The sequence below is a fragment of the Micromonospora sp. NPDC049282 genome (assembly GCF_043197045.1).
Taxonomy (GTDB): domain Bacteria; phylum Actinomycetota; class Actinomycetes; order Mycobacteriales; family Micromonosporaceae; genus Micromonospora.
The window spans coordinates 113,494-170,110 of record NZ_JBICSL010000001.1 but is presented as its reverse complement, the minus strand read 5'-3'; the positions used below and the strand labels follow the sequence as shown (position 1 = coordinate 170,110).

Genomic DNA, 56,617 nt, shown 5'->3' with positions numbered 1-56,617 from the left:
CGCGGCGAGCTGAAGCTCCTCGGCGCTGATCGCCTCGTCCGGCGCGGCCACCCGGGAGGGCCGGCTGACGTCGTCCACGGTGGTCATCGCTGCTCCAACTCGTCGTAGCCCACGAACTCGAACATCCGCGCGGCCGGCGCCAGCGGCCGGGGCGGGCCGGTGAACCGGTGCGCGCCGACGCCCACACCGTCGGCCGGGCTGTTCACCGCGACCGGCACGAAGCCCTCCTCGGCGAACCAGTCGCAGATCGTGGGCACCAGGTCCGGCTCCCCGCGGTGCCGGGTCCACAGCACCGTGCCGCCGGTGGCGCAGAGCGACGCGCAGTGCCGGACCGTCGACCGGATGTCGTCGTCACCGATGTTGCCGAAGACGCCGCACACCAGCACCAGGTCCGCCGGCGCCAGGTCGGCGTACCTGTCGGTCACCGCCGCGTCGCCGGTCACCACCTCCACGCCGGTCAACCCCGCCTCCGTGACCGCCCGGCGGGCCAGCTCGGCGTTGCGTGGGTCCAGCTCGACCAGGCGTGCGGTCACGTCACCGCCGCGCGGATGGGCGGCCAGCACGGGGATCAGGTCGCGTCCCTGACCGGCGCAGAGGCTGATCGCGCGCAGCGGGCCGGGCGGCGCCGCCTCCAGCGCCTCGGTGGTCAGCCGGCGCACCTCGACGAGCCGCCGGGACAGCGCCGAGTCGGGCTGGTCGTAGTCGCGGTGCCAGTCGAGCCAGTCCTTCGTCACGCGGCCAGCATAGGCGGCCCGGTCGTAGCAGATCCGTCCCGATTTCGAGGCCCGTCCACAACCGGGCCCTGTCCACAGTGCCGCTCCGCTGGGTGCGCCTCACGTCGGGCCCGGCCAGCAGAGTGCGCGGCATGAGAACCCCGATCGGCTCGGCCCTGCTGCTGGTGCTGCTCCTCGTGCCGGGCCTGCCCGCCGAACCCGTCGCGCCACCGGCCGGCCCGTCCGCGTCCGCACGTCCGGCGCCGGCCCCTGCGCCGTCGCTGTCCGCAGGTCCGTCAGCGGCCGGGGCGTTGCCGTCGTCCGTCGGCCCGGCGCCGCTCACGGCGTTGCCGTCGTCCGGCGGCCCGGCATCGCTCACGGCGTTCCCGCCCGGCGCGGGAACAGTGGCGCGCTTCCGCTGGCCGCTGCCCGGCCCGCCCCGGCCGGCCCGGCGGTTCGACCCGCCCCCGGAGCCCTGGCTGCCCGGGCACCGGGGCGTGGACCTGGCGGCCGCGCCGGGCGTCGAGGTCCGCGCCGCGGGCGCCGGAACGGTCCTCTTCGCCGGCCCGGTGGCCGGACGGCCGGTGGTCACCGTCGGGCACCGCGACGGGTTACGCACCACCTACGAACCGGTCCGACCTCGGCTCGCGTCCGGCGACCGGGTCGACGCCGGCACGCCGATCGGCGACCTGCTCCCCGGCCACCCCGGCTGCGCCGCCGCGGCGTGCCTGCACTGGGGGCTGCGCCGGGGCGGCGACTACCTGGACCCGCTCGCCCTGCTCGGGCTGGGCCGGGTCCGCCTGCTCCCGCTCGACCCGGCTGGTTCCCGAACCCGCACGCGGGTCGCTCAGCGCTGGGCGAGCAGCGTGGGCAGCCGCACGGCCAGCCGGTCGTACTCCTCGGGGGTGTTGTAGACCTGGCCGCACAACCGCAGGTAGCCGCGCCCGTTCCAGCCGGCGACCGACACCTCCGCGCCGAGCCGGTCCGCGATCTCGGCCCGCAACGCCCGGGCGGCGTCCAGCGTCGTCGCGACACCCGGCGGCAGCGGCAGGAGCCGCATGGCGACCGCCGGTCCGCCGGGTGCCGGCAGTCGCTCCGGTGCCACCCCCAGCGCGTCCCCGACAACCCGTTGCCCGTACGCGGCCAGCGCCGCGTTGTGCGCGCGGACCCGGTCCACGCCGAGGCTGCGCAGGGTGAACAGGCCGACCGGGGCGGCCAGCCAACCGGTGTAGTCGAGGGTGGCCTGCCACTCGACCCGGGTGGGGAAACCGCTGCCCTGCTCCCACGAGACGACGAGCGGCTGGATCCGCTCCCGCCACGGCTCCGCCACCACCAGCGCGGCGGTGCCGCGCGGCGCGTACGCCCACTTGTGCAGGTTGCCGACCCAGAAGTCGGCGCCCACCGAGGCCACCGAAGCCGGCAACATGCCCGGCGCGTGCGCCGCGTCCACCAGCACCGGCACGCCCCGCTCCCGCGCCACCGCGACGAGCGCCGCCGCCGGGAACAGCCGGGCGGTCGGCGAGGTGAGCTGGTCGACGATCAGCAGCCGGGTCCGCCCGGGTCGCAGCCCGGCCCGGACGATCTCGACCACCTCCTCGTCGGTGGCCGTCAACGGCACCGGCAGGGTGCGGGACACCGCCCCGTTCCGCTCGCACTCCCGGGCCACCGACAGGGCGACCGCGCCGTAGCCGTGGTCGGTGGTCAGCACCTCGTCGCCGGGCTGCAACGCCAGTGACTGCAACACCACGGCCGCGCCGGCGGTGACGTTGCCGACCAGGGCGGTGCCGTCCGGGTCGGCGCCGAGGAAGGTCGCCAGGTGCCGCCGGGCGTGGGTGATCCGGTCGACCAGGCCCTGGCTGAAGAACCGCAGCGGATTGGACTCCATCTCGTCGCGCAGGCGTTGCTGGGCGCGCTGCACGGCGATCGGCACGGCACCGAACGAGCCGTGGTTGAGGTGGCTGACGGACGGGTCGAGGGAGAAGAGCAGCCGAGCCCCGGGGATCGGCTCGGGGGGCGGCGGCACCGTCATCCGTCGATCCTAGCCCGCCGTGGATCATCGCCTCGCCGCTTCGGTCAGGCCCGTGGATGCGCCTGCCGGTAGGCCGCCCGCAGCCGCTCGACCGAGACGTGCGTGTAGATCTGGGTGCTGGCCAGCGACGAGTGCCCGAGCAGCTCCTGGACGGCGCGCAGGTCCGCGCCGCCTTCGAGCAGGTGGGTGGCGGCCGAGTGGCGTAGTCCGTGCGGAGTCACCCGCGGTACCCCGGCCACCCCGGCCCACCCGGCCACGATCCGCCGCGCCGTGGTCGGGTTGAGCCGCCCGCCCCGGGCCCCGAGCAGCAGCGCGCGACCCGAGCCGGGTGCCACAAGGGCCGGCCGGCCGGTGTCGAGCCACGCGTCTAGCGCCCGCTGCGCCGGCACCCCGTACGGCACCGCGCGCTCCCGCCCACCCTTGCCCAGCACGCGTACCACCCGACGGGCCTGGTCGACATCCGCGACGTCCAGCCCGCAGGCCTCACTGACGCGTACCCCGGTGCCGTAGAGCAGTTCGAGCAGCAGCCGGTCCCGCAGCAGCACCGCGTCCGGCGGTTCGTCGCCGGCCACGGTGGCAGCCGGCGCGCCGTCGCTCGCCGTCCCCCTGTCGCCGTCGGTCGTGGTGCCGCCGTTCCTGGCGTCGTTCGCCGCCCGGCCGGCGCCGGCTCGCGCCGTGGCGTCCATCAGCGCGGCGGCCTGGTCGGCCCGCAGGACGGTGGGCAGCTCCCGGCGGGATCGAGGGCTGGCCAGCGGCGCGGCGACGTCGGCGGGGAGCAGCCCGGCCCGGTGCGCCCAGGCGCTGAACGTGCGCGCGGCGGCGGCCCGCCTGGACATGGTCGTGCGGGCGGCGCCCATCGTCCGCTGCTTCGCCAGCCAGCTCCGCAGCACCGCGAGATCCACCTCGGGCAGGTCGGCGCAGCCCATCCGCGCCGCGTGGTCCAACAGGGAGACGAGGTCCGTCACGTACGCCCGGACGGTGTGCGCGGAGCGGTTGCGCACCCCGGACAGGTGGTCGGCGAAGTCGTCCACCGCCTCGCGCATCGGCACCGGCAGTTCCTGGTGCGCGGCCCGGGTGCCGCGCCGTCGCTCAGCCACCGGACGGCCCCGCCGGAGCCCGGCGCCGACGGAGGCGGGTGCTGTCGTCGGACACCGGTCCAGACTACGGGCGGAGCCAGCCGGACGGGAACCGTCGGCCCGCGACCGCGGGTCGTCCCCAGGTGGCTCGAAGCCGGCTTCGGATCCCCGACGTCCGGGTGCGTTCGTTGCTGCCTGGACGACAACAGACGCACCCGGATCCGGCGGCCGTCCCGCTGGCGCTCGCTTCGCCGACCGGGGTGGCAGGGAGGGCCCTGGACAGGGGAAACTCGTGTCGCGAGGAGGCGAGCGTCGGCGTCGGTCGGCCTCGGCGGCTTCGCTCGGGCGGGGCGTCGCCGAGACGGTGACGCCGATGCGAGGAGGGACCGGGCGTGGGAATGGATGCCGTCCTCTACCGGCGGGTGCGCGCCGGTGCGGACCGCCGCCGGCAGTCGTACGTGTCGATCGAGGTGGTGGCGGACCGGCAGGACGTGCTGCTCGACCTGCTCGCGCGGGTTCGGGGCGGCGGGCGTACCCCGATGCTGGACCGCGTCGAACCCCTCGGCGAGCTGACCGTGGACGCCGGGCAGGTGCCGCACCTGCTCACCGAGCTGCGATGCCTGCTGGAGGCGGCCCGGGCGCCGCAGGAGGTCGACCAGATCCGCCGGCTGGCCCGGCTCGCCCACCGTTGCCTGGAGGGGCGCGACGTCGAGCTCCGGTTCGAGGGCGACTGACGCGACCCCGGTCGGCCTCGACCGCGACCTGCCCGCCGGCGGCGCTCATCCGTTGGCCCCGGCGGGCGGCGCCAGCGCGTAGCCGCCGTCCCGGCGCACCACCATGGACAGCTCCTCCAGCATGGACAGCTTCCGCATCGCGGTACGCAGGTCCACCCCGGCCCGTGCCGCGACGGATTCCAGGTCGATCGTCCGGCGGCGGGGTAGCGCCTCCAGCACCTGGGTGGCGTCGTCGTCCAGCCGGTCCCGCGGGCGCTCCGGGGCCCGTGCGAGCGGCGCCAGGTCGTCCCCGATCCGGCCCACCTCCTCCAACACGTGCGCGACGCCGGTGACCAGCCGGGAGTAGGGCTTTTCACGGAGCACCTCGTGCCCGCCCACGGACATGGCCGAGGTCACCGGGCCGGGCACCACCATCGCCGGCCGCCCCAGGCCGAGCGCCCGGTTGAGGGTCTGGGTGGCGCCGCTGCGGGCGGCCGCCTCGACCAGCACCGTGCCCCTGGTCGCCGCGGCGATGACCCGGTTGCGGATGAGGAACCGTGGCCGCAGCGGCTCGGCGCCCGGCATCCACTCGCTCACCAGCAGGCCGGTCTCCGCGATCCGGTCGAACAACGCGGCGTTGCCCATCGGGTAGGGGCGGTCCAGGCCGCAGGCCAGCACCGCGACCGTGCGCCCACCGGCGGTCAACGCCCCGCGGTGCGCCGCCGAGTCGATGCCGAACGCCCCGCCGGACACCACCGTCCACTCCCGGTCGGCGAGCCCGTAGCCCAGCTCGGTGGCGACGTGCGAGCCGTAGGGGGTGGCCGCCCGGGCGCCGACCACGGCCACCGAGCGGGCCAGTGTCTCGTCGAGCGGCCAGGCGCCGCGTACCCAGAAGCAGAGCGGCGGGTCGGTCTCCACGTCGACCCGCCGGGCGGCGTCGGGCAGCACCAGCTTCCTGAGTTCCGCCACCTGCGACGGCCACTCGTCGTCCTCCGGGGTGACCAGCCGCGCGCCGAGCCGTTCCCCGCGCGTCAGCGCCTCCGCCGCGACCGCGCGGGCGTCGCCGGTCGCCGTGCGGGCCGTCACCGCCGCCCGGAGCGTCCGCTCCGGTGCGCCGCCGGCCAGGAGCAGGTCGAGCGCGGCCACCGGGCCGAGCCGGTGGACCAGCTGGTGGACCGACCGGGTGCCCGGCTCGGCGAGCCAGGTCAGCGCCACCCGCGCCAGTCTGCGGTCGTCGACGCCGGTCATCTGCCCTCTCCCGTCCTGAGCTGGATGGCTTCCCCGATGTCGTGCTCGTCGGGTCGGTCCCGCCCGTCCAGGTCGGCGATTGTCCAGGACAACCGGAGGACCCGGTCGTACCCGCGCGCCGACAGCGATCCGGTGTCGAGGCGGCGGCGCAGCTCCCGGGTGATCCGTGCCGGCAGGTGCCACGGCGGCCGGCGCAGGTGCGGGCCGGGGACGTCGGCGTTCACCCGGTGCCCGGTGGCGGCCCAGCGGTCGGCCGCGGCGCGGCGCGCCTCGACGACCCGGGCGGCCACGGCGGCCGAGGACTCGTGCGGTGTGCCGGTCTGCAACAGCTCGGCCGCGCGCACCGGCATCAGGCCCACCTGCACGTCGACCCGGTCGAGCAGGGGACCCGACAGCCGTCCCAGGTAGCGTCGCCGGGCCTGCGGGGCGCACTCGCAGTCGACGTCGCCGGACGGCTTGGCGCAGGGGCAGGGGTTGGCGGCCAGGACCAGCTGACTGCGGGCCGGATATTCGGTGGCGCCCCTGGTGCGGGCGACCCGGACCCAGCCGCTCTCCAGCGGTTGGCGCAACGCCTCCAACGCGCGCTTGCCGAACTCGGGCGCCTCGTCGAGGAAGAGCACGCCCCGGTGGGCCAGCGACACCGCGCCGGGGCGGGCCAGCCCGGAACCGCCGCCGACCAGCGCCGGCACCGTGGCGGTGTGGTGTGGGGCCTGGAACGGGGGCCGGCGCAGCAGGCCCCCGCCGGGCGGGAGCAGGCCGGCGATCGAGTGCAGCGCGGTCACCTCCATGGCGGCCTCGTCGTCCAGCTCGGGCAGGATCGACGGCAGGCGCTCGGCCAGCATCGTCTTCCCGGCGCCGGGCGGACCGAGCAGCGCGAGGTGGTGGCCGCCGGCGGCGGCGATCTCCAGGGCTCGGCGACCGAGTGGCTGCCCGGCGACGTCGCTGAGGTCGGGACCGGCGGGGGCGCCGGCCGGGGACTGCCCGGGCGGGACGATCAGGGGTACGCCGTCGCGGACGTGGGCGACGAGCCGGTGCAGCGTGTCGACGGCGCGCACCCGCACGCCGGGGATGACCGCGGCCTCGGCGGCGTTGCCGGCGGGCACCACGACGCGGGGGTATCCGGCCCGGGCGGCGGCGGCGACCATGGGCAGGGTGCCGCGGACCGGCCGGACGGTGCCATCGAGGCCGAGTTCGCCGAGGATGACGGTGGCGTCGAGCGCGACCGGTGGAAGTTCGCCGGATCCGGCGAGGACGGCCACGGCGATGGCGAGGTCGAACCCGGAGCCGTACTTGGGCAGGGTGGCGGGCAGCAGGTTGAGCGTGATCCGCCGGTTGGGCCACTTCTGCCCGGAGTTGACGATGGCGGCGCGGACCCGGTCGCGGGCCTCGTGCAGCGCGGTGTCGGGCAGGCCGGAGATGACCACGGCGGGCAGGCCGGGAGCGAGATCGGCCTCGACCTCGACCACGTGCCCGGCCACGCCGGCCAGGCCCACGCTGAGAATCTTGGCGTAGCCCATCTCAGAACGCGCCCCGAAGGTGCTCGACGCGGGCGTGGCCGGTGCTCGGCAGCCGGACCGAGAGCACGTCGAAACGAACCTCGTCGGCGGTGGTGCCGGTCTCGGCCAGCCACCGGGCGGCCAGGACGCGCAGCCGGCGCGCCTTGGCCCGGACCACGGCCTCGGCGGGGGAGCCGTACCGCTCGGTGCGCCGGGTCTTCACCTCGCAGAAGGCGAGGACCGGCCCCTCCCAGGCGATGATGTCGATCTCCCCGTCGGGGCAGCGCCAGTTGCGGGCGATCGGGCGCAGCCCGGTCTCGATCAGGTGCCGCAGCGCGCACCGCTCGCCGTAGGCGCCGACGGCCTGGTTCCGGTTCGTCATGCCGGTCAGGATGCGGGCGGCCGGCCCGATCGTGGGCGTCCCGTGGGGCCGGCCTGTGGACAACGGCCGATTGTGGACGGAAACACGATCATGCTCCCGATGTGCTACGCCAAGCGCGATGGCGGACGGTGATGGCACCGCCGCTCTCGGGACCACATGGGCGGTTTGTGGCTACCAGTTGTGACGCCTCTTTACATCGGAAGTTGCCGTTCCTTACTGTCACGTCGCCGACAGGTACTGAACGGGGGCTAAGGTGAACCTGCGTAGGGCGTTAGCGACGCATTGGTGCGAGGCCGGAACGACGACGGCCGCACCCTCATCGACGAACCCGCGATGCGGCTGCTGATCACCCCTCCTCCGTGGCGAGCCCCGCACCTCGGCAGAACCTGACCGTCGACCCGGTGCCGGGCGTCGGCCCCGCCGTACCTGATTGATCCTCACTCACTTTTTCCCCGCGCACCGCGCGGGTCCTTCGGTGTGCTCACACACATGCGCATGAGGAGTGCTTTGGTGACAAGACGTGGAATCGCCTCCGGGCGACGCCGCCGCGGTCTCGCCGCGTCGGTGGTCGCGCTGGCCCTGGTGGCCGTCGCCGGTCCGGCCGCGATGCCGTCGCCGGCCGGGGCGGAACCGGCGGCTCCCGAGCCGTCGGCCGCCCCGGAAGGGCCGGCGTTGAGCGAGGTCGACGCCCTGGCGCAGGCCGGGAAGCTCAAGGCGCCGGTGGAGGTGACCAGCCTCAAGACCGAGGACTCGCGCGTGCTGGCGACCCCGCGGGGCACCCTGGTGTTGGAGTCCTACGCGGAGCCGCAGTGGACCAGGGGCCGCGACGGCGGGCCGTGGCGGAAGATCGACACCCGGCTCGAGCGGCGCGCCGACGGATCGGTGGCGCCGGTGGCGACGCTGACGGACGTGACGTTCACCTCCGGTGGGAGCGGCCCGACGATCCGGATGCCCCTGGCCGAGGGGCAGGTCTCCCTGTCCTGGCCGGGAGAGCTGCCGGCGCCGACGCTCGACGGCGACACCGCCGCGTACGACTCGGTGCTGCCGGAGGTGGACCTGCGGTTGCGGGCGCTGCGCGACGGGTTCACCTGGGCGCTGGTGGTCAGGTCCGCGCAAGCCGCGGCGAACCCGGCGCTGGACAAGTTGCGGTTCGCGTTGCGTACCACCGGTTCCCTCACCAGGCCGTAACGCCACGAAGTGGCTGCTCGACCCGGTGCGGCGGACGCACGGCTGGGTGGGCGGGTGCGGCACCACTCCCACCGCGGAGAACCAGATCACCGCGGACACCCGCTTCAGCTTCGACTCACAGGCGTACGGTGCGGCGCCGACCAGCGGTCTGGCGACCGCGGTGGAGACGATCACGGGCTTCAGCGGCGGAACCCGGACGTACAAGAAGGTGTCTTCGGCCACCTACGACGCCTACGGGCGGGTCGACGCGAGCTTCGACATCGCCGGGGAGAAGACCGACACGGACTACGTGCCGGCGTCCGGCGGGCCGGTCACGCAGGTGATCACCACAAACCCGCTGTCGTGGAAGAGCACCGTTGATCTCGACCCCGCCTTCGGTGTGCCGGTGAAGATCACCGATCCCAACAACCGGGTGACCGAGATCACCTACGACGCCGTGGGTCGCACCACCGCGGTCTGGCTGCCCAACCGCGACCGTGCCATCTACGGGTCGGCGCCCTCGAACAGCTACACCTACACCCTGTCCAGGTCGCAGCCCTCGTTCGTCACCACCAAGGCGTTGAACGCCGGCGGTGGCACGGACACCTCCTACCTCCTTCTCGACGGTCTGGGCCGCCCCCGGCAGGCACAGGAGTCGGCGTACGGCAGCGGCCGAATCCTGGCCGACACCTTCTACGACGCCGCCGGTCGCATCTACAAGGAGAACGCCGCCTACTTCGACTCCGGCGCCATCGACACCACCATCATCAAGTTCCGCGACGACAAGGACGTGCCCAGCCAGACCAAGACCCTGTACGACACGGCCGGCCGCCCGATCCACTCACTCCTGCTCGGCACCAACGCCGGAGTACAGGTGGAGAAGGCCCGGACCTCCACGACCTACCACGGCGATCACACCACGGTGACGCCGCCGACGGGTGACGCGGCCACCACGGTGTGGACGGACCTGTACGGCCGGACCGAGAAGCTCTGGCAGTACCACGGTCCCACCGCGACCGGGACCTACGACGAAACCAGCTACACATACCACCCGGTGGGGCAGCTGGCCACCGTCAAGGACCCCGCCGGCAACACCTGGTCCTACTCCTACGACATCCAGGGCTGGCCCACCTCCACCACCGACCCGGACACCGGCACCTCGACCAGCAAGTACAACGACCTGGGTGAGCTCGAGCGGACCACCGACGCCCGCCCGGACACCCACGATCCGGAGACGGGCGCCACCAGCGCGGAGCCCGTCGACGCCGTCCACATCAACGAGGATGAGGCGCTTACCGATCTCTCGGTCCGCGACGGCGACGGTGAGTTCGTCACTCTGCACACGACGCAGCACCACCCCTTCTGGAGCGAGAGCCGCGACCGATGGGTCGATGCGGCCGACCTCCGACCGACGGAAGAACTGTTGTCGCCGGACGGGGTCGCCCTCATGGTGGCGAAGGTCGACAACTTCAGCGGGCAGCGCACGATGCGCGACCTCACGGTCCGCAGCATCCACACGTACTATGTGGTAGCCGGCAACACGCCCGTCCTCGTACACAACTGCGGAGGATTGGATTGGAGCAAGGCGAAGATCCAAACGAATGGCGTGGACGCCGTTGAGCAACACCTGCTCCGGTTCACCGATGGTGGCCCACTTGAATCGGCGGAACAAGGCATGTTGAGTCGACTGCGATCCATTTCTGCTGGTGAGATGGAAGCGACTCCTCATGATCTTCGGTTCTATACACACGAACTGCGCGAGTCGGTACTCTATCGGAGGGCTGGATTTCGGACCGGCCAACCCGAAGTCGGTTCGTATGAGCTCTGGGATGAGCTACACACGCAGTCCTTGAATGATTAGGGTTTAACGAGAGCTGGGGCATCCAATGATCTCTATCACCCTAGTGTGAAGTGATTGAGATGAACAACATTCCAACTCGCCTGGCTTTGGAAGTCGTTCGCGACGGTGGCGGGCGATGGGACACTCGCGCCATCGATTTGGAGCTGGGGAGGCGGGATGCCCGAATTGAGACCGGGATCCTCGCGGACCTGCGACGGCTTGCAGATCTGAATCTGATTCAGGCAGATGATTCCGAGCCGAAGGGAACGGGGCCTCGTTGGAGCTTGACCGACCTGGGCGCGGCATGGCTCATGGGGCATCTCAGCGACACGGAATAGTGCCCAGCGGGGAGAGGCGGACGGCCGCGAGAGATTGGCTGGTTGTCAAATGAGTGGAAGGGCGCGTCGTAATGGATCTACCCGAGGGTGTCTTGTCTCGGCGCGCCCCTTCATTCCCGTCGATGGAGCGACCTCTATACCCGCTATTTCGTCCCTACGACTTCCTTCTCGGGCCTGATGACACCTTCGGTATCTTCGTCAGCCGTGGGGCACGTCTGATCTCTGACCATCCCGACGACGTGGCCGCGATCGTCTATTGAGGAATTCCTGGCGCGTCGAGGCTTCGTCGGCTCGGCTGAGCGGGCGCTGCCGATCGACCATTACCCGTGCTCACTGAGGGTGCCGACTTGGTGACGTGTGATTCCCGCCGTGAGCTGGGCCGACAGCCCTGGCCGGCCGAATGGCGTCGCTGGTGGCGGTCGCATACCGTGCCGGTCGTGGACGGACGACGCAGCTACCCCGAGGACCAGCAGGAACCGCGGTGGGGCGACCGCGGATACGAGTCGGACTGGCGCGCCACCGGGGAGCCGCGCTACCGCGACGACGACTACCGCGCCCCGGAGCAGCGCGCCGGCGAGAGCCGCTACAGCGCGTACTCCGCCGCCGACCCGCTCGTCGACGACACGAGTGGTTGGCGGTCGCAGCGCCCGGACGACCCGGAGGTCTCCGGTGAGCTTCCCGGCCGCGCGGGTCGTCGGGCGGCCCGCGAGTCGGCCGGCGCGTCCGGTGCCGCGGACCCGCTCGGCGCGGTGTCCCGCAGTGGCGTGGACGCGCTCGGCACCGGGTCGCGCGGTGCGGTGAACCCGCTGGCCGCGGGCTCGGCGGGCACGGCCGACCCGCTCACCGGCGCCGACCCGTACGGGCTCGGGGCGCGGAGCGCCGACGCGCTCGCCGGGAGCGCCGACCCGGCCCGTCCGGGCCCGCTGGGCGGCTACCCGATCGTGGACACCGGCCGGTCGGCCGAGCCCACCACGTCCGGCGGGACGCAGATCTCGCTCGGCGGCCGGACGGGCCCCGGCGCGGCGACCCCGTTGAAGGTGGGGGAGCGGCCGTCCGGCCCGGCGGATCCGGTTGCGCCGGTGAACCCGCTGGAGATGCCGACCGGCCCGATGCCGGCGCTGGTTCCCCGGTCGGACACTCCGCCGCCCGGCGACGGCGTCTACCGGACCCGGCGGCCGGCGCTTGCGGTGCTGCTGGCGGCGTTGGTTCTGGTGCTGGAGGTGCCGGCGGTGCGGGTGTTGCTGCACGGGCTGGTCGGGGACCCGGTGTCGACGTCGCACGTGGTGGTGGGCACGTTCCTGGTGGTCGGCCTGCCGATCTTCGGCGCTGGGCTGTACGGGCTGCGTACCGGTGGGCTGGCGCTCGCCGACGGCAGCCGGGGTTGGCTGCGCCCACCGACCGCCTACCTGACCGTCGGCCTGGTGCTCTTCGTCGCCGCCGCGCTCGCGGCCCGCTGACCGCGGGCGGTCGCAGACCCGCTTGATCCACACGAGTACGCCGAGGTGGCGGCTCCCCGCCCCGGTGATGCCGCCACCTCGCCGATCAGGAGTGGATCAAGCCGGTCCGCGGCCGAGGGGCGGATCAAGCCGGTCCGTGCGGCCGAGGGGTGGATCACGCCTGCGCGGAGCGGGCCGCGCACCCCGGGGCCGGGGTGCGGAGAGAGCGCGTACACTGGTCAACTGGCGACCGCCTCGCGCGGTCGACCTCGCGTGCCCTCTCCACGATCATCCGTGGGGCGACGGCCTCCCTGGTCCCGGTTCTTCACCCGGGCCCACCCTGGCCGGCGACCGGGCGCCAGGCGTCCGGCCGCCGGCCGGACGGACAACCAGGGACAAAGTAGGAGTACCCACCATGGCCGTCGTGACCATGCGTCAGCTGCTGGAGAGCGGTGTGCACTTCGGGCACCAGACCCGGCGCTGGAACCCGAAGATGAAGCGCTTCATCTTCACCGAGCGCAACGGTATCTACATCATCGACCTGCGCCAGACCCTCGACTACATCGAGAAGGCGTTCGAGTTCATCCGCACCACCGTCGCGGGCGGCGGCAGCATCCTGTTCGTCGGCACCAAGAAGCAGGCCCAGGAGGCCATCGCCGAGCAGGCGACCCGGGTCGGCCAGCCGTACGTCAACCACCGCTGGCTCGGTGGCATGCTGACCAACTTCCAGACCGTGTACAAGCGGCTGCAGCGGATGAAGGAGCTCGAGGCCCTGGGTGACCTGAGCGGCACCGCCGCCGGTTACACCAAGAAGGAGACCCTCCAGCTCTCCCGCGAGAAGATCAAGCTCACCAAGACCCTCGGTGGTCTGCGGGACATGCAGAAGCTGCCGGCCGCGGTCTGGATCGTCGACACCAAGAAGGAGCACATCGCCGTCGACGAGGCCCGCAAGCTGGGCATCCCGGTGATCGCCGTGCTCGACACCAACTGCGACCCGGACGAGGTCGACTTCCCGATCCCGGGCAACGACGACGCGATCCGTTCGGCCGAGCTGCTGACCAGGGTCGTCGCCGCCGCCGTCGCCGACGGTCTGATCGCCCGTTCCGGCCGTGGCCGGGGTGGCGACGAGAAGCCCGAGGCGGGCCAGGTCGGCGCGGACGAGCCGCTGGCCGAGTGGGAGCGCGAGCTGCTCGAGGAGCCGAAGAGGGCCGACGAGCAGCCGGCGACCCCCGCCGCCGAGCAGCCGGCCCCGGCCGCGGCCGCCGCCGAGCAGCCGGCCGCCACCGAGCAGCCGGCCCCGGCCGCCACCGAGCAGCCGGCGACCGCCGCCGCGGAGTGATCGCGCCGTCGCGTTCCCGCCGTCGGATTTTTCTCTCCGGCGGCGGGGCGCGGCGGAGACACCGGGCGACATCGGCCCGGTTCCGGGTAACCGGGAGCCAGACCATCCCACCGCCGTAGTCACCGACACCGAAGAGAGAGTCATGTCCAACTTCACCGCCGCGGACGTCAAGAAGCTCCGGGACCTCACCGGCGCCGGCATGATGGACTCCAAGAAGGCGCTGACCGAGGCCGAGGGCGACTTCGACAAGGCCGTCGAGATCCTGCGCGTCAAGGGTGCCAAGGATGTCGGCAAGCGGGCCGGCCGCACCGCGGCCAACGGCCTCGTCGCCCACTCCGGCCAGGCGCTGCTCGAGCTCAACTGCGAGACCGACTTCGTCGCCAAGAACGACGCCTTCATCGCGCTGGCCCAGCAGCTCGTCGAGCACGGCGTGGCCAGCGGCGCCACCAACGCCGAGGAGCTGCTCGCCAGCAGCGTCGACGGCAGGCCCGTCGCCGACCTGATCCAGGAGCAGTCCGCCAAGATCGGCGAGAAGCTGGTGCTCAACCGCTTCGCCAAGCTCGACGGCACCACCGCGGTCTACCTGCACCGCAAGAGCCAGGACCTGCCCCCGGCGGTCGGCGTGCTGGTGCAGTTCACCGGCAAGACCGACGAGGCCGGCGACGCCGACGCGCGTGGTGTGGCCATGCAGATCGCCGCCATGCGGCCGAAGTTCCTCACCCGCGACGAGGTGCCCGCCGAGACGGTCGAGGCCGAGCGGCGCATCGCCGAGCAGACCGCCCGCGAGGAGAACAAGCCCGAGGCGGCGCTGCCGAAGATCGTCGAGGGTCGGGTCAACGCCTTCTTCAAGGACTTCGTCCTGCTGGAGCAGGCCGCGGTCGCGGACAACAAGAAGACCGTCAAGCAGGTGCTGGCCGAGGCCGGCATCGAGGTGACCCGCTTCGTACGGTTCGAGGTCGGCCAGGCCTGAGCCGCCGCCCGGGCCGTGGGCCCGGGGCAGGGGAACGTCGACGAGGAGGCCGCCGGTGTACGCGACAGGCACCGCGGCCTCCTCGTCACATAGGGTCGGCAGGGGCAGTTACGCGACGCCCGCGCGCTGCGCGGGGAGAAGGGGCGGGGCGGATGACGCAGGTTGTGAGTGACCGGAGCCTGGCGGAGGACGACCCGACGGCCCCTCCGCCCGGTCGGTCCCGCCGGGTGGTGCTGAAGCTTTCCGGTGAGGTCTTCGGCGGCGGCGCGATCGGTGTCGACCCGGACGTCGTGCAGGGCATCGCCCGGCAGATCGCCACCGTGGTCCGCCGCGGCGTGCAGGTCTCCGTGGTGGTCGGCGGCGGTAACTTCTTCCGCGGCGCCGAGCTGCAGAAGCGGGGCATGGACCGGGCCCGCGCCGACTACATGGGCATGCTGGGCACGGTGATGAACTGCCTGGCGCTGCAGGACTTCCTGGAGAAGGAGGGCATCGAGACCCGGGTGCAGAGCGCCATCACCATGGCCCAGGTCGCCGAGCCCTACATCCCGCTGCGCGCGATCCGGCACCTGGAGAAGGGCCGTGTGGTGATCTTCGGTGCGGGCGCCGGGATGCCCTACTTCTCCACCGACACGGTGGCCGCCCAGCGGGCGCTGGAGATCCGCGCGGACGTGGTGCTGATGAGCAAGAACGGCGTGGACGCGGTCTACACCGCCGACCCCCGGATCGACCCGACCGCGAGCAAGCTCGACTCGATCACCTTCTCCGAGGTGCTGCGCCGCAACCTGCGGGTGGCCGACGCCGCCGCGTTCAGCCTCTGCATGGAGAACGGCCTGCCGATGCTGGTCTTCGGCGCCCAGGGCGACGACACCATCGTCCGGGCCGTCGGCGGTGAGAAGATCGGCACGCTGATCACCGCCTGACCCGGTTCCGCCGGACCGGCAGCGGTCCTCTGCCACAGCCTGAGAGCACAGCCCACGACGAGCGACAGAAGGAGGCGAGGAGACCGGTGATCGACGACACCCTCCTCGAGGCGGAGGAGAAGATGGAGCGTGCCATCGAGCACGCCAGGGAGGAATTCGGCGGGATCCGTACCGGTCGCGCCAACGCCGCCATGTTCTCCCGGATCTTCATCGACTATTACGGCAGCCCCACTCCGCTGCCGCAGATGGCGTCCATCGCGGTGCCCGAGCCGCGCATGGTGATCATCAAGCCGTACGACAACTCGCAGACCAATGCGATGGAGAAGGCGATCCGCGACTCGGACCTCGGGGTCAACCCGAACAACGAGGGCAACCAGCTGCGCATCGTGCTGCCGCAGATGACCGAGGAGCGGCGGCGGGAGATGATCAAGGTCGCCCGGCAGAAGGGCGAGGAGGCCAAGGTCGCCGTCCGCAACATCCGCCGCAAGGCCAAGGAAGAGCTGGACCGCCTGGTCAAGGACGGCGAGGTCGGCGAGGACGAGGGCCGGCGCGCGGAGAAGGACCTGGACGACCTGACCCAGCGCTTCGTCGGCACGGTGGACGAGATGATCAAGCACAAGGAGGCCGAGCTGCTCGAGGTCTGAGCGGCCCGCGTACTCCGCACGGCACCGCGCTGCCGCCGCCCGGCATCCCGGGCGGCGGCCCGGTGCCGTCGTCGTGCCCGGCCGGCGTCCGCCCTCGCCGCCTCCCGGGTGCAGTAGGCTCGGCACGATTCGGCGACCACCACCGGGTGAACGGCGGGAGTCGCCCGGCCGTCGGCCGCTCAACAGGAAGTCTCACGCCGGTAGGGGATGGTCTTGGTCTTGCGTCATGTGGTGGCTTTCGTACCGTCTGCCGGTGCGTGATGTCCCACCCCGACCCCTACGGCAGCACCGAGCCGCGTGGCTGGGACCGTCCGGCCCCGGCCCTGCCCTGGCCGGAGACCGACCTGGAGCCCGGCCCGTGGCAGCGGCCCGCCCCCGGCCCGGACGGCTACCCCGCCGACGCCGGGGCGTACGCCCGGCCGGTCGACCGGGAGGCGTACGCCCGCCCGGTCACCGACCCGCACCCCGGCGGTCCGCGGCCCTACGACGGGCCACCGTCCGGCGGTCGGGGTCCGCGGCCCTACGACGGGCCACCGCCCGGCGGTCGCGGTCCGCGCGGCGACGACCGCCCCGGCGGGTCCGACCGGCCCGAGGACGAGTTCCCCACCGCGCAGATCGCGCCGGTGCGGGACGAACCGACCGACCACCCCCCGGCGGTACGCGACGAGCCGGCCGCCGAGCCGCCGTCCGGTCGCCGGTCGAAGGGGCGCCGACGGGCGAGCGCCGAGCGTCCCCCGACCACCGCGCCCCGGGCGTCGAAGGCGGGGCGCAACCTGCCGGCGGCGATCGGCGTCGGGGTGGGCCTCGGCGCGGCGATCGTGGTGCCGCTCTTCTTCTTCCTGCCGGCGTTCCTCGCCGTGCTCGCCGCCGCCGTGGCGATCGGCACCTGGGAGATGGCCCGGGCGGTCCGCCGCAGCGGCGCCCACCCGCCGCTGGTGCCGCTGGTCGCCGGCGGGGTGATCATGGTCGGGCTGGCCTGGTTCGCCGGCCCGGACGCGCTCTGCCTCGGGCTGTTGGTCACCGTGCTGGGCACGATGATCTGGCGGCTGGGCGACGGCCCCGGCAACTACCAACGTGACCTCACCGCGGCCACGCTGATCGTCGTCTACGTGCCCTTCCTGGCCGGGTTCGCGGCCCTGCTCGCGGCCGCGCCCGACGACGGTCACCTGCGGGTGCTGGTCACGCTGGTGGCCGTGGTGCTCTCCGACACCGGCGGGTACGCCGCCGGGGTGGCGTTCGGCAAGCGCCCGATGGCCCCGAAGATCAGCCCGAAGAAGTCCTGGGAGGGCTTCGCCGGCTCGGTCACCGCCGCCGCGGCGGGCAGCGCGCTGCTGTTGTGGCTGCTGTTCGACGTGGCCCCGTGGTGGGGTGCGCTGTTCGGGGTGGCGATCTCGTGCGCCGCCGTGCTCGGGGACCTCGCCGAGTCGATGATCAAGCGGGACCTGGGCGTCAAGGACATGAGCAATCTGCTCCCCGGCCACGGCGGCCTGATGGACCGGCTCGACTCCATCCTGTTCGCGGTGCCGACGGCGTACCTGCTGCTCGCGGTCTTCGTGCCGGTGGTGGGCTGAGGGATGGATCACCTCCGCGAAGCGGGGCCAACCGGCCGGTCCGGGGCGATTCGGCACCCACGGACGGGTGCGTCGGGCCCCGCGCGTGTCAGACTGGACGCGCCATGACGAGCCTCCCGCTGATCTCCGTAGACCCCGACGCCCGCGGCCGCCGGACCGCGATGCCTCCCCGTCACCTCGCCGACCTGGACCTGCCGGGCCGGCAGGCGCTCGTCACCGAGCTGGGCGAACCGGCGTTCCGCGCCAAACAGGTCTCGAACCACTATTTCGGCCGCCTGGTACGCGATCCGGAGCGGATGACCGACCTGCCGGCGGCGACCCGGGAGCGGCTGGCCGGCACGCTGCTGCCCACCCTGCTCACCCCGGTGCGCGAGCTGGCCTGCGACGACGGCGCGACCCGCAAGGCGCTCTGGCGGCTGCACGACGGCTCGCTGGTCGAGAGCGTGCTGATGGGTTACCCGGACCGGGTCACCGTCTGCATCTCCAGCCAGGCCGGCTGTGGCATGGCCTGCCCGTTCTGCGCCACCGGCCAGGCCGGGCTGACCCGCAACCTGTCCACCGCGGAGATCGTCGACCAGGCGGTCTACCTGGCCGGGGTGGCCGCCTCCGGGGCGGTGGCCGGCTCACCGCCGCGGCTGTCGCACGTGGTGTTCATGGGCATGGGTGAGCCGCTGGCCAACTACGCGCGGGTGGTGGCGGCGATCCGCCGGCTGGTCGCGCCGGCGCCGGAAGGGCTCGGCCTGTCCCAGCGGCACATCACCGTTTCCACGGTCGGGCTGGTCCCGGCCATCCGCCGACTGGCCAGCGAAGACCTCTCGGTGACCCTTGCGTTGTCGCTGCACGCCCCCGATGATGAGCTGCGCGACGAACTCGTCCCGGTCAACCAGCGCTGGAAGGTGTCCGAGGTGCTGGACGCGGCGTGGGACTACGCGGCCACGACGGGGCGTCGCGTGTCCATCGAGTACGCGATGATCAAGGACGTGAACGACCAGCCGTGGAGAGCCGATCTGCTCGGGCGGCTGCTGGCCGGCAAGTTGGCCCACGTGAACCTGATCCCGCTCAACCCGACTCCGGGCAGCCGCTGGGACGCCAGCCCGAAGCCGGTCGAGCGGGAGTTCGTCCGGCGGTTGCGCGACGCCGGGGTGTCCACGACGGTGCGGGACACCCGGGGGCGCGAGATCGACGGGGCGTGTGGGCAGCTCGCCGCGGCCGAGGACACGGACAGCGACCCCCGCGCGGCAACGGCGTAGCGGTACGAGACCAGGAGACATAGTGGCGAGTCAGGGTCAGCGTTTCCGGCGGAAGGCGCTCCGCCGGGGATACAAGGTCGACGAGGTGGACGCCTTCCTGGACCGGGTCGAGGCGACCCTCGACGGCCAGCCGGTCGGCGCTCCCGTCGCCTCCCAGGAGGTCCACGACGTCGTCTTCCGGGTCCGGTTCAACGGCTACGACGAGTGGCAGGTCGACCTGCACCTCGACCGGGTCGAGCGGCAGCTCGCCGAGCTGGAGGAGCGCTCCGGCGCCCCGGCCGGGCGGGGTGGCGATCCCCGGATGGCCGACCGGCCCGGCCCGCCGATGCGCGACGACCGCGGCCTGTCCCCGGTGCCCCAGCCGCCGATGCCGCCCCGGCAGATGCCGGCCCAGGCCGGCCCGCCGGTCGACCGCTACGGCAACCGCTACGACGAGCCGACCGGCGCGTTCGCCGGCGGTTACGACGGCCCGCGCGGCGGCTACGACGCGCCCCGCGGCCCGGCCGGTCCGGGCCCGATGGGTCCCGGCCCGGGTGCGCCGATCGGGCACGGTGGCCCGCCGCCGCGTGGCCTGCCGCCCGGTCCGGGCGGATACGGTCCGGACTCCGGCCCGGGTGGCTACGGTCCGCCGGACCCGGGTCCGGGCGGCGGCTACGGCCCGGAGCCCGGCCAGGGCGGGTACGGCGGTCCGGGCGAACGCTTCGACGGCTTCGAGGCCGGCCGGCACGGTCGCGCCGACATGACCGCGGAGATCCGGATGCCCGAGCGCGAGTTGCGTGAGCTGCGCGGACGCGGTCCGGCCGGCCCGCCGGCGCTGCCGCAGCAGGGCTACGGCCCGCCGGATCCGGGTTACGGCCCGCCGGATCCGGGCTACGGCGGTGGCCCCTCGATGACCGGCCCGCCGCTTGTCGGTCCGCCGGCCGCCGGCCCGCCGATGGTGGGGCCGCCGATGGCCGGCCCGCCCGGCAGCGACCTGCACCGGGTCGACCAGATCCGGCGCAGCTTCCAGGTCCGCCGCTTCGGCAGCGGGTACGACCCGGACCAGGTCGACCGGTTCTTCGAGACGCTGCTCGGCGGCATGCAGGGCCGCAACGCGATGCCGGTGAACCCGAAGGACCTCGACACGCTGCGCTTCGGGCTGGTGCCCGGCGGCTACTTCGAGGCGGAGGTCGACGCCGCGCTCAAGGACGTCCAGGACATCCTGCTCGGCCGCTGACCCGCCCAGGACCGCGAAAGGGCCCGCCCCCGTGAGGGGCGGGCCCTTTCGGCGTACCGCTGGCGCCGTGCGTCAGGACCGCAGGCCGTTGCGGCGCAGCACGGCGTCGCCGATGACGATGGCGAGCAGCAGCGCGGCGATCCCGAACAGCCAGAGGTCCTCCACCCGGCCTTCCTCGGTGCCGCAGAACGCCATCAACACCAGGGCCACCGCCGACACCACCGCGCCGATCCGCCCGGACTTGCGGTGCCCGGGCTTGTGCTGATCTGGCGCGGTTACCGGCTCGTCTCCTGCCACTGTCGGTCCTTCCCTCGCGATCGGATCTCCGGCTAGTCTGGCACGCCCGGTGGCGGGCCCGGCGCAGGGTCCGGTCGGTCGGGGAGCGGATGACCCGGGCGGGCGACGGTGAGCCGGTGCGCCGCCGGGCGGATCGGCCCGGGCCGTCGGACCTGTCCCGGCCGGGCCGACGGGCACTACGGGCGTCGCGGGACGGCGGCCACACTGTCTCCGGTAGCGTCGTGGCGTACGCCTGATGCCTTTTTCGAGGGGGACTACGGTGCGAGTGACCGGTACGGGCCACGCCAGCATGCGGATCGACACGCCCGCGGGCAGCATCCTGTGCGACCCGTGGGTCAACCCCGCCTACTTCGCCTCGTGGTTCCCCTTCCCGGACAACTCCCAGCTCGACTGGGCGACGCTGGGCCAGGTCGACTACCTGTACGTGTCGCACCTGCACCGGGACCACTTCGACGCCAGGCACCTGCGTGACGTCATCTCGAAGGACGCCACCGTCCTGCTGCCCGAGTTCCCCACCTCCGAGATGGAGGACGAGCTGCGGGAGCTGGGCTTCACCAAGTTCCTGAAGGCCCCGAACGAGCAGGTCGTGGAGCTGCCCGGCGGGCTGAAGATCATGATCCAGGCGTTGACCAGCCCGACCGACGGCCCGATCGGCGACTCGTCGCTCTGGGTCGAGTACGACGGCGTCCGCCTGCTCAACCAGAACGACGCCCGGCCCACCGACCTGACCGTCTTCGCCGAGCTGGGCCACGTGCACGCGCACATGCTCCAGTTCTCCGGCGCGATCTGGTACCCGATGGTCTACGAGCTGCCGCAGGCGGCGAAGACCGCGTTCGGCAAGCAGAAGCGGGACCGGCAGTTCGACCGCACCTGGCGCTACATCGACGACCTGAAGGCCGACAACGTCTTCCCGATCGCCGGCCCGCCGTGCTTCCTCGACGACGAGCTGTGGCAGTTCAACGACATCTTCGGCGACGAGGGCAACATCTTCCCCGACCAGTCCGTCTTCCTGTCGGAATACGCGAAGGTCGGCGGCACCAACGGCATCGTGTTGCTGCCGGGCAGCGTCGCCGAGGTCACCGCCGAGGGCACGACCACCACCCACCCGGTGCCGGTGGCGGAGTTCTTCGCGAACAAGGTCGCCCACCTGGAGGAGATGCGGGAGCGCAAGCGCCCGATCATCGAGGCCGAGAAGGCGTCCTGGCGGCACCCCGAGATCGACGTGCTGGGCGAGATGAAGCGGCGGATCGAGCCGCTGCTGGACGAGTCGATCTACCTGGCCAAGGGCGTCGGCGGTCCGGTCCGGTTCGACCTGGTCGGCTACGACGGAGACGGCGTCGAATCCATCGTGGTGGACTTCCCGGGCAAGGAGGTCCGGCCGTACGCGGACGAGAAGGTCCGCTACCGGTTCCGCACCGAGCGGGCGCTGATCGAGCACCTGTTGCACATCGGCGAGGTGGACTGGGTCAACTCGCTCTTCCTCTCCTGCCGGTTCTCCGCGGCCCGCATCGGCCAGTACAACGAGTTCGTCTACGCCTTCTTCAAGTGCCTGTCCGAGGAGCGCCTCCAGTACGCCGAGGGCTGGTACGACGAGCACGAGCGGGCGGTCGACGCGGAGGACATCACGCTCGACGGCTGGGTGGTGCAGCGGCGCTGCCCGCACCTGAAGGCGGACCTGAGCCGGTTCGGCATCGTCGACGGCGACCAGCTCACCTGCCAACTGCACGGCTGGAAGTTCGATCTGGCCAGCGGACGCTGCCTGACCAGCGTCGGGCACAAGATCCGCGCCCACCGGGCCGACGAGGAGACCCCGACGCCGGCCGGGGGCGCGATCATCTGACGCTTTCGCCCCGCCCGCCGCCCCCGGCACGCGACCATCTCCAGGTGAGGGGGCGGCGTGACGGGTGCGGACAGGAGGCCGCCTCGTCGCGAGGTGTTAGAAGGGGCCCCTCCTATACCGGAGGCGTTGACAGGGGGCCCCTCCTTACTCCAAGTCGGCGAGGATGCGGCGGGCGGCGTTGTGGCCGGCGGCGCCGATCACGCTGCCCGCCGGGTGGCAGCCGGCGCTGCCCGCGTAGACGCCGTCCACACCGGTGGCGTACGGCATCCGGTCCGTGAACGAAACCGTGTTGTCGACGTGGTGGATGTGCCCGCCGGTGATGCCGAAGTGGGCCTCGATGCCGGGCGGGGGCAGCGGCACCGCGTCCGCGATCAGGTCGCCGGTGCCCGGGGCGTACCGCTCGCAGATCGCGATCAGCCGCTCCACGTAGCCGGGCAGCGCCGCGTCCCAGGTGGTGCCGGCCAGCTCGTAGGGGACCGACTGGACGAACAGCGCCGACGAGTGGTGCCCGGCGTCGTCGGACAGCGACGGGTCGACGGTGGTGTGCAGGTACCACTCGATCGTCGGCTCGTCCGGCAGCCGCCCGGCCCGCACGTCGGCCCACATGCCGCGCAGCGCGGCCATCGGCGACGCGCCGCCGGCGCCCACCAGCGAGTCGGAGCCGGGAAGCAGGTGGATGGTCGAGCCGAACGGGCTCGGCGCGTCCGCCGGCAGGCAGGAGAAACGCGGCAGCCCGGTGAGCGCCAGGTTGAGCTTGAGCGTGGTGCCGGGCCGGCGGGCCGCCGCCATCCGGGCACCCAGCTCCGCCGGGAGCGCGCCGTCGGGCAGCAGCTCCATCAGCCGGTACGGGTCGCACGCCCCGAGCACCACCCGGGCGCCGACCTGGCGTCCGTCCGCCAGCACCACGCCCGACGCGGCGCCGGAGTCCAGCGTGATCGCGGTGACCGGGGTGTCGGTGAGGATGCGGGCGCCGGCGGCCCGGGCGGCGTCGGCGAAGGTGCGCGACACCGTGCCCATCCCGCCCCGGGCGATCATCCAGGTGCCGTCCGCGCCGGGCAGCCGGCACATGTTGTGGACCAGGAAGTTGTGCCCGGTGCCCGGGTCGTCCGGGCCGGCGTTGAGCCCGGACAGGCCGTCGGTCACCGCGTACATGCTGACCAGCAACTCGGAGCGGAAGTCGAAGCGGGCCAGGTGGTCGGCGACCGAGCCGCGGACCAGGTCGACGAAGACCTGCCGCAGGGCCGGCCGGACGTAGCGCTCGGCGGTCTCCTCGACCGGCAGCGGCTCGGCCAGCCAGGCCGGCGCCAGGTCGTCGCGGAGCTGGGCCAGCTCGGCCTGGAGCGCGTCGTCGGCGGCCACGTCGGCCGCCGAGAACATGTCGGTGAGCTGCCTGCGGGTGGCCGCCGTGTCGCTGCCGAAGAGGAGGTACGGCGAGCCGAGGCCGCCCGGCGTGGGCAGGAAGTAGTGCGGGTCGCGGCGCACCACCGGGATGGTCACGTCGAGCGTGGCGAGCAGCTCCGGCGGCATCAGCCCGAGCAGGTACGACCCGGTGGAGTGGCGCAGCCCGGGCACCTTCGGGAACGGATTCTCGGTGCGGGTGGCCCCGCCGATCACCCCGGCCGCCTCCAACACCAGCACGTCGAGGCCGGCGCGGGCCAGCAGGATCGCCGAGACCAGGCCGTTGTGCCCGGAGCCGACCACGACGACGTCGGCGCGGGCCGGCAGCTCACTCCCGTCATTCATGGGACCGGAGCCTACTGGCGGGCGGACGGTGGCGGGAGGGTTCGCGGCCGGGCGTTACCGTGGCGCGCATGCCCGAGGGTCCCCAGTTCGTGCTCCTGGCCGTGATCGCCATGCTTCTGCTGCTCCTGTTCGTGTTCCGGCGCCCCTCCGACCGCCCCCGGGACCTGGTCGCCCCGGATCCGACCACCGGCGGCGGGCAGGCGGAGGTGCTCCGGCTGGCCCGCGCGGGGCGGACGGTCGAGGCGGTCAAGCTGCTCCGCCGGCAGACCGGGCTGCCGCTGCTGGAGGCGAAGCAGGCGGTCGACGCGTTGTGGACGGGCGGCCCACCGCCGGCCCGGCTCGCCGGCCCGGTCGACCCGGACGGCGAGGTGCGCGACGAGGCGACCCGGCTCGTGCGCGCCGGGAAGAAGATCCACGCGGTCAAGCTGGTACGGGAGCACACGAGCTGGTCGCTGGCGGAGGCGAAGCGGTACGTGGATCGCCTCTGACGTCACCGCGCGTTCACCACCCAGCGGCAGCGGTCGATGCCGCCCGGGGGTTACGGTCGGTGCAGCGCCAACCGCCACCCCGGGAGGTCAACAGATGGACCGTCGTACCGTCCTGCGCGCCGTCACCGTGGCCGGCGGCACCGCCTTCGCCGGCAGTCTCTGGGCCGCCGCGGCGCCGGCCGCACCCGCCCAGCCCGGTTCCGGCCCGTACGGTGACCTGCTGGCCGCCGACGCCAACGGCCTCCAGTTGCCCGCCGGCTTCACCGGCCGGGTGGTCGCCCGGTCCGGCCAGCGGGTGCCCGGCACCTCGTACGTCTGGCACTGGGCGCCGGACGGCGGCGCCTGCTTCCCGGCCGGCGACGGCTGGATCTACGTCTCCAACTCGGAGGTCCCGCTGGTCGGCGGCGCCTCGGCGGTGCGCTTCGCGGCCGACGGCTCGGTCGCCGCCGCCTACCGGATCCTCGGCGGCACCAACACCAACTGCGCCGGCGGACCCACCCCGTGGGGGACGTGGCTCTCCTGCGAGGAGGTGCCGCTGGGCCGGGTCTTCGAGACCTGGCCGGCCGGCGGCCGGTCCGGCGAGGAGCGGACCCGGATGGGCCGCTTCAAGCACGAGGCGGCGGCCTGCGACCCGGTCCGGCAGGTGGTCTACCTGACCGAGGACGAGCCGGACGGCTGCTTCTACCGCTTCGTCCCGGACACCTGGGGCGACCTGCGCACCGGCCGGGTGCAGGTGCTCTGCGCCCGGGCCGGCCAGGTGACCGGGCCGGTCACCTGGCAGGACCTGCCGGACCGGGACGGCTTCCCGGTGCCCACCCGCCACCAGGTGCGCGCCGCGCAGTCGTTCGACGGCGGGGAGGGGTGTTGGTACGCCGACGACACCTGCTGGTTCACCACGAAGGGCGACAACCGGGTGTGGGCCTACGACGCGGTGGGGCAGCGGCTCGACCTCGCGTACGACGACTCGCTGGTGGAGGCCGGCGCGGCGCCGCTGACCGGGGTGGACAACATCACCGGCACCGCGGGCGGTGACCTCTACGTGGCCGAGGACGGTGGCAACATGGAGATCAACATGATCACGCCGGCCGGCGTGGTGGCGCCGTTCGCGCGGCTGCTCGGGCAGCCGAACTCGGAGCTCACCGGCCCGGCGTTCGCGCCGGACGGCAGCCGGCTCTACTTCTCCTCGCAGCGCGGCGTGAGCGGCGCCAAGGCCGGCAGCGGTGGCATCACGTACGAGGTGCGCGGCCCGTTCCGGCGCTGACGCGCGACCCGGGTCAGGGGCGGGCCGCCAGGCGGGCGGCCCGCCACCGGCCCAGCGCCAGCGTGGCCGAGTAACCGGCCAGCACGATCACGTGGAACAGGTAGAGCCAGAGCAGCACGGCCACCCCGCCGCCGATCTCGTCGAACCCGCCGAACGGCGCGCCCAGGTTCAGCGGCAGCGAGCAGAACAGCACGAAACCGTGCAGGAAGCCGGAGAGGTTCGCGGCGGTGAACGAGCCCATGCCGAGCGTGGCGAGCCAGTCCGGGGAGGCCGGGCCGACCACCCGGAACACCCACACCAGCACCGGCGTGAGCACCAGCCAGACCGCCAGGAACGACAGCACCACGCCGAGCGCGCCGATCCAGCCGCCCTGGCGGACCAGCCGCGTGGTCAGCGGCAGCGCCAGCAGGATCGACAGCAGCAGGGCCGGGGCCGGCGCGAGCAGCGGGAGCAGCAGCAGCCGGCCGCGCCAGCCGACCAGCGCGCCGGACTCGGCTCGCGGCTCGGCCACCGAGACGAACGCCCGGCGCAGTCCCTCGCCGTAGAGCGAGGCCGGCAGCAGCGAGGCCAGGGCCAGCAGCGGGGTCAGCCCCAACCCGGCCTCGACCAGCGCGGCCACCGCCCGGTCGGCACCGATCTCGGTGGGCAGCGTCTCGATGGCGTACGAGGTCAGCCGGCGCACCCGGTCGGCCCCGGCGAGCAGCCCGGTGAGCCAGATCGCCAGCAGCGCCACCGGCACCACGGCGACCGCGCCGTAGAACGTGATCGCGGCGGCGTGCAGCGACAGGTCCCGGCCTCGGACCGGCCGGAACGCCGCCGAGGTGATCCGCTTCGTGCGCTGCCAGCCGTCGCCCATCGCCCTCTCGTTCCCGGTGCGCCGGTCCGTCACGCATTACGATCCGGCACCATGATGATTGTCTCGACCGAGCGGCTCGTGGTTCGGGACTGGACGGAGACCCCCGACGATCTCGCCCGGGTGTACGACATCTACTCCCGCGAGGAGGTCATGCGCTGGCTGGGTGGCGGCAAGGGGCGGCTGACCGATCCGGCGGAGGCGGTGGAGCGGGTGCGCTCCTGGCGCGAGCGCAACGCCCCGTACGAGGGCCGGTGGGGTCTGTGGGCGATCGAGCCGCGCGCGGCGGGCCGCGCGGCCGGCAGCGTGCTGCTGAAGCCGTTGCCCGGCCGGGACGGCGTCACCCCGACCGACGACATCGAGGTCGGCTGGCACCTGCACCCCGACGCCCAGGGCCACGGCTACGCCACCGAGGCGGCCCGGGCGGTGCTGGAGCGGGAGTTCGCCACCGGCACCGGCCGGGTGCACGCGGTGGTGATGGCCGGGAACGAGCCGTCCATGGCAGTGGCCCGGCGGCTCGGGATGACCCACGTCGGGGCCCGCACCGAGTGGTACGGCGGGGCCGAGCTGGAGACCTTCGTCCTGGACCGCCCCGGCTAGCAGGTCGGCGAGGTGGCGGTGTCGGAGGTCCTGGGATGGTCCCACCTCGGGGAAGTGGAGTCGATCAAAGGGTCGGCACGGGCGTGGTGACGCGCTGGGGAACAATGGGCGGGTGACCACACCGCGGGACCTCGTGCTGCTCGGCTCGACCGGCTCCATCGGCACCCAGGCCATCGACATCGTCAGGCGCAACCCGGACCGGTTCCGGGTGGTCGCCCTCGGCGCCGGCGGCGGCAACGTGGAGCTGCTCGCCGCGCAGGCGCTGGAGCTGGGCGTGGACGCAGTCGGAGTGGCCCGGGCGTCCGCCGCGCAGGATCTCCAGCTCGCGTTCTACGCCGAGGCGAGCCGGCGCGGCTGGGCCACCGGCGACTTCAAGCTTCCCAAGATCGTGGCCGGGCCGGACGCCATGACCGAGCTGGCGCAGTGGCCGTGCGACGTGGTGCTCAACGGCGTGGTCGGCTCGCTGGGCCTGCCGCCGACGCTGGCCGCGCTGCGCGCCGGGCGTACCCTCGCGCTGGCCAACAAGGAGTCGCTGGTGGCCGGCGGCCCGCTGGTGAAGGGCGCGGTGCGCCGACCGGGGCAGATCGTGCCGGTGGACAGCGAGCACTCGGCGCTGGCGCAGTGCCTGCGCGGCGGCGCCCGGGGCGAGGTGCGGCGGCTCGTGGTCACCGCCAGCGGCGGCCCGTTCCGGGGCCGGCGGCGTGACGAGTTGACCGGGGTCACGCCGGAGCAGGCGCTGGCGCACCCGACCTGGAACATGGGTCCGGTCGTCACGATCAACTCCGCCACGATGGTCAACAAGGCGCTGGAGGTGATCGAGGCGCACGAGCTGTTCGACGTGCCGTACGCCGACATCGAGGTGATGGTCCACCCGCAGTCGGTGATCCACTCGATGGTCGAGTTCGTCGACGGCTCCACCCTCGCCCAGGCCAGCCCGCCGGACATGCGGCTGCCCATCGCGCTCGGCATCGGCTGGCCGGACCGGGTGCCCGAGGCCGCCGCCGCGGTCGACTGGACCTCGGCGCACACCTGGGAGTTCTCCCCGCTCGACGACGCCGCGTTCCCGGCCGTCGCGCTGGCCAAGGCGGCCGGTGAGGCCGGGCGCTGCCGCCCGGCGATCTACAACGCGGCGAACGAGGAGTGCGTGGCCGCCTTCGTGGCGGGCCGGCTGCCGTTCCTCGGCATCGTCGACACCCTCCAGCGGGTGCTGGAGGGCGCTCCCGACTTCGACGAACCAGGTACCGTCGAGGACGTGCTCGCCGCCGAGTCGTGGGCACGGGCACACGCCCAGGAGATCATCGTCGGGTCGGTGGAAGGAGCTCGATGAGCTATCTGCTCGGGGTGGTGCTGTTCGCCCTGGCGATCCTCATCTCGGTGAGTCTGCACGAGGCGGGGCACATGATGACCGCCAAGGCGTTCGGGATGAAGGTCACCCGCTACTTCGTCGGCTTCGGGCCGACGCTCTGGTCGTTCCGGCGGGGCGAGACGGAGTACGGCGTCAAGGGCATTCCGCTCGGTGGCTTCTGCAAGATCGTCGGCATGACCCCGCAGGACGACGACGTCGAGCCCGGGGACGAGAAGCGCGCCATGTGGCGGTACCCGGTGTGGAAGCGGACGATCGTGATGTCCGCCGGCTCCGCGATGCACTTCGCCATCGCGTTGGTGGCGCTCTGGATCATCGCGGTCTCCGCCGGCCTGCCGAACCCGAAGTTCCCCACCACCGAGGCCGGGTTCCGGGCCGAGCCGGCGGTGATCGCCCTCACCCCGTGCGTGGTGGTGGAGAACGCCGCCCGCGCCTGCACGGCCTCCGACCCGGCCAGCCCGGCCGGCAAGGCCCAGCTCAAGGACGGCGACCGGATCACCGCGGTGAACGGCCGCCCGGTCTCCACCTGGGGCGACATGCTCGACGTGGTACGTGGCACGAAGCCCGGCCCGGCCACCGTCTCCTACCTGCGTGACGGCGCCCCGGCCACCGCCGCGGTCGACCTGGCCTCGGTGCGGCGCCCGCCGCTGAACGATCCGAAGGGCGCCACCTCGGCGGTTTCCGCGCTCGGCGTGGCGCTCCAGCCCAGCACCCCCACCCGGGTGGAGTACGGCCCGGTCGCCGCGTTCGGCGCCACCGCCGACTTCACCGGCAACATGGCGGTGCAGACGGCGCACGCCATGCAGCGCATCCCGCAGAAGGTGCCGGCGCTGTGGAACGCGATCACCGGCGCGGAGCGCGACGTCGACACCCCGATCAGCGTGGTCGGCGCCAGCCGGCTCGGCGGCGAGGCCGTGGAGAACAACGCCTGGCTGGTGTTCTTCATGCTCTTCGTGTCGCTCAACTTCTTCATCGGCGTGTTCAACCTGCTGCCGCTGCTGCCCCTGGACGGCGGTCACATCGCCATCGCCTGGTTCGAGCGCGCCCGGTCCTGGCTCTACGCGCGGATCGGCCGCACCGACCCGGGGCGCGTCGACTATCTGAAGCTCATGCCCCTCACGTACGCGGTGATCCTGGTCGGTGGCGTGTTCACGTTGCTGACCGTCACCGCGGACGTGGTCAACCCGATCACGCTCTTCTCAAGGTGAGTGCCTGAAGTGACCGCTGTCAGTCTCGGTATGCCCCCCGTGCCGCCGCCGCCGTTGGCCCCGCGCCGGGCCAGCCGCCAGATCATGGTCGGCTCGGTGCCGGTCGGCGGTGGCGCGCCGGTGTCGGTGCAGTCCATGACCACCACCCTGACCTCGGACGTCAACGCCACGCTTCAGCAGATCGCGGAGCTGACCGCGTCCGGCTGCCAGATCGTGCGGGTGGCGGTGCCGTCGCAGGACGACGTGGAGGCGCTGCCCGCGATCGCGCGCAAGTCGCAGATCCCGGTGATCGCCGACATCCACTTCCAGCCGAAGTACGTGTTCGCCGCGATCGACGCCGGTTGCGCGGCGGTGCGGGTGAACCCGGGCAACATCCGGCAGTTCGACGACAAGGTCAAGGAGATCGCCCGCGCCGCCGGCGACGCGGGCGTGCCGATCCGGATCGGCGTGAACGCCGGCTCGCTGGACAAGCGCCTGCTGGCCAAGTACGGGCGGGCCACCGCCGAGGCGCTTGTCGAGTCGGCGCTGTGGGAGTGCTCGCTGTTCGAGGAGCACGGCTTCCGCGACATCAAGATCTCGGTCAAGCACAACGACCCGGTGGTGATGATCCGCGCCTACCGGCAGCTCGCCGAGCAGTGTGACTACCCGCTGCACCTGGGCGTCACCGAGGCCGGCCCGGCGTTCCAGGGCACGATCAAGTCGGCGGTGGCGTTCGGCGCGCTGCTGGCCGAGGGGATCGGCGACACGATCCGGGTCTCGCTGTCCGCCCCGCCGGTGGAGGAGATCAAGGTCGGCAACCAGATCCTGGAGTCGCTGGGCCTGCGCGAGCGTGGCCTGGAGATCGTCTCCTGTCCGTCGTGCGGCCGGGCCCAGGTCGACGTCTACAAGCTGGCCGAGGAGGTCACCGCCGGCCTGGAAGGGCTGCCGGTGCCGCTGCGCGTCGCGGTGATGGGCTGCGTGGTGAACGGTCCGGGCGAGGCCCGCGAGGCCGACCTGGGCGTCGCGTCGGGCAACGGCAAGGGCCAGATCTTCGTCAAGGGCAAGGTCGTCAAGACCGTGCCCGAGGCCCAGATCGTGGAGACCCTGATCGAGGAGGCGCTGCGGATCGCCGACGAGATGGGCGCCGAGATCCCCGAGGAGCTGCGCGAGCTGGTGCCCGGCGCCACCGTCACCGTGCACTGATCGCTTTCGCGTCGCCGTGCGGCCGTCCCTCACCGGGGGCGGCCGCACGCGCCGTCTCAGGGCCGCGGCACCGCGGCGAACGGGGAGAGCGTGAACCAGCCGGGCACCGCGCGGCGCAGCGTCTCCGGCCCGGCCACCTCGACCGCGCCGCTGCGCAGCGCCGCCGGCCAGCCCAGGTCACCCAGCCAGACCTGGACCAGGGCGCGCAGGTCCGCGGTGACCGTCACGGTCACGTCGTGCCCGGGGTCGTGGTCGCAGACGTCGGCCTCGCCGGCGGCGACGACCAGCCACCAGTCGCGCAACCCCGCCGGCACGTCGCGGAAGCGGAACCGCACGACGGTACGCCCCGGCGGGACCGCGCCGTGGTCGACGTGCCGGCGCATGTCCCACAGCAGCAGCTTCGGGTCGAGGTCGACGTCGCCCAGCTCGCCGATCCAGCGCACCCCCCAGGCGCCGAGCGCCTCCAGCACGGGTCGCAGCTCCCGGCCGGCGGCGGTCGGGACGTAGCGCACGTCCGTGCCGTCGACCCGCCGCTCCACCACGCCGGCGCGGACGAGTTGGTGCAGCCGGCGGGACAGCAGCGTGGGTGACATCCGGGGCAGGCCCCGCCGCAGCTCGTTGAAGCGTTCCGAGCCGCTGACCAGCTCCCGCACGACGAGCAGCGTCCACCGCTCGTCGAGCAGCTCCATGGCCTTGGCCACCGGGCAGAACTGGTGGTAGGAGGCGCCCATGGCGGCACCGTACGCCCGGCCCGGGCGCCGGGCCAGCACCCTGTCGCAAGCGGTACAGATCCCGTACTGGGGGACCGGCGCTCCGCTGCCTAACGTCCTGGTCAGGCACGACAGGTGAGGAGCCGAGGATGATCGAGGAACGGGAGCGGGACGCGGCGGTGAAGGCCGGGCACCGCCGGATGTGGGCACTCGGCGACTACGCCGCGGTGGCCGAGCAGGTGATCCCCCAGTTGGGGGCGACGCTGGTCCGGGCCGTCGGGGTACGTCCGGGGGACCGGGTGCTGGACGTGGCGGCCGGCACCGGCAACGCGGCCCTGCCGGCGGCGCGGATCGGGGCGGGCGTGGTGGCCGGCGACCTGACCCCGGAACTGCTGGACGTCGGGCGGGATCTGGCCGCGCGGGAGGGGCTGACGGTGACCTGGGAGCAGGTCGACGCCGAGGCGCTGCCGTACGCCGACGGCGAGTTCGACCGGGTGCTCTCGTGCGTGGGGGTGATGTTCGCGCCCCGGCACCGGGTCGCCGCCGACGAGTTGCTCCGGGTCTGCCGGCCGGGCGGCACGGTCGGCCTGGTCAACTGGACCCCGCAGGGGTTCGTGGGTCAGTTGTTCGCGGCCATGCGGCCGTACGCGCCGCCCCCGCCGCCGGGCGCGCAGCCGCCTCCGCTCTGGGGCGACGAGGAGCACGTCCGGGAGTTGTTCGGCGACCGGGTGAGCGCGCTCACGCTGGGGCGCGACGCGGTGGTGGTGAACCGGTTCGCCACGGCGGCGGAGTTCCGCGACTTCTTCGCCGCCCACTACGGGCCGACGGTGGCGGTCTACCGGGCGAACGCCGACGATCCGGAGCGGACCGCCGCGCTGGACCGGGCGCTGCTCGACCTGGCCGACCGGCACCTGGACGGCGGCGTGATGCGGTGGGAGTACCTGCTGGTGACCGCGCGCCGCGCGTGACGGCACACCGACCGGGGAGCCGGTCGGTGTGCCGTCGGCGCGCCGGTGGTCACTCGGACTCGGCGAGGATCGCGTAGAGCTTGCGACGCGTCTCGTCGAGCACCTGGGCGGCGCGGGCGCGCTGGTCGTCCGTGCCGGTCGTCATCACCTGCCGCAGCGCGTTCATGGCCTGCGTGCCGGCGTCGCGGATGTCGTGCCAGCTGTTGACGGTCTGCTCGGCGAACTCCGCCCAGGGCGGGGTCTGCGCCGCCTCGGCCGCCTCGGCCTGGCCCTGCTCGGTGAGGGCGAACCGCTTGCGCCCGCCGTCGGAGTCGGGGGCGGTCGCGATGACGCCCTCGTCCTCCAGCAGTTGCAGGGTGGGGTAGATCGAGCCGGGGCTGGGCCGCCAGGCCCCGCCGGTGCGGGAGTCGATCTCCTGGATCATCTCGTAGCCGTGCATCGGCCGCTCGGTGAGCAGGGCCAGCACGGCGCCGCGCACGTTCGGCCGCCGGCCGCGTCCGCGACCACCCCGGCCGCGCCCGTGACCGTGCGGTCCGGGCGGGAACGGCGGCGGCGGCGGTACGGGCGGGAAGCCGAAGCCGCCGTGGCGGTGCATCTCGTCGCGCAGGGCGTGCACGCGTCGGTGGAAACCCATCGGGCCCTCCTTCGGTTGAGTATCGCTGATGCATCAACGATATATCGCCAACGCATCGCCGACAAGACGTCGGACCCGGCCGTCAGCGCCGCAGCCGGACGGCTGACTCGCCGCTCACCGCCTCGGCGAGGTGTCCGGTCGGCCCGCGAGCCACCGCGTGCATCTGGCAGGCTGGTAAGCGTGCTCACGATGCCGGTACGCCAACTGGGGGAGTCGGAGCGCCGCGCGGTCGAGCGGCTGCTCGACGCCGACCCGTACGCCGGCGCGCAGGTCGCCGAGCGGGTGGCGGCGCGCGGCCTGGCCTGGTGGCGGGCCGAGGCGCGGATCCTGGGCTACGGTTCCCGTCGCCACCTGGAGTCGATCTGCTGGCTGGGCGGCAACCTGACCCCGGTGCTCGCCTCGGAGTCGGCCGTGGCCGCGTTCGCCGAGCAACTGGGCGAGGAGGAGCGGCGCTGCTCGTCGATCGTGGGTCGCGCCGACGCGGTGCTGGGGCTCTGGGACCGCCTCTCCGCGCACTGGGGACCGGCCCGGGCCGTACGCCCGAACCAGCCGTTGCTGGCCACGGACGCGGCGCCCCCGGTGGCGCCGGACCCGCAGGTGCGCCGGGTGCGGGGCAGTGAGGTCGACCTGTTGTTCCCGGCGGCGGTGGCGATGTACACCGAGGAGGTCGGCGTCTCGCCGATGGCCGAGGACGGCGGGCGCGGCTACCGGCGGCGGGTGACCGAGCTGGTGCGCGCCGGCCGTGCCTACGCCCGTTTCGTCGACGGCCGGGTGGTCTTCAAGGCCGAGTTGGCCGTGGTGACCCGCCGCACCGCGCAGGTCCAGGGCGTCTGGGTGGCCCCCGACTGGCGCGGGCGGGGCATCGCCGCCGCCGCCATGGCCGCGGTGGTCCGCGACGCGCTGGCCCGGGTCGCGCCCACGGTGAGCCTCTACGTCAACGACTTCAACCTGCCAGCCCGCCGGGTCTACGAGCGCTGCGGCTTCCGCCCGGTCGGCACGCTCGCCACCGTGCTGTTCTGAGGATCACCCTCTCCTCGCGTTGCGTCGAACCGGACACCCGACGCTATGCTGACCATGTTTTTGTACTGACCAGTCAGTGTAGAAGTTGGGGCGAGGGAATGAAGATCGTCGAGGCCGACGGGCTCGGGCTGCGGACCCGGCGCGGCTGGGTCTACCGGGACGTCGACCTCACCGCCGAAAGCGGTGAGCTGCACGCGGTGACCGGTCCGCCCGGCAGCGGGCGGACCTCGCTGCTGCTCGCCCTGGCCGGCCGCTTCCCGCACAACCACGGCGAGCTGCGCCGCCGCGGCCCGGCCGCGCTCGGTCAGGTGGCCGGCGTGCACGAGCCCGACCCGACGCTCACCGTCGCCGAGCACATCACCGAACGCCTGCTGCTGCTCGGGCCGGTGCCGCGCCGCCGGCGCCGGCTCGTCCCGGTGGCCGCGCTGCGGGCCCGGCGGGCCTACCGCCGCGACGCCTACGCCGCCGCCATCGCCGGCGCCGGCTTCACCGACGCCCCGCTCGACCCCGACCGGTACGGCCGGGACCTCACCCCGGTCGAACGCCAGGTGCTCGGCCTGGTGCTGGCCAGCCTCGCCGGCCCCAGCCTGATCGTCGCCGACGACGTGGACGCCGGCGCCGACCGCCCGGAACGGGAATGGATCTGGGCCGCGCTGGAACGCCTCGCCGGCCAGGGGTACGCGGTGATCGCCAGCGCCCGCGCCGTCGAACCCGGGGCGGCCGCCACCGTGCACCGCATCGGCGACCTCGCCCTGCCCGCAGCCGCGCTGCCCGCCTCCGTCCCGCCCGCCTCCGTCCCGGCTGTCGAGGTGCCCGCATGAGTGTTCTGCGACTCGCCCTGTTCGAGCTGCGCCGGATGACCCGGGGCCGGCTGCCGCGCGCCGCGCTCGCCGTGCTCACCGTCGTCCCGCTGCTCTACGGCGCGCTCTACCTCTACGCCTTCTGGGACCCGTACGGGAAGCTTGACCGGATCCCGGTCGCGCTCGTCGACGCCGACCGCCCGGCCACGGCGAGCGACGGCAGCGAGGTGCACGCCGGCCGGGACCTCACCGACGAACTGATCGACCGCAAGGTCTTCGGCTGGACCGTCACCGACCAGGCCGACGCCACGAAGGGCCTCCGCGACGGCCGCTACCACCTGATCTTCTCCATCCCGGCCGACTTCTCGGCCACGCTCGCCGCCGGCCCGGAGCCGGACCGGCCGGCCCGGCAGGGCGAGCTGAAGGTGGTCAACGACGACGCCACCAACTACCTCTCCGGGCTGCTCGCCCGCTCGGCGTTCAGCGAGATCCGGGCCGCCGCCGCGGAGAGCACCGCCGCCTCCTACTTCGACAAGATGCTGATCGGCTTCACCGACGCCAAGGCCGAGACCGGCCGCGCCGCCGACGGGGCCGGGAAGATCTCCGACGGGCTCGGCACCTCGCAGCGGGGCGCCGGGAAGATCTCCGACGGGCTGGGCGCCGCCGAGGACGGCGCCGGGCAGCTCGCCGGCGGGCTGAACCAGTCCGTCCGGGGCGCCGACAAGCTGGCCACCGGCCTCGACCAACTGCACACCGGGGCCGCGCAGCTCGCCGACGGCGCCGGCCGCGCCGCCACCGAGACGAAGGCCGCCGCCGCCAAGGTCGACGCCGCGGCGAACAGGTACGAGCCGGTGCTGCGCCGCAACGCCGACCGGATCCAGCAGGCGGCCACCGCGGTCGCCACCGGCGCGCAGCAGCTCGCCGACGGGCTGGACGCGCTGCCCGCCAAGGCCGACGAGGTGGTCGGCCTGGCCGAGGAGATCTCCGACCGGCTCGACGCGGTCGCGAAGGAACACCCCGAACTGGCCGACGACCCCGACTTCGCCGCCGCCCGCAAGGCCGCGGCCCAGGCCGTCACCCAGGCGAAGGCGATGGCGTCGGCGCTGGACCGCACCGACCTGGCCGCGTTGCGGAAGCAGATGACCGAGGTCGCGAAGACCGCCCGGGAGGTGGCCGTCGCCGCGCCGCACCTGGCCGACGACGTCGCCTCGGCCCGGGCCAAGGTCGACGAGCTGGCCGGCGGGCTCAACACGCTGGCCCAGGGCAGCGCCAAGCTCCGCGACGGACTCGGCGACGCGTCGACCGGCGCCGACCAGCTGCGCGGCGGGCTCTACCGGCTCTCCACCGGCGCCCGGCAGCTCGACGGTGGCCTGGCGCAGCTCGGCAGCGGGAGCACCAAGCTGGTCGACGGGCTGAGCAAGCTGGAGGGCGGCGCCGGCGACCTCGCCGACGGGCTCGCCGCCGGGGAGCGGAAACTACCCGGGTACGACGACGCGGCCAGCCGCGCCGACGTGCTCGCCGACCCGGTCGGCCTGATCCGCGACTCGCAGCACCCGGCCGGCTCGTACGGGGTGGGCTTCGCCCCGTACTTCCTGGCGCTGGCGCTCTGGGTCGGCGCGATGATCACGTACATGCTGTTGCGGCCGGTCAACCGGCGGCACGTGATGTCCGGCGCGGCCGGCCGGCGGGTGGTGCTCGCCGGCTGGCTGCCCGCCGCGGCGATCGGCCTGGCCCAGGTCGCCGTGCTCCACACCGTGGTGACCCTGGCCCTCGGGCTGGACCCGCGGCACGGCGCGGCGACGTTCGGGCTGCTCGCGCTCACCTCGCTGGCGTTCACCGCGATCATGCAGCTGCTCGGCGTGGCGCTCGGCCCGGCCGGCCGGCTCGCCGCGCTGGCGCTGCTCATGCTCCAGCTCACCTCGTCCGGCGGCACCTACCCGGTGCAGACCTCGCCCGGCATCTTCCAGGCGATCCACCCCTGGCTGCCGATGACGTACGTGGTGGGCGGCCTGCGGCACACCATCAACGGCGGCCCGGCCGGGCCGGTGGTCACCGGTGCGCTGGTGCTGCTCGCGTTCGGTCTGGGCGCGCTGGCGCTCACCGTCGGCGCGGCGCGCCGGTCCCGCCGGCTCAGCCCGGCCAAGCTGCACCCCGAACTGACCATGTGAGGATGGGCCGGTGACGGACGGACGGACCCGCCGGCGGGAGGACACCCGCCAGCGCCTCTTCGTGGCGGCGGTGGAACTCATCGCCGAGCAGGGCTTCTCGGCGACCACGGTGGACGACATCGCGGCCCGGGCCGGGGTGGCGAAGGGCACCGTCTACTACAACTTCGAGTCCAAGACCCGCCTCTTCGAGGAGTTGCTGCGGCACGGCATCGGCCTGCTCACCGCCGAGTTCCGGGCCGCCGTCGACGGGCTGCCGCCCCGCGAGGCGCTCGCCGCGCTGGTCCGCGCCGAACTGGACTACATCCGCCGCTACCGGGCGTTCGCCCAGCTCCTGCTCTCGGAGATGTGGCGCACCAACCGGGAGTGGCAGCAGACCCTGCGGCTGCTGCGCGGCGAGGCGATCGAGGTGATCGCGGAGACCGTCCGGGCCGGAGTCGCCAGCGGCGACCTGCCGGACGACCTGGACGTCCGCACCGCCAGCTCGGCGCTGTTCGGCGTCGGGCTCGTGGTGGCGGTGGACTGGCTGGTGTTCCAGCCCGACCGGCCGATCGCCGACGTGCAGGAGTCGCTGCTCGGCATCGTCCGCCGGGTCGCGCAGACCTGACCGCCGGGCGGTAAATGGTTTGAGCCGGTCGGCCCGGACCGGGAGGCTTGGGGGTACCGCCCCCACCGATCCGAGTCCGGAGGACCGTTCCATGCGCCTGCTCCGAGACCTCTGGGCCACCGCACCCCGGCGGATGGCGGCCGTCCTGCTGCTGATCGTGCTGGGCGCCGGTGGCCAGGCGGCCGCGTCCGCGCTGGCCGGGCCGGTGCTCGTGCACCGCTCGTCCGGCTGGTTCGTCGCCCTGGCCGTGGCGCTGGTCGCCGCGGTCGTCACCGACCTGCTGATCGGGCTGATCATGGCCCGGCTCACCGCCGACTGGTCCGCCGACGTACGCCGCCGGCTCTGCCGGTTCGCGCTCGGGCAGGACCTGCCGGCCCTGGAGACCACCCCGGTGGGCGAGCTGCTCGACCGGATCGACAACGACGTCTACCAGGTCGCCGCCGAGATGCGGAACACCGGCGTACGGCTGGCGCAGGGCATCGCGGTCTGCGTGCTCGCCACGGTCAGCGCGCTCGTCGTCTGGTGGCCGGCCGGCGTCGGGATGGTGCTGCTCACCGCCGTGCTCGCGGTCGCGCTGCGCCGCCCCACCGCCCGCATCGCCCCGGCCCGGATGGCCGAGGAGGAGGCCTGGTCCGACCTCGCGGCCGTGATGGAGGAGGCGGTGCACGGCCAGGACGACGTGCGCACCAGCCTCGCCCGGCCGTACGTGCTGCGCCTCTACGCCCGCCGGGCGGCCGAGGTGATCGCCCGCTGCGGCCGGGTGTTCCGGCTCTCCGCCCGGGTCACCGCGGTGGCCGCCGGCGGCGTCCGGGCCGGCATCGCCGGCGTGGTGCTGGCCGGCGCGTGGGCGCTCGCCACCGGCCGGGTCGACGCCGCCCGGCTCACCGCCGTCTGGCTGCTCGCGATCGCGTTCGGCGCGACCGTCGAGCACATCGCCCGCTGGGTGCCGCACCTGCAACAGGCGTTCGGCGCGTGGGCCCGGGTGCAACTGCTGGCCGGCGCGCGCCAGGAGCCGGTCGGCGGGGTCGCCCCGACCGACGGCGACCTGACCGTGCGCGGGCTCACCTTCCGCTACCCGGCCGCCGGGGACGAGCGCGGCCCGGCGCTGCGCGACGTGCGGCTGGACTTCACCCGCGGCCGCTCGTACGCGCTGGTCGGGCGCACCGGCTCGGGCAAGTCGACGCTGGCCAAGGTGCTCACCCGGGCCGTGGAGGTGCCCCGCGGCACGGTCTTCCTCGGTGACGTCGACCTGGTCGACCTGGACGTCGAGGAGCTGCGCCGGTGGGTCGCCGTGGTGCCGCAGCGCACCGAGATCCTGGCCGGCACGCTCGCCGAGAATGTCGCGCTGTTCGACCCGGAACTGCTCGACGCGGCCGAACGGGCGCTGACCGAGCTGGGGCTGGCCGGGTGGATCGCCGAGCTGCCCGACGGCGTGCACACCCGGCTCGGCGAGGGCGGTCACGTGCTCTCCGCCGGGCAGGAACAACTGGTCGCGTTCGCCCGGATCCTGGTCCGGGACCCGCACGTGGTGATCCTCGACGAGGCTACCGCGCGGCTCGACCCGGTCACCGAGAACCGGGTCCGCCAGGCCACCGAACGGCTGCTCACCGACCGGATCGGCATCGTCATCGCGCACCGGCTCTCCTCGGTGCGCCGCTGCGACGAGGTGGTGGTGATGGCCGACGGGGCGGTGCTGGAGGCCGGCCCGCTGCGCGAGTCCGCGCGCTTCGCCGAGCTGCTCGCCACCAGCCACGCCGGGGCGTACGCCGGCACCGGCGCCCGCCGCGGTGGCGTGGAACTGCTCGACGGGCCCGGCTGGGCCGACGAGCCGGACGCCCCCGACTGGTCCGCCGCGTCGCCCACGCCCGCCGCGTCGCCCACGCCCGCCGCGTCGCCCACGCCCGCCGCGTCGCCCACGGCCGGGCCGGACGGGTCGACCGCGTCGCGGCGTGTCGCCGTGCCTCGCGTGGACCCGCCGCCGGTGCCGCCCGCGCCGCGCGCGCGGACCATGCGGGAGATCCTCCGGCTGGGCGTCAACGACCCCCGGTACGGCCTGCTCTCGGTCGCCCTGTTCGTCGTGATGACGCTGCTCGGGCTGGACGGGGCGGTGCTGCCGTGGCTCTGGGCCGACGTGGTCGGCGGCGGCGACCCGTGGCTGCCGGCGCTCGGCATCGCCGCCGCGCTGCTGCTGGTGCTGCCGCTGCCCTACCTGACCAACCTGTGGTTCCCGCAGTGGTGGATCCGGCAGATGCTGCGGATCAGCGCCCGCCTGGTGCACGGGCAGACCGGCGCGCGCCGGGTCAGCGGGCACACCCCGGCCGAGGTGGTGGCGCAGGGCGGCGACACCGACCGGGTGGTGCAGCTCGCCGACAACCTGATGGACCAGTTCATCTCGCTGGCCATCGTGCTCACCATGACGCTGGTGACCGGCAGCTTCGTCCCGGCGCTGTTCTTCGTCGGCACGATGGTGGTCTCCGGCCTGGCGGCGACGCTGTTCGGGCCCCGGTTGGCACGCACCGCCGCCGGCACCGTCGCCGCACGCGCCGCGTTCGCCACCGCGCTGGTCTCCTCGCTCTCCGCCGCCCGCACGGTGAAGCTGGCCGGCGCCACCCGCCCGGTGCTGGACCACCTCGCCGGGCTCGACGTGGTCCGCAGCGAGCGGCAGCGCCGGGAGATCGCCATGCAGGTGTGGGCCCGATCCACTCCGTCGATCGCCAGTGGGCTGCTGCCGATCGGCGCCTGGGCGCTCTACCTGGCCGGTGGGCTCTCCGCCGGCGCGACCCTGGTGGCGGTCTCCACGCTCGGCGCGGCCCGCTGGTTCGCCTGGACCACCGCGGCGCTGGTGTCGCAGTATCCGTCGGCGCGGGTGTGGACCCGGCGGACCGTGGCGATGACCGGGATGAGCACCTACTCGGCGCCGGTGCCCGGGCTCGACCTGGCCGCCGGCACCGCGCCGGCGCCCGAGCCGCCGCCCCGGCACCCGCTGCGCCGGCTGGAGCTGGCCGGCTTCGGCGCGCTGCACTCCGACGGCACGCTGGCCGTCCGCGACGTCGACCTGGTGGTCGAACGCGGGCAACTGGTGCTGGTGGTCGGTCCGGTCGGCGCCGGCAAGTCGTCGCTGCTGCGCGCGCTCGCCGGGATCGTGCACCACGTCGGCGCGCTGCGCTGGAACGGGGAACCGGTCACCGAGCCGGAGCTGTTCCTCCGCCCCAACCAGGTCGGATACGTGGGCCAGCTGCCCCGGGTGCTCTCCGGCACGGTGGCCGAGAACATCGCGCTCGGGCACCCGGTGGACGCCGCGAGCGCGGTGTCGACCGCCCAGCTCGAACACGACCTGGCCGCGGCCGGCGGCGGGCTCGGGCTGCTCATCGGGCACAAGGGGACCCGGCTCTCCGGCGGCCAGCTCCAGCGGCTGGCGCTGGCCCGGGCGCTCGCCCCGCGTACCGAACTGCTGGTCGCCGACGACGTGTCGTCGGCGCTGGACGTGACCACCGAGCTGGCGCTGTGGGCGGCGCTGCGCGAGCACGGGGTGACGGTGGTCGGCTCGACCGCCAAGCGGGCCGCGCTGGTCCGCGCGGACCACGTGGTGGTGCTGGTCGACGGCGTGGTCGCCGACCAGGGCCCCTGGTCCGACCTGGAACCCCGCTGGAACCACCTGGCCGGCTGACCGCACCGCCCGCCCCGCCTGCGCGGCGGGGCGGGCGGGGGTGGGTCAGAAGGCCCGGGTGTACTGGTCGGGCCAGGCGGCGGTGGCGCCCAGCTTCGCGGCGGCGCGGCGCGGCCAGTACGGGTCGCGGAGCAGTTCCCGGCCCAGCAGCACCAGGTCCGCCTCGCCTCCGGCGACGATCTGCTCGGCCTGCTCGGGCTCGACGATCAGACCCACCGCGCCGGTCGGCACGCCCGCGTCGCGGCGGATCCGGGCCGCCAGCGGCACCTGGTAGCCGGGACCGACCGGCACCGACGCGCGGGCGGCCGCGCCACCGGAGGAGGCGTCGACCAGGTCCACGCCGGCGGCGGCCAGCTCCCCGGCGAGCACCACGCTGTCCTCGATCGTCCAGCCGCCGTCGGTCCAGTCGGTGGCGGAGATCCGGGTCAGCACCGGCACCGCCTCGCCGACCGTGGCGCGGACCGCGCGGGCCACCTCCAGGGTGAGCCGCATCCGCCCGGCCCGGTCGCCGCCGTAGGCGTCGGTGCGCCGGTTGGTCAGCGGGGACAGGAACTCGTGCAGCAGATAGCCGTGCGCCGCGTGGATCTCCACCGCGGCGAAGCCGGCGTCCAGGGCCCGCCCGGCGGCGGCGGCGAACGCGGCCACCACCTGCGCGATGCCGACCTCGTCGAGCGCGGCGGGCGTGCGGTAGTCGGGAACGAAGGGGTCGCCGCCGGGCCCGACCGGCGTCCAGCCGCCCTCGGCGTCCGGCACGCCGCCGCGCTGTGCCGCCCACGGCCGGTACGTCGAGGCCTTGAACCCGGCGTGCGCGAGCTGCACGGCCGGGGCCGCGCCCTGACCGGCGACGAACGCGGTGACCGGCCGCCACGCGTCGACGTGCGCGCCGGACCAGAGGCCGACGTCCTGCGGGGTGATCCGCCCCTCGGGCACCACCGCGGTGGCCTCGCTGAGCACCAGCCCGGCCCCGCCGACCGCGCGGGAGCCGAGGTGGACGCGGTGCCAGTCGGTGGGCAGCCCGTCGGGTCCGGCACTGTACTGGCACATCGGCGCCAGCGCGATCCGGTTGGGCAGGGTGACGCCGCGCAGGGCGAGCGGGGTGAACAGTGCGCTCATGCGGTGATCCTCCGGTCATGGATCCGGGTGCGTCTCCGGCCGCCGGGGCGACCGGAGACGCACCCGGAGTCAGGTGGTCAGGCGGGTACGGGAGCGAGCCGCTCGTTCTCGGCCGGCTCGACCGGCTCGATCAGGTCGCGCTTGCCGGCCGAGTCGTACGCGGCCCGGTCGAGCGTGCCCTCCCGGGCGGCCACGATGGTCGGCACCACGGCCTGCCCGGTCACGTTGGTGGCGGTCCGCATCATGTCCAGGATCGGGTCGATCGCCAGCAGCAGGCCGGCGCCGGCCAGCGGCAGGCCCAGCGTGCTCAGGGTCAGCGTGAGCATCACGATCGCGCCGGTCAGGCCGGCGGTGGCGGCCGAGCCGACCACCGAGACGAACGCGATCAGCAGGTAGTCGGTGACGCCCAGGTCCACGCCGAACACCTGCGCCACGAAGATCGCGGCGAGCGCCGGGTAGATCGCGGCGCAGCCGTCCATCTTCGTGGTGGCGCCGAACGGCACCGCGAAGGAGGCGTACTCGCGGGGGACGCCGAGGCGCTCGACCGAGCGCTGGGTCACCGGCATGGTGCCCACCGAGGAGCGGGACACGAAGGCCAGCTCGATGGCGGGCCAGGCGCCGGCGAAGAAGCGCAGCGGGTTGAGCCGGCCGGCCGCGACCAGCAGCACCGGGTAGACCACGAACATCACCAGGGCGCAGCCGACGTAGACGGCGGTGGTGAACTTGGCGAGCGGGGCCAGCAGGTCCCAGCCGTACGAGGCGACGGCGTTGCCGATCAGGCCCAGGGTGCCGATCGGGGCGAGCCGGATGACCCACCACAGCGCCTTCTGCACGATCGACAGGACCGAGCGGTTGAGCTGTACGAACGGCTCGGCGGGCTCGCCGACCAGCAGCGCGGCGGCGCCCACCACCAGGGCGAGGAAGACGATCTGCAGGACGTTGCCCTCGACGAACGCGCCGACCGGGTTGGTGGGCACGATGCCGGTGAGGAAGTCGATCCAGGAGCCGGTGGTCTTCGGCGCGGTGGCGCCCGCCGGGTCCAGGTTCACCCCCCGGCCGGGGTCGGTGAGCAGGCCGATGCCGATGCCGATGGACACCGCGATCAGCGCGGTGATGCCGAACCAGAGCAGCGTCTTGAGTGCCAGCCGGGCGGCGTTGGCCACGCCGCGCAGGCTGACCACGCTGACCACGATGGCGGTGAAGACCAGCGGCGGCACGGCCAGCTTCAACAGCTGGACGAAGAGGCCGCCGACGGTGTCGAGGGTGCTGGTCAGCCAGGCGAGGTCGTTGGCGCGGGCGAGGAAGCCGAGCGCCACGCCGAGTACGAGGCCGAGCAGGATCTGCACGGAAAAGGGAATCTTGCGCAGGGCGGAAGCCATGAGGGCGGGTCCAAGGTCTGGAGAGGGAGGGTGGGCGTCGGGGGCGGAGCTACGCCGGACAGACGCCGCTGGCCTGCCGTCGGAGGTCGACGTACAGGCGCTCGGTGAGGCACCAGACATTGGTCATCGCCGACCCACGCTACTCCCGTGCCCGCCTCGACGGAAGGACCGCTTCCCGTGAGGCCCCTTACAGCCCGGCCCTCCGTACCAGCACCACGGCGGTGGCCAGCCCCCACCCGGCCGTCACCGTGAGCAGCAGCCGCTCCAGCACCCCCACCAGCGCGCCCCGGCCCACCAGGAGCATGGCCAGCCCGACCGCACCGGCCATCGGCAGCGCCAGCGCCGCGCCGACCGCGGCGACCCGCCGCAACGCCGGGCCCACCGCGGGGGAGCACACCAGCGCCAGCATCGCGAGGACCACCGCGGCGGTGGCCGCGATGCTGGCCCCGCCGTGCACCAGGTCGGCCACCGTGGCGGCCTCGAACGGCGGCAGCGGGCAGCCGGCGCTGCAGGTCACCGTGCCGGAGAGCACGGTGGCGACCGCCCCGGCGGCGAGCAGCACGGACGCCGCCCGCGCCGCCACCGGCAGCGCCCCGGCGAGCAGCAGCAGCGCCGCCGCCAGCGCGAACACCCCGATCCGGTACGCCCCGGCGTACCCGCTGTCGGTGACCCCGGCCTCGCTGACGTACCCGGTCGGCCCCGGGCCCGGTCCGGCGACGACGGCGACCGTCACCGCGACCGCGCCGGCCACCACGCAGCCGGCCGCGCCGGCGGCGGCGACCCGGCGCGCGGTGCGGTCAGCCACGCCCGTGCGGCGTGGTCCAGCCGGCGAGGTCCGGACCGAGCGGCACGATCCGGCTCGGGTTGATCATCTCGTGGGTGGCGTAGTAGTGCCGCTTGATGTGGTCGAAGTCCACCGTCTCGCCGAAGCCCGGGGTCTGGAACAGGTCCCGGGCGTACGCCCAGAGCACCGGCATCTCGGTCAGCTTCTGCCGGTTGCACTTGAAGTGCCCGTGGTAGGCCACGTCGAAGCGGACAAGCGTGGTGAACAGCCGCACGTCCGCCTCGGTGATCGCGTCCCCCATCAGGTAACGCCGCCCGGCGAGGCGCTCCGAGAGCGCGTCGAGGCGGGCGAAGAGCGCGGTGTACGCCTCCTCGTACGCCTCCTGGGAGGTGGCGAAGCCGCACCGGTAGACGCCGTTGTTGACGTCCCGGTGGACCTCCGCCATCAGCGTGTCCATCTCCGGGCGCAGCGCGACCGGGTAGAGGTCCGGCGCGTCCGGGGCGTGGAACCGTCGCCACTCGGTGGAGAGGTCGAGCGTGAGCCGCGGGTAGTCGTTGGTGACCACCCGCCCGGTCAGCGTGTCGACAAGCGCCGGCACGGTGACCCGGCCGGTGTAGTCCGGGTCGGTGGCCAGGTACGCCTCGGAGAGGAACCCGACGCCCAGCACCGGGTCGAAGCCGTCCGGGTCGAGCGCGAACCGCCAGCCCCGCTCGTCCCGGATCGGGTCCACGGTGCCCAGCGAGATCACCTCGTCCAGGCCGAGCAGGCCGCGCACGATCCGGGCCCGGTGCGCCCACGGGCAGGCCCGGCACCAGATCAGCCGGTAGCGGCCCGCCTCCAGCGGCCAGCGCCCCTGCTCGTCCGGCCCGCCGCCCGTCGGGGAGGTGGAGTGCGGGGTGACCCGCCCGGTGAACCGGTTGGGCTGGCGGACGAACGCGCCGCCGCCACTGGTCTCTGTGCTGAACTGGGCCCCGGCCATGCCGCCAACCTATCCGCTCCGGGCGCGGATATCCTGGCGCGGGCGCCCCCGTGACCCGGCGGGCGGCCCGCCGACCGACCCCTTCCACCCCTCGAAGGACGTGCGCGCGATGACCGTGGCCTACCTCGTTGCCGGAGTCCGTACCCCGATCGGCCGGTACGCCGGCGCCCTCGCCGGGGTCCGCCCCGACGACCTGGCCGCGCACGTCATCCGCGAGCTGGTGGCACGCCACCCGTCGGTCGACTGGGGCCGCACCGACGACGTCATCCTCGGCTGCGCCAACCAGGCCGGCGAGGACAACCGCAACGTGGCCCGGATGGCCGCGCTGCTCGGCGGGCTGCCGGAGGAGGTGCCGGGCAGCACCGTCAACCGGCTCTGCGGCTCCGGCCTGGACGCGCTCGCCTCCGCCGCCCGGGCCATCGTGGCCGGCGACGCCGAGCTGGTGGTGGCCGGCGGCGTGGAGAGCATGAGCCGCGCGCCGTTCGTCATGCCGAAGGCGACCACGCCGTTCGCCCGCACCGCCGAGGTCCACGACACCACCATCGGCTGGCGGCTGGTGAACCCGCTGATGAAGCGCGGCTGGGGCATCGACTCGATGCCGGAGACGGCGGAGAACGTGGCCGCCGAGTTCGGCGTCGGCCGCGCCGCGCAGGACGAGTACGCCTACCGCTCGCAGCAGCGGGCGGCCAAGGCACAGGCCGACGGCCGGCTGGCCGAGGAGATCGTCGGGGTGACCGTGCCGGCCGGCCGGCGGGAGACGAAGCTGGTCGAGGTCGACGAGCACCCGCGCGAGACGTCGCTGGAGAAGCTGGCCGCGCTGCCCACCCCGTTCCGCGACGGCGGCACGGTGACCGCCGGCAACTCCTCCGGCGTCAACGACGGCGCGGTGGCGCTGCTGGTCGCCTCCGCGGCCGCCGTCGACCGCTACGGCCTCACCCCGCTGGCCCGGGTACGCGGCGCGGCGGCAGCAGGCGTCCCGCCCCGGATCATGGGGATCGGGCCGGTGCCGGCCACCCGGAAGCTGCTCGACCGCCACGACCTCGCGCTGGCCGACGTCGACGTGGTGGAGCTGAACGAGGCGTTCGCCGCGCAGTCCGTGGCGGTGCTGCGCGAGCTGGGCCTGCCGGAGGACGCCGAGCACGTCAACCCGAACGGCGGGGCGATCGCGTTGGGCCACCCGCTCGGCGCCAGCGGCGCCCGGCTGGCGCTGACCGCCGCGCTGGAGCTGCGCCGCCGGGGCGGCCGGCGGGCGCTCGCCACCATGTGCGTCGGCGTCGGGCAGGGCATCTCGCTGCTGCTGGAGTCGGCCGGCTGAGACCGGCCGGACGCATCGCGAGAAGTGGATCTCCCGTACCTGGCCGTCCGCGCATAGAGTGGGCTGGACCACATGATCCGCCCCTCGTGGCGGGTGACGACCTGGGAGACCGAGCGATGCAGACGCCGGACGGACTTCCCGCCGAGATCGACCTGACCCGGCCGAGCGCCGCCCGGGTCTACGACTACTTCCTCGGTGGGGCGCACAACTTCGAGATCGACCGGCAGCTCGCCGAGCAGATCGCGGCCATGACACCGAACCTGGCGGCCACCATGCGCTCCGGGCGGGAGTTCCTGCGCCGGGCCGTCCGGGTGCTGCTCGACGCCGGCATCGACCAGTTCCTCGACATCGGCTCCGGCATTCCCACCGTCGGCAACGTGCACGAGGTCGCCCAGGTCGCGAACGCGCAGGCGCGGATCGTCTACGTCGACATCGACCCGGTCGCGGTGGCGCACAGCCACGAGCTGCTGGCCGGCAACGACCGGGCCACCGCGATCCTGGCCGACCTGCGGGAGCCGAAGCTGATCCTGGACCAGGCCCGGGCCAGCGGCCTGATCGACTTCGACCGGCCGCTGGGCATCCTGCTCGCCGGGGTGGTGCACTTCATCCCGGACGCCGACCGGCCGGCCGACATCCTGGCCACCCTGCGCGCCGCCGCCGCCCCGGGCAGCTACCTGGTGGTCTCGCACTCCACGTTCGAGGACCAGCCGCAGGAGATGCTGGACGCGCAACGGCTGTCCGCGCGTACCGCCACCGAGATCACGCTCCGCTCGCGGGCCGAGATCACCGGCTTCTTCGGCGACTGGACGATCCTCGAACCGGGCGTGGTGCACATGCCGCTGTGGCGGCCCGACTCGCCGTCCGACGTGGACGAGCACCCGGAACGCTTCGGGGCGTTCGGCGCCGTCGCCCGGTACGACCGCGCCGCCGGGTGAGCCGACGTGCGCGCCCCGGAGCACGACGGGGGTGACCTCAGCCGGCCCGGCGCGGTGGCGTACGCCGCCGAGTGGGCCCGGGCGGTGCGGCGGATCGGGTTCGTGCCGATGAGCGCGGCCGAGACCGAGCGCCTGCTGGTGCCGCTCACCGAGCGGCTGGCCCGGGCCATGCTGGCGCCCACCTTCTCCGCCCGGCCCGCGGAGGAGGTGGGGCGTGCCCTGGTGGAGGCGCACCTCACCGAGCCCGGTGTGCTCGACTGGTCGGTGCAGGCGCTCGGCGACCGGTTCCTGCCCTGGGTGCTGCCGGCCCGGCCGGAGGGACCCGAGCTGCGGGAACGGATCGCCCTGTTGCAGGGCGCGTTCGCCGCCGGGTTCACCCGGGCGTTGCGCGACCGGGTGTTCAGCCAGCAGGAGCGGATCGCCCGTTCCGCCTGGCAGGCCCGCGACACGGTCGAGCAGGCGTTGCGGGACAGCGAGGCCCGCTTCCGGGCGGTCTTCACCGGCGCCGCCATCGGCATCGGCATCGCCGGGGTGGACGGGCAGATCATCGAGGTCAACCAGTCCTTCGCGGACATGCTCGGCTACACCGTCGCCGAGATGCGGCAGATGAACGTGTCGGCGCTGGCCCACGCCGACGACGCGGCCGGCATGTGGGAGGTCTACCAGGAGCTGATCGAGGGCAAGCGGGACAGCGCCCGGGTGGAGAAGCGCTACAACCGCAAGGACGGCAGCGTCGTCTGGACCGACCTGGCCGTCTCGTTGATCCGGTACGACGACGGCCGGCCCCGGTTCACCGTCGCCATGATCGAGGACATCACCGAGCGGCACGAGTTGCAGCAGCGGCTGCGCTTCCAGGCGCTGCACGACCCGCTGACCGGCCTGCCGAACCGGACGCTGTTCTTCGAGGAGCTCAGCGACGTCTTCGACGCCGCCGGCCCGGAGCAGCGGGTCGGGCTGTGCTTCATCGACCTGGACGGGTTCAAGGCGGTGAACGACAGCCTCGGCCACGACCTGGGCGACCGGCTGCTCCAGGTGATCGCCCGCCGGCTGAGCGACTGCGTGTCCGGGCGTGGGCACGTGGTGGCCCGGATGGGCGGCGACGAGTTCGTCATCCTGGTCGACTCCGGCGGCGGCCTGGACGACGCGGTGGAGGTGGCCGAGCTGGCCTTGGCCGCGGTCTCCGCCCCGGTGCAGGTCGCCGACCAGCAGCTCGCCGTCTCGGCCAGCATCGGCATCGTGGACTGCCCGGCGGCGGAGACCAGCGTCGGTGAGCTGATGAAGGCCGCCGACACCACGCTCTACTGGGCGAAGGCGGAGGGGCGGGGCCGCTGGGCGGTGTACGACCCGGAGCGCAGCGCCGCCGACATCGCCCGGTCGGCGCTCGCCGCCAACCTGCCCGCCGCGCTGGACCGGGGCGAGTTCGTGCTGCACTACCAGCCGATCGTCTCGCTGCTGGACGGCACCATGGTGACGGTCGAGGCGCTGGTCCGCTGGCAGCACCCGGAGCTGGGCCTGCTGGGGCCGGACCGGTTCATCGGCCTGGCCGAGGAGACCGGCCTGATCGTCCGGCTCGGCGCCTGGGTGCTGCGCCAGGCGTGCCGGGACACCGAGTCGTGGCGGCGGGCCTATCCGGACACCACGCCGGTGGTCAGCGTGAACCTGGCCGCCCGGCAGGCCGACGACCCGGCGATCGTGGAGACCGTGGCCGAGGCGTTGCAGCACACCGGCCTCCCCGCCGAGCTGCTCCAGCTGGAGCTGACCGAGAGCGCGGTGATGGGCAGCGCGGGCGAGCCGCTACGGGCCCTGCACCAGCTCGCCGACCTCGGGCTGCGGCTGGCCATCGACGACTTCGGCACCGGCTACTCGAACCTGGCGTACCTGCGCCGGCTGCCGATCCACTGCGTGAAGCTGGCCGGCCCGTTCGTGGAGGGGATCCGGGGCGACGGCGCGGACGCGGTCGCCGACCACCGCGACGAGCGGATCGTGGACGCCCTGGTCCGGCTGGCGCACGCGCTGGAGCTGTCGGTGACGGCAGAGGCGGTGGAGACCGAGGTACAGGCCGAACGGCTGCGCGCGCTGCGGTGCGACACCGGCCAGGGTCGCTGGTTCGGCCCCCCGATGCCCGCCGCCGCCATCCGCGCCCGCCTCGCGGGGTAAGGAAGGGCACCCTGTTGACGCCTCCGGTAGAGGAAGGGCCCCCCGCTTAACACCCCGGTTGCGTAGCACCCGCAGAGAAGAGAGAGAACACGTGAGTCTGAGCGATTCGCAGGCGGTGGTGTCGGTGGTCGCCGCGCTCGCCATCCTGGCCGGGCTGGCCGGCGTGGTGGTGCCCGGCCTGCCGGCGCTGCCGCTGTGCTGGGGCGGGGTGCTGGTGTGGGCCCTGTTCGGCGACGCCGGCGCGGGCCGCTGGGCGGTGCTCGCCGCCGCCACCGTGGTCGCCGCCGGCGGCACCGTGGTCAAGTACCTCTGGCCTGGGCGGAACCTGAAACGGACCGGTGTGCCGACCAGATCGCTGCTGGCCGGCGCGCTGCTCGGCGTGATCGGGTTCTTCGTGATCCCGGTGGTCGGGCTGCCGATCGGCTTCGTCGCCGGGATCTGGGGCGCGGAGCTGCTGCGGCTGGGCAGCAACCGGCTGGCCTGGCCGGCCACCGTGCAGGCGCTCAAGGCCGCCGGGCTGTCCATGCTGGTCGAGTTCATGGCCGGCGCGGTGATCGCCGCGCTCTGGGTGGCGGGCCTGCTGTTCGCCTGAGCGGGCGCCTGCGGCGACTCGGCGCCGGCCGGCGTAGGCCGGAGCTCCCCGTCCTGGGGGAGACGGTTGACCCGTGGGCGTGAGGTCGCCGGCCGGCACCGTCTCTAGCGTCGGTTTAATGGTCCTCCTACGCCCGGCCGCCCCGCGACGAACGGCCCAGGACAGGGCGCTGCACCGGTCCGCCGCCCACCGGCGGGCGGCCCGGGCCTGGGCGCTGCTGCGCCTGACCCGCCCCTGGTTCTGGCCGCTCGGCTGGGCCGCCGCGTACGCCGGGTCGGTGCTCGCGACCCGCAGTTGGCTGCCGCCGCCGGCGGCGCTACCGCGGTCGCTGGCCGCGCTGGTCGTGCTCGGACCGCTGGTGTGGGCGGCCGTGCTCGCGGTCAACGACCGGCACGACCTGCCCAGCGACCGGCGCAATCCGCGCAAGGCGAGCGCGCCGCTGGTCACCGGCCTGCTCACCGAGATTGACCTGGTCCGCTGCCACGTCGGCGCCACGGTGGCGGCGCTCGCGCTGGCGGTCACCGGGATCGGGCCGGCGTTCGCGCCGGGCACGGCCGTGGTGCTGCTGCTCGGGTGGATCTACAGCGCCCCACCGGTACGCCTCAAGAGCCGGCCCGGCCTGGACGTCGCCGCCAACGCGCTGGCTGTCGGGGTGCTCGCGCCGCTGGCCGGCTGGTCGCTGCACCGGCCGTTGTCCGGCTACCCGGTGCTCGTCGCGGTGCTGGGCCCGCTGCTGGTGGCCGCGCTCTACCTGCCGACGACCGTGCTGGACGCCGACGCGGACATCTCGGCCGGGGACACCACGGCCGCGGTGCGCTGGGGTACGCGCCGGTGCCGGCGGGCCGGCCTGACCCTCTGGGTGGCCGCGACCGGGGTCTGGCTGGCCGTCTGCCACCTGGGCGTGCTGGTGCGGCGGGACTCGTGGACCGTGCAGGACCTCTGGGCGCCGGTGCTGATCGCGGGCTACGCCCTCGCGGTGCGCCGGCCGTCCATTGCCCGGCTGGCCGTGGTCTGCCTGCTCTTCGCGGTGCCGGCGGCGGACTTCCTGACCTCGTGGATCGCCGCCGGCCCGGCGTGAGGTGCGGCGGCGCGGGCGTCCTGGGGTACGGCGGAACGCCGTACTTCAGTGAGAGAGAGGTGGACGCCGCGCGCCGCCGCGGACCGGGCGTTGCCGAGCGCCCGGCGCCGGCCCGTCGGGTCGGGCCTGGTCACAGCTCCAAGCATGCCCCCGGCGGGCCGGTGGGACAACGCAATTAATCGGGCCGCATATTGACCGCCTTGATCGACGGGGGCACACTGCGAGCACTCGTACGGGGATTTCGCCTCGAGGAGGTGTGCAGTGGCCACGACGCCCGCGCCGACCGCCGAGCAGCCGATGGACGACGACGCCCGACGACTCGCCGAACTCGGCTACAAACAGGAGTTGCGCCGCAAGTGGAGCGGCTTCTCCAACTTCGCCATCTCCTTCTCGATCATCTCGATCCTGGCCGGCTGCTTCACCACGTTCGGCCAGGCGTGGAACAACGGCGGCCCGGTGGCCGTGTCCTGGGGTTGGCCGCTGATCTCGATGTTCATCCTGATCATCGGGTTCTGCCTGGCCGAGCTGGTGTCCGCGTACCCGACGGCGGGCGGCATCTACTGGTGGGCGGCGACGATGGGCCGGCCGGTGCACGGCTGGTTCACCGGGTGGCTCAACCTGATCGGGCTGGTCGCGGTGACCGCCTCGGTCGACTACGGCTGCGCCACGTTCCTCAACCTGACGCTGTCGGCGCTCTTCGACGGCTGGGCCGGCACCGGACACCAGACGTTCGGGCTGTTCGTGGTGATCCTCGCGCTGCACGGCCTGATCAACATCTACGGGCACCAGATCATCGACGTACTCCAGAACGTCTCGGTCTGGTGGCACGTGGCCGGCGCGGCCGCGGTGGTGCTGATCCTGGTCCTGGTCCCGGACGACCACCAGAGCTTCCGGTTCGTGTTCACCGAGCGGTTCAACAACTCCGGCTTCGGCGACGGCGACACCGGGGGGCTGACGTTCTGGTTCTACGTGCTGCCGCTGGGCTTCCTGCTCACGCAATACACGATCACCGGCTTCGACGCGTGCGCGCACGTCTCGGAGGAGACCCGGGGCGCGTCCAAGGCCGCCGCGCAGGGGCTGTGGCGGTCGATCTTCTATTCCGCCGTGGGCGGCTGGATCCTGCTGCTCGCGTTCCTGTTCGCCGCCACCGACGTGGACGCGATCAACGAAGCCGGCGGTTTCTCCGGGGCGATCTTCGAGACCGCGCTGACCCCGTTCTTCTTCAAGGCCGTCATCATCATCTCCACCATCGGGCAGTTCTTCTGCGGGATGAGCTGCGTGACCTCGATGTCGCGGATGGCGTACGCGTTCAGCCGGGACCGGGCGGTCCCCGGCTGGCGGCTCTGGTCCAAGGTCAACCGCAACGGCACGCCGGTCAACGCCATCATCGGCGCCACGCTGGCCGGGCTGGCGCTCACCCTGCCCGCGCTCTACCAGCGCGGCGGCATCCCGGTCGCGTTCTACGCGGTGGTGTCGGTGGCGGTGATCGGGCTCTACCTGTCGTTCATCATCCCGATCTTCCTGCGGCTGCGGATGGGGGACCGGTTCGTGCCGGGGCCGTGGACGCTCGGCCGGCGCTACCGGCTGCTCGGCTGGATCGCGGTGGTGGAGATCGCGATCATCTCGGTCTACTTCGTGCTGCCGATCGTCCCGGCCGGCGTGCCGGGTAACCCCGACTTCAGTTGGACCGCGGTGAACTACGCGCCGCTGGCGATCGGCGGCGTGCTGCTCGGCGTCGCGATCTGGTGGTACGCCTCGGCCCGCACGTGGTTCACCGGCCCCCGTCGCACCGTCGAGGACCCCACCTCCACCCCACCCCCCTCCTGACCCCGCCCAGCTGGAACACCACGGGCGTCAACACGCGCGCGAGACACCCATGGCGTTCCACCCGACGGGCTGCACGGCGGTCAGTGGAACACCATGGGTGTCAAAACAGCCCCGAGACACCCATGGCGTTCCACCGACGCGGAGGAGTGGATCAGGTGACCGGGCCGAACTGCTTGGCCAGGGTGAGGAATGAGCGCCACGACGCGGGGGTGACGTGGAGGGTGCCGCCGTCGCGGTCCTTGGTGTCGCGGATCAGCACCAGGCCCGGCAGGTTGTCGGCGACCTCCACGCAGTCGGTGTTGCCGCTGCGGGTCGCCTTACGCCAGGTCGCGTCGCTCAGGTCCATGACGTCACTACCTCTTTCAAAAGTTCGAGCGACTGCCGGCGGGACAATGCCTCGCTCCGGATCATCTCCCACCTCGACAGAAGAGTAGCCACGTCGGCATCGCCGTCGATCACGCTCGTGGTGAGCTGACATTCCATGCTGGCGACCCAGCCGCCCTCCTCGCCTCGTGCCAGGGTGAACGGACCGGACATGCCGATGTGCAAACCGACATGCAGTGGAAGCACGTGGACGCTGACGTGGGGACGCTCCGCACACGCCACCAGATGCTCGATCTGCTGCGACAGCAGGCCCCGGAAGCTCTCATCGCGCCGGTGTAGCACGCCTTCGTCGAACACGACCACGAGCTGCGGCGGGTTCTCCTGCCGCAGCACGTCCTGGCGATCCATCCGGGCCGTCACCCGGCGCTCCACCTCGGTATCGGTGAGCAGACCGTCGCAGCGGATCACCGCCCTGGCGTAGTTCTCGGTCTGGAGCAGGGCCGGGATGAGCGTCGGATGGAAGCACCGGAGCTGTCGGGCGCTGCGCTCCGCGTCGAGCCACGGTCTGAGCCACGACGGCAGACCGTCGCGCTCGGCCATCTTGAGCAGGGCGATCAGCAGCCCGCCGGAGTTCAGAACCTCGTCGGCACGCGCCAGGAAGAGGCGGTCGTAGGGACGGCCGCCGGTCTCGACGGCCGAGACCATTGAGGCGGAGTAGTGCACCAACCGACCGAACTCTTCCTGGTTCAGTCCGGCCGCGTTCCGCAGTCGGCGGATCTGTGCGCGGATCAACTCCGCTGTCGGCTCTCCCACAACTCCTCCACAGATCTGACCCGAACTTCGCTCGACGTTCGCTGGCCGGGCCCCGCTCTGACAGGTGCGCCGACACCCGGCTCGATGCCTTCCGACCGTAACTGCGTCCTCAGCAGACTGTCACGTGTGCGGATCCGCTCGCCGCTGTCGAGCGTGGGCGGGTTCCAGCCCGGGGCCGCCCGGTCCCGACGAGTACCGGGCGGCCCCTTCCACCAACGACGAGGAGGCCGAGGTGCAGGAGTGGCGGACGGAAGGGGACCTCCGGTGACCGGCCTCGGCGGCGTGCTCGCCGTCACCGGACACCTCGGCTGCCACCCGACGTGGGACTGTGAACGCTGCGGCGAGCCCTGGCCCTGCCCCGCCCTGCGCGACATCCCCCGGCACCAGCTCGAACCGGCGGCACTCATCCCGGTCATGGCCTTCCTGCTGCGCGGCGCGATCCGGGACCTGCGGGGCCGGGCGGAGGGACCGGAGCCGCCCGAGATCGTCCGGAGGTTCCTCTGGTTCCTGCCGCTCACCGACGACGAGGCGCGGGCGATCGCCCGCCGACTGCGGTGACCGGTCGCCGGCGCGTTCCGCACGCGCCCATGCGTCCGCTGTGGCGGTGCCGCAACTGCGGCGCAGAGTGGCCCTGCCAGCCGGCGCGGCTGTCGCTGCTCGTCGAGTACCGGGGTGACCGGGTCGGGCTGCTGCTCTACCTGGGCGCGCTGATGGCCGAGGCGGGGGAACAACTCGCCCGGTCGAATCCGGACCACCCGCCGGACCTGCACCACCGCTTCCTGGCCTGGGCGCGGGTGCGTGGTTGACGCCGTCGGCGGCTGTCCGCGTACCCCTGGGGTCAGGGTGTGGGTTGGCGGTGGGTGAGCGGGAAGCGGAGGACGCGGTCGTCGTCGGCCGCCGGCGGGACGCCGCGCGGCTCGCGGTTGCTGGTGGTCACCCAGAGCGCGCCGTCGGGGGCGACCGCGACGGTACGCAGGCGGCCGTACGTCCCGACCAGCTCCGCCACCGGTACGCCGACCTCGCCGGCGGCGTCGACCGGCACCGTCCAGAGCCGGGTGCCGCGCAGCGCGGCCACGTAGAGCGTGCCCCGGGCGAACGCGGCGCCGCTCGGTGAGGCCTGGGCGGGCGGCCAGACGACCACCGGGTCCCGGAACCGGGGGTCGCCGGCGACGCCCTCCACGACCGGCCAGCCGTAGTTGCCGCCCGGCACGATCCGGTTCACCTCGTCCCAGGTGCTCTGCCCGAACTCGGTGGCGAACAGCCGGCCGTGCCGGTCCCAGGCGAGCCCCTGCACGTTGCGGTGGCCGTAGCTGTAGACCGGTGAGCCGGGGAACGGATTGTCCGCCGGCACCCGGCCGTCCGGGCGGATCCGCAGGATCTTGCCGTTGCGGCTGGTCAGGTCCTGGGCGCGGGCGGGCACCCCGGCGTCGCCGACGCCGGCGTAGAGCATCCCGTCGGGGCCGAACGCGATCCGCCCGCCGTCGTGGAAGGTGGCCCGGGGGATGCCGCTGACCAGCACCTGCGGGACCGGCGTCGCGGCCAGCCGGAACCGGACCATCCGGATGTC

At 73.6% G+C, this 56,617-nt stretch carries 53 protein-coding genes (2 of these 53 running past the window's edge); 34 read left to right on the top strand and 19 right to left on the bottom strand.

From position 1 onward, the window contains the following. Positions 1-87 carry the beginning of a sulfite oxidase gene (locus ACGFI2_RS00765; protein ID WP_393508462.1) on the bottom strand. It extends 1,023 nt beyond the left edge of the window, so 87 of the gene's 1,110 nt are visible here — the first part of the coding sequence; it begins with the start codon at positions 85-87; the stop codon falls past the left edge of the window. Continuing rightward, positions 84-734, bottom strand: a complete 651-nt coding sequence (locus tag ACGFI2_RS00760) for a class I SAM-dependent methyltransferase (protein WP_393508459.1) — start codon at positions 732-734, stop codon at positions 84-86. Before ACGFI2_RS00760 ends, ACGFI2_RS00765 begins: the two co-directional genes overlap by 4 nt. Before the next feature lie 131 nt (positions 735-865). Here ACGFI2_RS00760 and ACGFI2_RS00755 point away from each other — a divergent pair, with 131 nt between their 5' ends. Beyond that, a complete protein-coding gene (locus ACGFI2_RS00755; RefSeq protein ID WP_393508456.1) occupies positions 866-1,627 on the top strand; it encodes a M23 family metallopeptidase in 762 nt (253 codons plus the stop codon). Here ACGFI2_RS00755 and ACGFI2_RS00750 read toward each other — a convergent pair. Beyond that, entirely contained in the window at positions 1,561-2,742 is a 1,182-nt protein-coding gene (locus ACGFI2_RS00750; RefSeq protein ID WP_393508453.1) for an aminotransferase class V-fold PLP-dependent enzyme, read from the bottom strand. The genes ACGFI2_RS00755 and ACGFI2_RS00750 overlap by 67 nt on opposite strands. 44 nt (positions 2,743-2,786) lie before the next feature. Next, positions 2,787-3,785, bottom strand: a complete 999-nt coding sequence (locus tag ACGFI2_RS00745) for a tyrosine recombinase XerC (RefSeq protein ID WP_393510025.1) — start codon at positions 3,783-3,785, stop codon at positions 2,787-2,789. A gap of 431 nt (positions 3,786-4,216) precedes the next feature. Here ACGFI2_RS00745 and ACGFI2_RS00740 point away from each other — a divergent pair, with 431 nt between their 5' ends. Beyond that, a complete protein-coding gene (locus tag ACGFI2_RS00740; RefSeq protein WP_393510022.1) occupies positions 4,217-4,552 on the top strand; it encodes a hypothetical protein in 336 nt (111 codons plus the stop codon). A gap of 45 nt (positions 4,553-4,597) precedes the next feature. Here ACGFI2_RS00740 and ACGFI2_RS00735 read toward each other — a convergent pair whose 3' ends face one another. Genes ACGFI2_RS00735 through ACGFI2_RS00725 form a run of 3 tightly spaced genes read right to left on the bottom strand, consistent with a single transcriptional unit; the run spans position 4,598 to position 7,657 of the window. Continuing rightward, a complete protein-coding gene (locus tag ACGFI2_RS00735; RefSeq protein ID WP_393508450.1) occupies positions 4,598-5,779 on the bottom strand; it encodes a DNA-processing protein DprA in 1,182 nt (393 codons plus the stop codon). Then, positions 5,776-7,296, bottom strand: coding sequence for a YifB family Mg chelatase-like AAA ATPase (locus ACGFI2_RS00730; protein ID WP_393508447.1), 1,521 nt, complete (start codon positions 7,294-7,296; stop codon positions 5,776-5,778). The genes ACGFI2_RS00735 and ACGFI2_RS00730 overlap by 4 nt, the downstream gene beginning before the upstream one ends. 1 nt (position 7,297) lies before the next feature. After that, positions 7,298-7,657 (bottom strand): YraN family protein, encoded by a 360-nt coding sequence (locus ACGFI2_RS00725; RefSeq protein ID WP_393508444.1) that lies wholly within the window; start codon positions 7,655-7,657, stop codon positions 7,298-7,300. A 510-nt stretch (positions 7,658-8,167) separates the two neighbouring features. Here ACGFI2_RS00725 and ACGFI2_RS00720 point away from each other — a divergent pair. The 11 genes from ACGFI2_RS00720 to ACGFI2_RS00670 all read left to right on the top strand — a co-directional run bounded on the left by ACGFI2_RS00720 (position 8,168) and on the right by ACGFI2_RS00670 (position 20,348). Continuing rightward, a complete protein-coding gene (locus ACGFI2_RS00720; protein WP_393508441.1) occupies positions 8,168-8,845 on the top strand; it encodes a hypothetical protein in 678 nt (225 codons plus the stop codon). A 25-nt stretch (positions 8,846-8,870) separates the two neighbouring features. Further along, the gene (locus tag ACGFI2_RS00715) at positions 8,871-10,685 is read left to right on the top strand and encodes a polymorphic toxin-type HINT domain-containing protein (RefSeq protein ID WP_393508438.1); all 1,815 of its coding nucleotides are present in this window, start codon (positions 8,871-8,873) and stop codon (positions 10,683-10,685) included. Positions 10,686-10,735: 50 nt separating this feature from the next. Continuing rightward, complete coding sequence (locus ACGFI2_RS00710) at positions 10,736-11,002, top strand: hypothetical protein (RefSeq protein ID WP_393508435.1); 267 nt, start codon at positions 10,736-10,738, stop codon at positions 11,000-11,002. A gap of 428 nt (positions 11,003-11,430) precedes the next feature. Continuing rightward, the gene (locus ACGFI2_RS00705; protein WP_393508432.1) at positions 11,431-12,459 is read left to right on the top strand and encodes a hypothetical protein; all 1,029 of its coding nucleotides are present in this window, start codon (positions 11,431-11,433) and stop codon (positions 12,457-12,459) included. A 394-nt stretch (positions 12,460-12,853) separates the two neighbouring features. Beyond that, positions 12,854-13,777 carry a 30S ribosomal protein S2 gene (rpsB, locus tag ACGFI2_RS00700; RefSeq protein ID WP_393508430.1) on the top strand — a complete coding sequence of 308 codons (924 nt, stop codon included), beginning with the start codon at positions 12,854-12,856 and terminating at the stop codon, positions 13,775-13,777. Between the two features lie 142 nt (positions 13,778-13,919). Continuing rightward, positions 13,920-14,747 carry a translation elongation factor Ts gene (gene tsf, locus ACGFI2_RS00695; protein ID WP_393508427.1) on the top strand — a complete coding sequence of 276 codons (828 nt, stop codon included), beginning with the start codon at positions 13,920-13,922 and terminating at the stop codon, positions 14,745-14,747. Between the two features lie 152 nt (positions 14,748-14,899). Further along, the gene (gene pyrH, locus ACGFI2_RS00690; RefSeq protein WP_091064271.1) at positions 14,900-15,667 is read left to right on the top strand and encodes a UMP kinase; all 768 of its coding nucleotides are present in this window, start codon (positions 14,900-14,902) and stop codon (positions 15,665-15,667) included. 86 nt (positions 15,668-15,753) lie between these two features. Further along, positions 15,754-16,311 carry a ribosome recycling factor gene (frr, locus tag ACGFI2_RS00685; protein WP_393508424.1) on the top strand — a complete coding sequence of 186 codons (558 nt, stop codon included), beginning with the start codon at positions 15,754-15,756 and terminating at the stop codon, positions 16,309-16,311. 260 nt (positions 16,312-16,571) lie between these two features. Continuing rightward, positions 16,572-17,882, top strand: coding sequence for a phosphatidate cytidylyltransferase (locus tag ACGFI2_RS00680; protein WP_393508421.1), 1,311 nt, complete (start codon positions 16,572-16,574; stop codon positions 17,880-17,882). A 104-nt stretch (positions 17,883-17,986) separates the two neighbouring features. Further along, positions 17,987-19,132 carry a 23S rRNA (adenine(2503)-C(2))-methyltransferase RlmN gene (gene rlmN / locus ACGFI2_RS00675; RefSeq protein WP_393508418.1) on the top strand — a complete coding sequence of 382 codons (1,146 nt, stop codon included), beginning with the start codon at positions 17,987-17,989 and terminating at the stop codon, positions 19,130-19,132. Positions 19,133-19,154: 22 nt separating this feature from the next. Continuing rightward, positions 19,155-20,348, top strand: a complete 1,194-nt coding sequence (locus ACGFI2_RS00670) for a DivIVA domain-containing protein (protein ID WP_393508416.1) — start codon at positions 19,155-19,157, stop codon at positions 20,346-20,348. 72 nt (positions 20,349-20,420) lie between these two features. Here ACGFI2_RS00670 and ACGFI2_RS00665 read toward each other — a convergent pair whose 3' ends face one another. Next, positions 20,421-20,645 (bottom strand): DUF2631 domain-containing protein, encoded by a 225-nt coding sequence (locus ACGFI2_RS00665; RefSeq protein WP_393508413.1) that lies wholly within the window; start codon positions 20,643-20,645, stop codon positions 20,421-20,423. A 259-nt stretch (positions 20,646-20,904) separates the two neighbouring features. On the opposite strand from ACGFI2_RS00665, the gene ACGFI2_RS00660 reads away from it, so the two are divergent. Beyond that, complete coding sequence (locus tag ACGFI2_RS00660; protein ID WP_393508410.1) at positions 20,905-22,485, top strand: Rieske 2Fe-2S domain-containing protein; 1,581 nt, start codon at positions 20,905-20,907, stop codon at positions 22,483-22,485. Between the two features lie 144 nt (positions 22,486-22,629). Here ACGFI2_RS00660 and ACGFI2_RS00655 read toward each other — a convergent pair whose 3' ends face one another. Continuing rightward, positions 22,630-24,228 (bottom strand): phytoene desaturase family protein, encoded by a 1,599-nt coding sequence (locus ACGFI2_RS00655; RefSeq protein WP_393508407.1) that lies wholly within the window; start codon positions 24,226-24,228, stop codon positions 22,630-22,632. 68 nt (positions 24,229-24,296) lie between these two features. On the opposite strand from ACGFI2_RS00655, the gene ACGFI2_RS00650 reads away from it, so the two are divergent. Next, the gene (locus tag ACGFI2_RS00650; RefSeq protein WP_393508405.1) at positions 24,297-24,716 is read left to right on the top strand and encodes a 50S ribosomal protein L7/L12; all 420 of its coding nucleotides are present in this window, start codon (positions 24,297-24,299) and stop codon (positions 24,714-24,716) included. 94 nt (positions 24,717-24,810) lie between these two features. After that, complete coding sequence (locus ACGFI2_RS00645) at positions 24,811-25,977, top strand: alkaline phosphatase PhoX (RefSeq protein ID WP_393508402.1); 1,167 nt, start codon at positions 24,811-24,813, stop codon at positions 25,975-25,977. 13 nt (positions 25,978-25,990) lie between these two features. On the opposite strand, the gene ACGFI2_RS00640 is transcribed toward ACGFI2_RS00645, so the two are convergent. After that, positions 25,991-26,833 (bottom strand): YhjD/YihY/BrkB family envelope integrity protein, encoded by an 843-nt coding sequence (locus ACGFI2_RS00640; RefSeq protein ID WP_393508400.1) that lies wholly within the window; start codon positions 26,831-26,833, stop codon positions 25,991-25,993. Between the two features lie 51 nt (positions 26,834-26,884). Between ACGFI2_RS00640 and ACGFI2_RS00635 the strand changes: the two genes are divergently transcribed. The 4 genes from ACGFI2_RS00635 to ispG all read left to right on the top strand — a co-directional run bounded on the left by ACGFI2_RS00635 (position 26,885) and on the right by ispG (position 31,183). Beyond that, on the top strand, positions 26,885-27,430 hold the full coding sequence (locus ACGFI2_RS00635) for a GNAT family N-acetyltransferase (protein ID WP_393508397.1): 546 nt from the start codon (positions 26,885-26,887) through the stop codon (positions 27,428-27,430). 112 nt (positions 27,431-27,542) lie between these two features. Then, a complete protein-coding gene (dxr, locus tag ACGFI2_RS00630; protein ID WP_393508394.1) occupies positions 27,543-28,757 on the top strand; it encodes a 1-deoxy-D-xylulose-5-phosphate reductoisomerase in 1,215 nt (404 codons plus the stop codon). Continuing rightward, positions 28,754-30,001, top strand: coding sequence for a M50 family metallopeptidase (locus tag ACGFI2_RS00625; RefSeq protein WP_393508391.1), 1,248 nt, complete (start codon positions 28,754-28,756; stop codon positions 29,999-30,001). Before dxr ends, ACGFI2_RS00625 begins: the two co-directional genes overlap by 4 nt. A 9-nt stretch (positions 30,002-30,010) precedes the next feature. Next, positions 30,011-31,183 (top strand): flavodoxin-dependent (E)-4-hydroxy-3-methylbut-2-enyl-diphosphate synthase, encoded by a 1,173-nt coding sequence (gene ispG, locus ACGFI2_RS00620; protein WP_393508389.1) that lies wholly within the window; start codon positions 30,011-30,013, stop codon positions 31,181-31,183. Positions 31,184-31,239: 56 nt separating this feature from the next. Here ispG and ACGFI2_RS00615 read toward each other — a convergent pair whose 3' ends face one another. Continuing rightward, a complete protein-coding gene (locus ACGFI2_RS00615; RefSeq protein ID WP_393508386.1) occupies positions 31,240-31,914 on the bottom strand; it encodes a winged helix-turn-helix transcriptional regulator in 675 nt (224 codons plus the stop codon). 128 nt (positions 31,915-32,042) lie between these two features. On the opposite strand from ACGFI2_RS00615, the gene ACGFI2_RS00610 reads away from it, so the two are divergent. Further along, the gene (locus ACGFI2_RS00610) at positions 32,043-32,861 is read left to right on the top strand and encodes a class I SAM-dependent methyltransferase (RefSeq protein ID WP_393508383.1); all 819 of its coding nucleotides are present in this window, start codon (positions 32,043-32,045) and stop codon (positions 32,859-32,861) included. A gap of 49 nt (positions 32,862-32,910) precedes the next feature. Here the strand turns inward: ACGFI2_RS00610 and ACGFI2_RS00605 are convergent, their stop codons facing one another. Then, a complete protein-coding gene (locus ACGFI2_RS00605) occupies positions 32,911-33,495 on the bottom strand; it encodes a PadR family transcriptional regulator (RefSeq protein ID WP_393508380.1) in 585 nt (194 codons plus the stop codon). Between the two features lie 180 nt (positions 33,496-33,675). Between ACGFI2_RS00605 and ACGFI2_RS00600 the strand changes: the two genes are divergently transcribed. From ACGFI2_RS00600 to ACGFI2_RS00580, 5 genes are all read left to right on the top strand, one after another. After that, on the top strand, positions 33,676-34,515 hold the full coding sequence (locus tag ACGFI2_RS00600; RefSeq protein ID WP_393508377.1) for a GNAT family N-acetyltransferase: 840 nt from the start codon (positions 33,676-33,678) through the stop codon (positions 34,513-34,515). 98 nt (positions 34,516-34,613) lie between these two features. Further along, positions 34,614-35,336, top strand: coding sequence for an ATP-binding cassette domain-containing protein (locus ACGFI2_RS00595; protein ID WP_393508374.1), 723 nt, complete (start codon positions 34,614-34,616; stop codon positions 35,334-35,336). Then, positions 35,333-37,483, top strand: a complete 2,151-nt coding sequence (locus tag ACGFI2_RS00590) for a YhgE/Pip family protein (RefSeq protein WP_393508371.1) — start codon at positions 35,333-35,335, stop codon at positions 37,481-37,483. The genes ACGFI2_RS00595 and ACGFI2_RS00590 overlap by 4 nt, the downstream gene beginning before the upstream one ends. A 10-nt stretch (positions 37,484-37,493) precedes the next feature. Continuing rightward, on the top strand, positions 37,494-38,087 hold the full coding sequence (locus ACGFI2_RS00585; protein WP_393508368.1) for a TetR/AcrR family transcriptional regulator: 594 nt from the start codon (positions 37,494-37,496) through the stop codon (positions 38,085-38,087). Positions 38,088-38,178: 91 nt separating this feature from the next. Beyond that, positions 38,179-41,754, top strand: a complete 3,576-nt coding sequence (locus ACGFI2_RS00580; RefSeq protein ID WP_393508365.1) for an ATP-binding cassette domain-containing protein — start codon at positions 38,179-38,181, stop codon at positions 41,752-41,754. 45 nt (positions 41,755-41,799) lie between these two features. On the opposite strand, the gene ACGFI2_RS00575 is transcribed toward ACGFI2_RS00580, so the two are convergent. The 4 genes from ACGFI2_RS00575 to ACGFI2_RS00560 form a co-directional block, all read right to left on the bottom strand. Further along, positions 41,800-42,867: an NADH:flavin oxidoreductase/NADH oxidase gene (locus ACGFI2_RS00575; protein WP_393508362.1), complete on the bottom strand. Its 1,068-nt coding sequence runs from the start codon at positions 42,865-42,867 to the stop codon at positions 41,800-41,802. 77 nt (positions 42,868-42,944) lie between these two features. Then, positions 42,945-44,234 carry a dicarboxylate/amino acid:cation symporter gene (locus ACGFI2_RS00570; protein ID WP_393510020.1) on the bottom strand — a complete coding sequence of 430 codons (1,290 nt, stop codon included), beginning with the start codon at positions 44,232-44,234 and terminating at the stop codon, positions 42,945-42,947. 199 nt (positions 44,235-44,433) lie between these two features. After that, the gene (locus tag ACGFI2_RS00565; protein WP_393508359.1) at positions 44,434-45,051 is read right to left on the bottom strand and encodes a DUF998 domain-containing protein; all 618 of its coding nucleotides are present in this window, start codon (positions 45,049-45,051) and stop codon (positions 44,434-44,436) included. Then, entirely contained in the window at positions 45,044-46,009 is a 966-nt protein-coding gene (locus tag ACGFI2_RS00560) for a glutathione S-transferase family protein (RefSeq protein WP_393508356.1), read from the bottom strand. Before ACGFI2_RS00560 ends, ACGFI2_RS00565 begins: the two co-directional genes overlap by 8 nt. 109 nt (positions 46,010-46,118) lie before the next feature. Here ACGFI2_RS00560 and pcaF point away from each other — a divergent pair, with 109 nt between their 5' ends. From pcaF to ACGFI2_RS00530, 6 genes are all read left to right on the top strand, one after another. Continuing rightward, positions 46,119-47,324 carry a 3-oxoadipyl-CoA thiolase gene (pcaF, locus tag ACGFI2_RS00555; RefSeq protein WP_393508353.1) on the top strand — a complete coding sequence of 402 codons (1,206 nt, stop codon included), beginning with the start codon at positions 46,119-46,121 and terminating at the stop codon, positions 47,322-47,324. A 116-nt stretch (positions 47,325-47,440) separates the two neighbouring features. Further along, positions 47,441-48,259: an SAM-dependent methyltransferase gene (locus tag ACGFI2_RS00550; protein WP_393508350.1), complete on the top strand. Its 819-nt coding sequence runs from the start codon at positions 47,441-47,443 to the stop codon at positions 48,257-48,259. A gap of 6 nt (positions 48,260-48,265) precedes the next feature. Continuing rightward, positions 48,266-50,416, top strand: coding sequence for a putative bifunctional diguanylate cyclase/phosphodiesterase (locus ACGFI2_RS00545; RefSeq protein WP_393508347.1), 2,151 nt, complete (start codon positions 48,266-48,268; stop codon positions 50,414-50,416). Positions 50,417-50,507: 91 nt separating this feature from the next. Continuing rightward, positions 50,508-51,008: a DUF456 domain-containing protein gene (locus tag ACGFI2_RS00540; protein WP_393508344.1), complete on the top strand. Its 501-nt coding sequence runs from the start codon at positions 50,508-50,510 to the stop codon at positions 51,006-51,008. A gap of 118 nt (positions 51,009-51,126) precedes the next feature. Next, the gene (locus ACGFI2_RS00535) at positions 51,127-52,086 is read left to right on the top strand and encodes a UbiA family prenyltransferase (protein ID WP_393508342.1); all 960 of its coding nucleotides are present in this window, start codon (positions 51,127-51,129) and stop codon (positions 52,084-52,086) included. A gap of 261 nt (positions 52,087-52,347) precedes the next feature. Beyond that, positions 52,348-53,913 (top strand): amino acid permease, encoded by a 1,566-nt coding sequence (locus ACGFI2_RS00530; protein WP_393508339.1) that lies wholly within the window; start codon positions 52,348-52,350, stop codon positions 53,911-53,913. A 151-nt stretch (positions 53,914-54,064) separates the two neighbouring features. Here ACGFI2_RS00530 and ACGFI2_RS00525 read toward each other — a convergent pair whose 3' ends face one another. Both ACGFI2_RS00525 and ACGFI2_RS00520 read right to left on the bottom strand, forming a co-directional pair. Continuing rightward, entirely contained in the window at positions 54,065-54,259 is a 195-nt protein-coding gene (locus tag ACGFI2_RS00525; protein ID WP_393508337.1) for a DUF397 domain-containing protein, read from the bottom strand. Continuing rightward, positions 54,250-55,050: a helix-turn-helix transcriptional regulator gene (locus ACGFI2_RS00520; RefSeq protein WP_393508334.1), complete on the bottom strand. Its 801-nt coding sequence runs from the start codon at positions 55,048-55,050 to the stop codon at positions 54,250-54,252. The genes ACGFI2_RS00525 and ACGFI2_RS00520 overlap by 10 nt, the downstream gene beginning before the upstream one ends. Positions 55,051-55,314: 264 nt before the next feature. Between ACGFI2_RS00520 and ACGFI2_RS00515 the strand changes: the two genes are divergently transcribed. Beyond that, positions 55,315-55,608, top strand: a complete 294-nt coding sequence (locus ACGFI2_RS00515) for a hypothetical protein (RefSeq protein ID WP_393508331.1) — start codon at positions 55,315-55,317, stop codon at positions 55,606-55,608. Positions 55,609-55,637: 29 nt separating this feature from the next. After that, positions 55,638-55,856, top strand: coding sequence for a flavin reductase (locus tag ACGFI2_RS00510; RefSeq protein WP_393508328.1), 219 nt, complete (start codon positions 55,638-55,640; stop codon positions 55,854-55,856). 32 nt (positions 55,857-55,888) lie between these two features. Here the strand turns inward: ACGFI2_RS00510 and ACGFI2_RS00505 are convergent, their stop codons facing one another. Next, a protein-coding gene (locus ACGFI2_RS00505) for a PQQ-dependent sugar dehydrogenase (RefSeq protein ID WP_393508325.1) crosses the window boundary here: on the bottom strand, positions 55,889-56,617 show its 3' portion. 450 nt of this gene lie beyond the right edge of the window; the window shows 729 of its 1,179 coding nt (coding positions 451-1,179); its start codon lies off the right edge, out of view — the gene reads right to left on this strand; the stop codon is at positions 55,889-55,891.

Coding starts and splice junctions, on each gene's coding strand:
- ACGFI2_RS00755 (WP_393508456.1), top strand. CDS start 866: ATGAGAACCCCGATCGGCTCGGCCCTGCTGCTGGTGCTGCTCCTCGTG.
- ACGFI2_RS00750 (WP_393508453.1), bottom strand. CDS start 2,742: ATGACGGTGCCGCCGCCCCCCGAGCCGATCCCCGGGGCTCGGCTGCTC.
- ACGFI2_RS00745 (WP_393510025.1), bottom strand. CDS start 3,785: ATGCGCGAGGCGGTGGACGACTTCGCCGACCACCTGTCCGGGGTGCGC.
- ACGFI2_RS00740 (WP_393510022.1), top strand. CDS start 4,217: ATGGATGCCGTCCTCTACCGGCGGGTGCGCGCCGGTGCGGACCGCCGC.
- ACGFI2_RS00735 (WP_393508450.1), bottom strand. CDS start 5,779: ATGACCGGCGTCGACGACCGCAGACTGGCGCGGGTGGCGCTGACCTGG.
- ACGFI2_RS00730 (WP_393508447.1), bottom strand. CDS start 7,296: ATGGGCTACGCCAAGATTCTCAGCGTGGGCCTGGCCGGCGTGGCCGGG.
- ACGFI2_RS00725 (WP_393508444.1), bottom strand. CDS start 7,657: ATGACGAACCGGAACCAGGCCGTCGGCGCCTACGGCGAGCGGTGCGCG.
- rpsB (WP_393508430.1), top strand. CDS start 12,854: ATGGCCGTCGTGACCATGCGTCAGCTGCTGGAGAGCGGTGTGCACTTC.
- tsf (WP_393508427.1), top strand. CDS start 13,920: ATGTCCAACTTCACCGCCGCGGACGTCAAGAAGCTCCGGGACCTCACC.
- pyrH (WP_091064271.1), top strand. CDS start 14,900: ATGACGCAGGTTGTGAGTGACCGGAGCCTGGCGGAGGACGACCCGACG.
- ACGFI2_RS00680 (WP_393508421.1), top strand. CDS start 16,572: ATGTCCCACCCCGACCCCTACGGCAGCACCGAGCCGCGTGGCTGGGAC.
- rlmN (WP_393508418.1), top strand. CDS start 17,987: ATGACGAGCCTCCCGCTGATCTCCGTAGACCCCGACGCCCGCGGCCGC.
- ACGFI2_RS00655 (WP_393508407.1), bottom strand. CDS start 24,228: ATGAATGACGGGAGTGAGCTGCCGGCCCGCGCCGACGTCGTCGTGGTC.
- ACGFI2_RS00650 (WP_393508405.1), top strand. CDS start 24,297: ATGCCCGAGGGTCCCCAGTTCGTGCTCCTGGCCGTGATCGCCATGCTT.
- ACGFI2_RS00645 (WP_393508402.1), top strand. CDS start 24,811: ATGGACCGTCGTACCGTCCTGCGCGCCGTCACCGTGGCCGGCGGCACC.
- ACGFI2_RS00640 (WP_393508400.1), bottom strand. CDS start 26,833: ATGGGCGACGGCTGGCAGCGCACGAAGCGGATCACCTCGGCGGCGTTC.
- ACGFI2_RS00635 (WP_393508397.1), top strand. CDS start 26,885: ATGATGATTGTCTCGACCGAGCGGCTCGTGGTTCGGGACTGGACGGAG.
- ACGFI2_RS00625 (WP_393508391.1), top strand. CDS start 28,754: ATGAGCTATCTGCTCGGGGTGGTGCTGTTCGCCCTGGCGATCCTCATC.
- ACGFI2_RS00615 (WP_393508386.1), bottom strand. CDS start 31,914: ATGGGCGCCTCCTACCACCAGTTCTGCCCGGTGGCCAAGGCCATGGAG.
- ACGFI2_RS00610 (WP_393508383.1), top strand. CDS start 32,043: ATGATCGAGGAACGGGAGCGGGACGCGGCGGTGAAGGCCGGGCACCGC.
- ACGFI2_RS00605 (WP_393508380.1), bottom strand. CDS start 33,495: ATGGGTTTCCACCGACGCGTGCACGCCCTGCGCGACGAGATGCACCGC.
- ACGFI2_RS00595 (WP_393508374.1), top strand. CDS start 34,614: ATGAAGATCGTCGAGGCCGACGGGCTCGGGCTGCGGACCCGGCGCGGC.
- ACGFI2_RS00590 (WP_393508371.1), top strand. CDS start 35,333: ATGAGTGTTCTGCGACTCGCCCTGTTCGAGCTGCGCCGGATGACCCGG.
- ACGFI2_RS00580 (WP_393508365.1), top strand. CDS start 38,179: ATGCGCCTGCTCCGAGACCTCTGGGCCACCGCACCCCGGCGGATGGCG.
- ACGFI2_RS00575 (WP_393508362.1), bottom strand. CDS start 42,867: ATGAGCGCACTGTTCACCCCGCTCGCCCTGCGCGGCGTCACCCTGCCC.
- ACGFI2_RS00560 (WP_393508356.1), bottom strand. CDS start 46,009: ATGGCCGGGGCCCAGTTCAGCACAGAGACCAGTGGCGGCGGCGCGTTC.
- pcaF (WP_393508353.1), top strand. CDS start 46,119: ATGACCGTGGCCTACCTCGTTGCCGGAGTCCGTACCCCGATCGGCCGG.
- ACGFI2_RS00550 (WP_393508350.1), top strand. CDS start 47,441: ATGCAGACGCCGGACGGACTTCCCGCCGAGATCGACCTGACCCGGCCG.
- ACGFI2_RS00535 (WP_393508342.1), top strand. CDS start 51,127: ATGGTCCTCCTACGCCCGGCCGCCCCGCGACGAACGGCCCAGGACAGG.
- ACGFI2_RS00525 (WP_393508337.1), bottom strand. CDS start 54,259: ATGGACCTGAGCGACGCGACCTGGCGTAAGGCGACCCGCAGCGGCAAC.
- ACGFI2_RS00510 (WP_393508328.1), top strand. CDS start 55,638: ATGCGTCCGCTGTGGCGGTGCCGCAACTGCGGCGCAGAGTGGCCCTGC.